This is a genomic window from Streptomyces sp. NPDC058662 (assembly GCF_042716255.1).
Classification (GTDB): domain Bacteria; phylum Actinomycetota; class Actinomycetes; order Streptomycetales; family Streptomycetaceae; genus Streptomyces.
Genome location: NZ_JBHXRU010000016.1, coordinates 11,954 through 66,440, shown reverse-complemented (window position 1 = coordinate 66,440; position 54,487 = coordinate 11,954). Strand labels below are relative to the sequence as shown.

The window sequence follows — 54,487 nt, the reverse complement described above, 5'->3', positions numbered from 1 at the left end:
GGCGCCAGGCCAGGGCCTGCTCTTGGACGGTGCAGCGGACCCACGGCTGCTTGTGCTGGCGGGCGGCGTAGTCGCTGAGCCACAGAGCAGTCAGCCGCCCCAGGAGCGTTTGGCCGGGCAGGGAGTAGGCGTGGGCGACGAGGAGTGTGGGCTCCTCGCGCTCCTCGATGGTCCATCCCTGCTGGGGCGCAGCGTGCTGGAGCACGAAGGCGGCAACGAGCTCCTCGTCTTCCCACATCCCGATGGCCGTCCCGCCGTCGTCCGGGGCGCTGCTCGGGGTACCGGCGGCCGCGTCGTGCAGGCCGGTACCCGCGCCGGCTCCGGTGACGACATCGCGCAGGCCGAGTCCCTCGCCGCGGGGACGGTGGTGGTTGGCGATCTGGAAGTCCATCCGGGCGGCGATCAGCTTGTCGACCGCCGCCGTGTCGGCGGTCGCGAGCGGCTTCATCACGTACATGCGGTGTCCCTGGTAGTGAGGTGGTAGCAGGGGGCCGGGAGGGGCCGCCGGCGGAGGGAAGTTGGAGCACTCGCGCGGTCGCCTACGGTGATTGCCAGCGGGCGGGCGCGGGCGATCAGGGGGAGGGAGCCGGGACACGGGCGAAGCCGGGGAGTCCGAGGCTGGCAAGCGCCATGCGGCGCAGGTGTATCCGGATGCCCATGTAGTCGCCCGGCACTTCCACGTCGAGGAGGCCGCGGACCGTCGCGACGAGGTCGGCGATTGCTCGCCTGGACTCGTACTCCGGGACGGCGGCGAGGAGCTGCATGAGGTGGCCGCGCATCCGCAGGGTGAGGTCCTGTGTCTCCTCCTCGTCCGGCACGTAGTCCGGGCCGAGAACGCGTTCGAGGTCGTCGAAGACGGAGTGCAGGACCGGTGTCCGGATCGGCTGTAGCGCCTCAAGGACGCGTAAGACGGCTGTCTTGCTGGTGTCGCAGGCGAGTTCCCAGGTCATCGTGAACCCTCCGGCTGATGGACGTCTCGGCGGACGGTGCACCAGACACATGCGCCGCCCTCGGTGACTCCCCAGGCGTCGGCCAGGGCGTCCACGATGAGCAGGCCACGGCCGTTCTCGTCGAGGGGGCCGACCGGTTGGAGTCGTGGGGCCTCACGGCTGCCGTCGCGGACCTCCAGGCAGACGTACTGGTCGGTCAGGTAGAGGCGGACGCGCACCACCTCGCCATCCCCGTGCGTGAAGGCGTTGGTGACCAGCTCGGACAGTAGAAGCGCGGTGTCGTCCACGAGTTCTCGCAGCCCCCACACGCCCAAGTAGGCCGTGCTGATGCGTCGAACCTGCTTCGGGCGCTGGTTGTCGCAGTCCTGCAGCCCGGTCCGCTTGAAGTTGACCTCCGCGCCGCCCAGGAGGGGTAGCGGATTCGGCACCCCGGTGAGGCGCAGCAAGTCGGCATTGGGAAGTGGTGCGGCAATCGACATGGCGCAGTCCTCCGTGCTGACGGGGAGCGGGGCGGGCGCAGCAACTGGGGCAGGGAGCATGAAGCCCAGTTGACCCAGAGTCACGAATGATCATGAACTGACGCTCAGTCATTCCGGCCTGCGTAGAGCATGCTCCTACTTGCAGTGAATCCGCAATATTGTGGAGAGAATCCGCAGAGAAGTGGAACCAGCTGTCTCTCGGCAGGGCCGCAATGTTGTGCCACACTGCGCCCATGACGAGCCCTCAGACTGCACCGCCGGTTATGAGGCGCAGACTTGGGTCCTTGCTGCGCCGGTACCGGAAGCGAAGTGCAATGACTCTCGTGCAGGCCGCCGCTGCACTTGGATGGGAAAGCACGCGCCTGTCCCGGGTCGAGACGGGGCAGTACCAGATCAAGGCCAGTGAGGTCGCAACCCTGCTGGAGGCATACGGCGTTACCGACCACGCTGAGATCAGCGGCATCACCGGTGTCGCCGAGTCACACCAGCGCAAGTGGTGGGCGGCCTACTCGGATGTACTGCCCAAGCCGTACGCGGACAGCATCGCCCTCGAAGAGGCCGCGGTCTCGATCAAGACGTACTTTCCCCAGCTGATCACAGCTCTTCTGCAGACACCCGCCTACGCGCACAGCGCGATCTTCAGCTCGCCCAGTCCCGCCGTCCGCAAGAACGCCGATTCACTCGTACAGGTCCGCCAGGCACGGAAAATGGTGCTGACGCGCTCCGAGAATCCGGCACGCCTGGACACCGTTATCGACGAGTCTGCGCTCTTCGCGCCGTCGGGCGCGACACCAGACGTGATGCGGGACCAGCTCCTTGGCCTCCTGGACCTGTCCGAGAGGGACAACGTCACGATCCGCGTCATGCCGCTGGGGGCACCGGCTCACCCCGGCCTCACCAGCAACATGACCGTCATGGACTTCCGGAACCCTTGGCCGCCCGTGGTGCTGATCGACCACCTGCGAGGCGGTGTCTTTCTGGAGGACCCGGAAGATGTTGATGCGTTCGCCATGGCCTTCGATGCCGTGGTCGACGCTGCCTTGGATGTCGATGCCTCGCGCGAAATGGTCAAGAGCTACATGAAAGGGAAGACCCCGTGACTGAACAGGCCAGCCTCAGCGCCGGCGACCTGGGCGACGTGGAGTGGCGCAAGTCGTCGTACTCCGGGGGCGGAGAGTCCCAGTGCATCGAGGTCGCCGACCTCTCAACCACCGGCTACAACAAGATCGCCGTCCGAGACTCCAAGCGTCCGGCCGGCCTCGTCCTGATGCTGTCGGCCAGCGCGTACACCACATTTATCAACATCGCTGCCGCTGGCGAGGTGTGAGCGGGGACCACCTCATCCTCCCCGGTCATGACGGGGAGGTGGGCAATCCCCGCTGTCATTAGATTGTCAGCGATGGCACTGACAATCCACAGAGCCACGGCCCCCACCTGCACAACTGAGGTGGGGGCCGTGGTTGTGTCTCCGGCGAGGTCGCCGAATTCAGGCCCCGCGGCTTCAGCGCCGTCCGCGACTCGATCATGCCCACGGGCCCGGCCCTCGCCTTCACCGCGACCGCCTTCCTCCCGCACGCAGCGCACGGACACACTCGGGCGGCCTGACCGGATCCAAAGGAGAGGCCCGGATTCCCGCAGCCCAAAGCGGGAATCCGGGCCTTGCCTGTGTGGCCGCACCCGTCGGCCTGCTCTCAGCGCAGGATGACCGGCTTCGGCAGCAGCGTGCTCAGCAGCTGGGCTGTCTCCGCTTCCATGTCCACTCCCCCGCCGAGGCCTTCGTTGATGCGGGCCAGCCGCGCGGCGGCTTCACGGAGAGCCTCCACGTCTCCGGCACCGTGGTGGGCGAGGAAGACCTGCCGGTGCAGGAGTTCGTTCTCCTCGGCGGCGAGGAGGCCCTGGTGCGCGGCCCAGAGCGCGCCGGCGTAGTCGGCGGCCTCCCGGCGGCGGGTGGACAGCTCGTAGGCGACATCGGCGATGGCCGACACCATCTCCTGCACCGCCGGCTCGGCCCAGGCGTAGCGCTGGGGGTCAATCGCGGCGAAGGGGCGGCCGCGGACGAGCGCGAGGGCTCGGCGCAGTGCGAGGTCGCCGTCTTCGTCGTGGCGGGCGAGGCCGGTGCGGGCGAAGTTCTGGAAGGTCTTCCAGTCGCAGGTGACGGCCTGGGCGAGGCGGTAGCGGCTGTCACCGGTGTGCTGGACCCGGGGGAAGTACGCCTCGCCGTCGGCGTTCTTGCCGAGCCAGGAGCGGGTGCGGCTGATGACGCTGTTGCGCATCTCCTTGTTGACCAGGCGGCCCGGCCAGAGGGCGTCGTCGATGGCGTGGTGGTCGGCGCCGGGGTTGAGTGCGAGATAGGAGACGAGCTCGACAGCCGCGTTCAGACGGTTGGAGTCGATCCGACCTGCGGCTCCCTTGACGAGCACTCGCCCGAGGAGGAGAACCGTCGGCGCGCTGCCATACGTTGCCTTGGTGCCGTCGGCATCGTCCACGCCGCGAGTCGGGGCGGGCACTGGGAGCCGGGCAGGGGCCGGGTTCTCGGCCTCCGGGGCCTCAGCCGGGGAACCTTCCTGCTTGGTCAGAACGGGGGCGGCTTCAGGCGCTGGTTCAAGCGCAGCAGCTGCCGCTGCCGGGGCCGGGGCCGGAACGGGAACGGCGGGCGGGTCGAAGAGGTCAGCGAGGGGCGGGCCGCTGGTGCCGTGCTCGGTCTGGCCGTCGGAAACCGCGGCCGTGGGGGCTGCGGGCTGTACGGGCCCCTCGTCCGTCTCGTCAGTGGAGGTGTCGGCCTCGGCCTGGTGTGCGGTCTTCAGTTCCTCTCGCTCGATGTCGGCGTACTCGTCCGGCAGGCCGTCCTCGTCGGCACCGGCTTCCGGCTGCTGGGCTTCGCCGTCGCTGCTCTCATCGGCGTCGTCCGACGGGTCTTCCTCGTGCGCGTCCTCCCGGCCTTGCTCAGCCTGGTCTTCCTCCGCTTCCGCCTGCTCATCGGTGTCGAGGAGGCCGTCAAGCCACTCGTCGCGCGCGGGAACGTCGGTTTCGGCCGCGGAGAGGGTGAGCAGCTCGATCGCGTCGGCGAAGTGCTGGTCGGTCAGGCCTTGGAGCTTGATGGGCAGGCCGGAGCCGGGCAGGACGATGGTCTCGTCCGGTCCCGCGCAGTGCAGGGTCCAGCCCTCCTCCGGGGCCAGGTCGGCGGTCTCGCTGGCCGTGACCACCGCGCCGGCGACCCGCGGCTGGGCCGTGATCAGGTCGAACAGCGCCTCGGTCTGGTCCCCTTCGGGGAGTTCCGCGGCGAGAAGGATGTGGGGCGTCCAGGAGCCGCCGGCATCTTCCTGGAGGCGAGCTGCGCGCAGGGTGGGTGCGCCGAGCGCGGCCAGGGCGCGCCGTTGGTCGACGGTGTGGCTGGTCAGTTCGGCGATCGCGTCGGTGAGGGTGTCGGTGCGGGCGACGCGTTCAGGTGCTGCGTCGTCGAGGCCGGCTGCCGTGTCGGCCAGGGCGGTGATCTCCAGGTGGCCGGGCAGAGGGGTGCTGGCGAGTTCGACCGCGATGGCCTGCAGGACGTGGCGGGCGTGGTCGGTGTCGCCGTCGAGGTGGAGGACGCCGACGTGCTCCAGGTCGACGAGGACGAGGCGGCCGGCGCCGTCCCAGCCCAGGGAGACCAGGGCCGGGTAGGGCGCGTCGGCGCCCTGGAGGGCTACGGGGTCGGCGAGGTCGGGACTGGAGGCCGGGCACGTCCACAGGTCGGCGCGGCCGGCGGCGCCCGAGAAGGGCTTCATCGGGGGGACATCGCCGTCGAGGTGGAGCTCGACCTTCTGCTCGTGCAGGACGACGGCGGTGACCACCGGCAGGTCGCGCTCCGCCGCGGCGAGGTTGAGGGCCAACGTGCGCAGGGCGGCGTCGAGGAGATCGAAGCCGGTGGGGTGCTGGGCTGCGCGCAGGCCCTGTTCGGTGGCGGCTGCGCTGCCGGTGGGCATGGGGATGCGACGGCCGGGCCTGCGGCGGCGCTGCTGGAGGATGCGGCGGGTGGCGAGGGTCCCGATGAGGGCGGCAGCCAGGGCACCAGCTCCCATCCAGACCGCAGCGGGCGCCAGAGCCTCGTCAGTGTCCTGCAGCTGCTGGGCGGTATCCGCTTTCTGACCGTCCTGCGCGGGCGCGGGCGTGGGAGCGGAGGCGCTGGGGGCGGAGGCGGCAGGCGCAGGGGTGGCGGGCGCAGGGGTGGCGGGCGCAGGGGTGGCGGGCTGCGAGGGCGCGGGGGCGGGTGCCACCGGCGTGGGGGTGTCCTTCGCCGTGTCCGGCGTCGGCGGTGCCTTGTCCGGGGCGGGCCGGCTGTCGGGAGCGGGAGCCGGGGCGGTTGCGGTGGGGAGGACGAGTTTCTGGCCGGGGACAATCAGGTCGGGGTTGTCGAACGTCCCGCCGCCGGGCAACGTCTTGCCTCGGTTGGCTTCGAAGATCTTCGGCCAGTCCTCCGGGTCACCGTGCTCGTCAGCGATGCCCCAGAGGTTCTCATCGGGCTTGACGACATGCTCGGCCTCGGCCGCAGCGGGCTTTGCGTCCGTCGGGGCGGCCTGCGCGGGCTGCTGCGCGGGCGCGGCCGTCTCCGGCGTGGCCGGGTGGGCGGGTGCGTCCTGCGCGGGGGCCGGGGCGGCCGGCTTGGCGATGTTGGCGTCGGCGGGCAGCCGGATCACGGTGCCCTTGGGCAGGAACTGGTCGCCGGCCGCGAGTTGCGGGACGCTCGGGTTGAGGGCGGCGATGTCCTTCCAGCGCGGGCCGCTCCCCAGGTACTGCTCCGCCAGGTCCCACGGGAGCTCGGAATCCCCGGAAACCGTGTGGGTGGGCCACGCGTCCTGTTCCGCCGCGGCCGCCGTTTGGGCCGTCGCCGCGCTGCTGGTGCCCGCGGTCTGCACGGCGGTCGCCGCGACGGCCGGGCCTGTCGTCGCGGCTGAGGCTGCGGTGGGGGCGAGCAGGACGAGGCCGCCGACGAGGAGGCCTGCGAAGGACTGCATCCCGCCGAGGCCCTTGATCCGCTTCGCCTTGCGGCCGCGGAACAGGGCGACGATCTCGACGAGGGCGGAGAGGGTGAACAGCGCCCAGCCGATCCAGCCGATGGTCGTGAGCACCGTGAAGAACAGCCGGCCGTCGTCCTGCTGGGTCAACAGATCCCATCCGCCGACGAAGTCGGTGGGCTGATACCCGACGGCCAGCAGGACTAGGGGGATGCCGGCGATGAGTGCGGCCAGGACGGCGAGGCCGAGCAGGGCGCGGAGCAGGCGTAGGGGGGTGCTCATGGGGCGGTCAGCCTCCGGCTTGGGTGTGCAGTCGGGCGTGTGCCGTGCCTGACACACTGATCGTCGACCTACCCACGAACTGGGCGAACAACGTGGTGTAGGTGTCGTGGACGGTGACTTCGAGGCGCTGGCCGCCGTCGGTGACGGTCACGGAGCCCGAGACGTTCTGGGCGGCGAGGTAGTCCTGGGCGGCAGCGACGGCGGCGTCCGGGTCCAGCGTGATCTCGGTGCCCTGGACGGCGGCGGGGACGTTGAGCTGCTGGCCGGCCGCGCGCGCGGCCTCTTGCGCAAGACCCGTGACCTTGTTCGTCGCGTTGAGGGCGCCGCCGCCGTCGACCAGAAGCCCCATGATCATGATGATGCCGATGGCGCTCAGCGCGTAGAACGGTGACAGCGACCCCCGGTCGCCGCCGTGGCGGATCCGTTCCCGCAGAGCGGTGATGCGGCGGGTGAGGGCGGTGATCACTGGCGGCCTCGGTAGGAGTCGATCGGGCTGGTCCACGATGCCCTGAGGGTTCGGGATCCGGGGAGCCCGGGCAGCCCGATCTCGCCGAGTGGAGCGGTGCAGGCAACCGTGACGCGGACGGTGGCCTCCTGGCCGATGTCGAGTCCGTACCCGGAGGTGTCGACCGAGACGCTGGAGTCGGCGCAGTGGATTCCCTCGCCGGTGAGGCTGCGGGTCGCGGCCGCCGCCCCGGCAGCCTGCGCGGCGCCGGCTTCCCGTTCGAGGGACGCGGCGCGGGCGGCCGCGCGAGCGGCGCCATCCACGGCGCCGGCCGCGTCGGTGACCCGTCCGAAGGCGATCATCAGCAGCATGAGGGCGATGATGGCCGGGGCAAGGATGACGGTCTCGACGGAGTAGCTGCCCCGGTCCTCGCGCCAGTTGTAGCACCGGGCCCGCCTCACTGGGCCTCCACCCAGCGCTCGACGGGAGCCTCGGCGCTCTGGACGACATCCAGCTCGAAGCCCGGGACGAGGGTGGCGACGGTGCCGCGGACCGTGATGCGGATCTGTTCCGGGCCGCTGCCCTCGGCGGAGACGCTCGCGCCGCGGACGCTGCCGTACTTGGCGAGGAGTTCCTGGGCCTGGGCGACGCCGTCGCCGGGGCCGGCGCCGAGCTGGCGGCCGGCCTCGACTCCCTGGGTGGCGGCGGAGCGGGCGACGGATCGGGCGTGGAAGTACATGCCGGTCTGGATCGCGGCGAAGACCAGGAACAGCACCACGACGGCGAGCACGGCCAGCTCTACGCTGCCCGAGCCACGGTCGCCCTCGTCCCGCAGACGTGCCCGTAGGCGCCGCCACCGGCTGCTGACCTGGTCTTTCACGCCGCTTCCTTCCTCCTGGTGGGTGGTTCAGCCGCTGATGAGCGGGATCTTGGCGTCGGTGAACGTCTTGATCGCGGCGACGACCGCGATGGCGATGGCGATAACGACACCGGCGATGACGGCGAGCTCGGCCGAGGTCTGTCCGGCGTCGCCGGCCTTCTTCAGGCGCTCCCAGCGGGCGGCGAGGACGGTGGTCAGGGCGCGGATGTGCATGTTTCTCTCCCTTGGGGTTCAGCCGTTGAACATGGAGACAACGGGCGGCAGGACGACGAAGACGAGCATCAGCAGGACCGCGAAAGTCACCGGCAGCACCATGCTCGTGCTGGCTTCGTTGGCTTGGGCTTTGGCGTCGGAGAGGATCGCGACGCGCAGCTGGCGGGCTTGGGCCTGGAGGGTGGTGTAGACGGCGGCGCCGTCGCCCGCGAGGGCGAGGGTGTCAGCCGGGCGCGTGAGTTCGGGGATGTCGAGCTCCTCGCCGAGCTGCTTGAGGGCGTCCCAGACGGTGACGCCGGCTAGGTCGGCCTCGTAGAAGGCCTGCCGCATCCGTTCGAAGATCCAGCCGTCGCCCACGTCCGCGGTGTCGGTCAGGGCCTGGGCGGCGCCTGAGTTGGCGATGCGGGCCAGGGCGACCCGGTCGAGGTAGGAGGCGGCGGCGTGCCGTACGACGAGCCGGGCGGCCGCGGCCTCCTTCCTGACTTCCTGGCCGGGCCAGAGCCAGAACAGGGCGCCCAGGCCGAGGCCCCCGGCGGCCGGCATCACGAAGGGCAAGCTCACCCCCAGCATCGACAGGAGCGCGCCGGCCAGCTGCGGCAGGACCAGCCCGTACAGCGCGAACAGGGCCCGCTTGCCGAGGTGCTCGGCGGGGCTGATCCGCAGGAGAGCGAGGTCACGGACGGGCAGGGTGATCCGCTCGCCGAAGCCCGCCAGAAGGCGGGTGCCGACCTTCTCCGGCAGGGACCCGGTGCTGGTGGCCATGATCCTGGGCTGGCGGGCGATGTGGTCGGCGTCGAGCCGGTCCATAACGGAGACGACATCGGGCCGGGCCGGCCACAGGGCGCGGATGGCCACCCCGGTGAGGGCTCCGGCGGCCGCCGCGGGCAGAACCGCTTCCATGGGGATCATCGGGCGGCTCCCATGGCGGCGGCCGGCTCGGCCGGGGTCAGCGGATTGAGGAGGCGGGGATCCGGCTTCGTCGCGGCGGCCCGGCGCAGCCAGGCCAGCGTCCAGGCGAAGAGCCCGCCGAGGATCGCGAGGGCGACCTGCCCAGCCGGGGACTGATACCAGGCGGACCAGGCTTCGTTGAGCATGCAGCCGACGAAGACGATGCAGATCACAATCGAGACGATCCTGCTGGATTTGCGGATCTTGGCGCGGTCGGACTCGATGTCGCGGGCGTCGGCTGCCTGCTGGTGGATCGTCACCGCGAGCGCCTCCAGCGCGGTCGACAGGCCGGGGCCCATATTCGCCGCGTGCGACTGGAAGAGCAGCGCGACGTGGTCCACGACGCCGTCGCCGAGCTCGTCCGCGAACAGGGCGAAAGCCTGCTTGGAGTCCATGCCAGAGCGCAGCCTCTCATCCAGCGCCCGCACGTTGGCGGCGATGGGGGCGGGCGCGTTGCGGGCACTGGCGCGAATGGTCTGCACGAGGCTGATGCCCGCGGTGTGGATGCCCGCCAGCCCGTTGAGCCACTGCCCGATCGCCTCCAGGCGCTCGATGCGCTGCTCGGCGGCGGTGCCGGGGTTGAGGAGGAAGGGGAAGCCCAGGACCGCGGCGCCGGCGAGGATGCCGTGGACGGGCCACCCGGTCCACGCCCACACCGCGAGGACGGTGATGCCAGCGGTGGTGGCCACGGCGCGCCAGCGGCGCTGCCAGGCCTCGGGCAGGGTCGCCTTCGCCGCGCGGATCCGGCTGGCGCGGCGGGATGCGGGCTTCGCCGCGTCCACGACACGGCCGCGCCACTCGCGTACGGCGATCAGGCCGGCGAGGACCATGACGAGGGCGCACAGCGCGGCAACGAGAGCCAGCTGCGAGGAGTTCACCACACCTCCCGGATCTCTGGTTCGGTCATCAGCTGTGCAGCCACCACACGAGCAAGCCGGCGAGGACCACGGCCCCTCCCGTGAGGGTCGCGGCGATATAGGCGATTTCGCGGGTCACATGGCTTCCTGTTCTGCAGGTTGGTCATCGCCGCTTCACCAACTTCATGGGCGGACCCCAGGCGCCCTCGGGGTTCTGGGTCAGCCAGCGGCGGTCGAAGGTGCCGGTGCGCTCCAGGACGTCTATGTACGACGGCATGTTGCGGTACACCGCGCGCGGTTCGTCGCCGTGGGGGGCGAAGAGTTCGCTGGTGGTGGGGCGGCCGCCCTCGCCGACGACGTCGTGGACCTCGTAGATGTGGGAGACGAAGCGGTGCTTGCGGCCGCCGATCGCGGTCTCGTCCAGGTAGGTGAGGTAGACGACCACGTCGATCGCGGAGGCGATCAAGTGGTTCGCGGCCTCGGTCTGCATGCCGGCCTCGGTGCACAGCTGCACGAGGCGGGAGATGATCGCGTGCGGACGGCGCACGTGCAGGGTGCACATCGAGCCGGAGCCACCCGCGGACATGGCCTGGAGCATGGGGAGGACCTCGGTGGAGCGGACCTCACCGACGATCACCCGGTTGACGTTGTAGCGCAGCGCGGTGGGGAACATGTCGCCGATGGTGACCTCGCCCGCGCCGGTGCCGCCGCGGACCTCGCCGTTGGACTGGCGGGCCTCGAACGCGAACGTGAGCGGGCCCGGCTTGTCCGGCGGCCCGGGCTCGTCGAGGTAGAGCTCGCGGTCGGACTCCAGGGTCGCGATCCGCTCGCCGGGCGGGATCTCCCGGCCGAGGGCGCGCAGCAGCGAGGTCTTGCCGGCGCCCATGTCGCCGACCACCAGGATGTTCAATTTCGCCTGGACGCAGGCCAGGAGGAAGGCCCGCAGCAGCGGGTTGATCGAGCCCCACTGGACGAGCTCGTCGATGCCGTGCTGGCGGATGCGGTGCTTTCGAATCACCACCGACGGGCGGGTGGTGAGCAGGCTCGCGGTGACGCGGGACCCGTCGGGCATGCGGAAGCCGACATTCGGCGTGGCCTGGGTCAAGGCACGCTCGCCGTGGCCCGACAGGCCAGCCATCCGGTTGACCCAGGTGATCAGCTCGGCGTGTGAGTCGGCAACCCGGTCGATGCTGCGGCGGGGACGGTCGTAGTACTCGATGTGCGCGCGGAGCCCGTCGACCATGACGTCCTCGACGCCTTCCTCGTCGAGCAGGCCCTGGAGGCGGCCACCGCGGAACATCGCGTCGAACACCGCCGCCCCGATGGCGTGTTCCTCGGCCGCCGAGAGTGCGGAGTTGCCGTGCGAGTACTTCGTGGACCACCTGGCGACGGCCTTGGTCACCATGGACCGGGCCTGGGCCCGACGGTCGTCCTCCTCCAGCAGGCGGCTGGGGTCGTGCGCGGACAGCTCTGCGGACACCTCGGCCTGGAGCGCCTCGATCACCTCCCAGGCGACCGGCAGCTGGCCAGGCAGCCCGGCCAACTTCGGGACCGCGCCCGGACTGGCCGCCGCCGGGCGGGTGGGAGCCGGCAGGGCGGGGGCCGGGACTGGTGCCGTCGCGGGCTGGGGGATGCGCGTCGTGCCGATACGGCCAGTGAGCAGGCCGGCAATGTCGGCGGGGCCTTGTGCGGTCGGGCCGTCAGGGCGCTGCTGGGTATCAGACACGGGGATCCACCCGTCCCTGGCTCAGGCGCTGAAGAACCCCGGCGACCTGAGGAGTGGCCTGTGCCTGTGCCGGGAGGGCAGCCGGTGCCGGCTGGGCGGCCAGCGCTGGAGGGGCCGGCGGGTACTGCTGGTGCAGGGCTCGCCGGGAGGCGGCCGCCTGGAGGTGCCCGAGGGCGGTGCGGGCGGCGCCTAGGAGCGCGGACTTGTTCAGCTTTCGCGGGGCGCTGCCGGTTCCGGCGAGGTAGGCGGCGGTGTCCGGCTCCCAGGGCAGCGCGGCCATCACCGGAAGACGCAGCGCCTCGGAGACCTCGTGGGCGCGGCGGGGGCCATCCTCGATGAGAAGGACGCCCAGGGCGTCGGCGCCGGTGCCGCGGTCGGTGAGCTCGTTGCGCAGCGGTTCGGTCATGTGCCGGGCCAGAGCCAGGGACTGGTCGGTGGCGCGTACGACGAGCAGCACCAGGTCCGCACCGTGGAGGAGGGGTGCGGGGGTGAGGGTGGAGTGGAGGCGGCCGGACTCCAGGGCCAGGCGGCCGGCGTCGATGACCACGTCGTAGCCGCCTTCGTCGGACAGGACCCGCATGACCTGGGCAAGGGCGGGCCAGCTCCGTTCGAGGGCGGGGGCCTGGGCCGGGTCGGTCAGGCCAGGAAGGACCTGGCGGTTTCCGGAGGCGTCGAGGCGGACGAGGTGGTCGGCGAAGGCCCGCGCGAGGGCGTCCTCGCCGGCGCGCTCGGCGACGGCGAGGTGGTAGAGGCCGGTCCCGGCCGTGATCTGGGCCTGGAAGAACCCTGCGCGCAGGGTGCCGCCGGCCGGGTCGCACTCGGCCAGCAGCGAGGGGCGCGTGGAGGACAGGGCCATGGCGAGGGCGCTGGTGGTCACACCGGACGACTTCGCGCTCACCAGCGCGGTGACCGTCACGATCCGCTCCGCACGTCGCGCACCAGCGCGATCCGGCCGGAGGAAGCGCGGGTGGCCAGCAGGGACCCGTCCGAGGACGCGACCGCGAGGTTGACGACAACGGCGCCGGACGCGTCCGGCCGGCTGACGGAGACCACGACCGCCTTGACCGAAGTGGGCGGGGCCTCGGCGCCGTCCTTGCCGGTGGGCTGCTCGCCCTGGCCGGGGACAGTGACGGCGAGGACCTTGTCGCCGGGCACGAGGGAGCCGGAGGGGGCCTGGCCGCGCTTGACCTGCACGCCGACCTGCTGCTTGTCGTCCCCCAGGCCGGTGCCGGGCTGGAGCTGGCCAGCGACGAGCAGGCTGCCCTTGCGCAGGTCGACAGCGGGACGCTTTCCCACGACGCTCGCGCGGTCGGTGGCAGGCATCGGCGTCAGGGCCTCGTCGGCCGAGACCTCCGCGACGATGACGTCCGCATCCGTCAGCGGCTGCCCGGCCGGGACATCGTTCGCGATGGCCAGGACTTTCGTACGGTCACCGACGGCGGACACGGCGGCGGCAGCGCCGAGGGCGGCCGCGACGGCCAGCACGGTGCTCAGGGCGGCCGCGGCGTACCGGCGCTGCCGCTTCACGGGGGCCGCGGTGGTGATGGGGAGATCGGTGCGCGGGCCGGCTGGACGCGGCACCGGCGGGGCGGCGGGGGATTCCATTCGGGTACTGCCTCTCGGGGAAGTGCAAGCCGTGCGCGTACTAGTTGAGGACCTGGACCTCGGCGACGTTGATGTCCACGGCGCTGGTTCGGATCTCGGTCAGCTGGCCGCCCTGGGCTCCGCCGGTGACCTGCCAGTCGATCGACCAGGTGGACGTCGCGGTGACCTTGTAGGTGCCGGAGCCAGTGGTCGAGGACGGCTTGTCGTAGCGGTGGCCGCAGTCCGGGGACGGCGACTTGCCGTACTCCGCCTTGTAGGGCGTACCGGCCGTCGTGCAGGTGACGGTCATCCCGTCGCCCATGTTCCACACGATCTTCGACACCCGGGCGGTGGCCGTCACCGACACCGGCCCGATGGACGCCGAAGCCACGTTCGGGCCGTATGTCTCGGGACCGGTCTCGGTCCACATGTAGACGGGCATGCCGACCACGCCCTTGCCGCCCGGCTTCGGCGTGATTCCGATCGCCGGCGGCCGCAGCCGCATCTTGTCCACCGCCTGCCGCGCCACGACCGCGGGGTCAATCACCGGACCGCCGCCGCCAGGCGGGGCGTCGGTGAAGATGTTCTTGATGTCGTGCATGCCGGTCTCGTTGTCGAGGCAGTCCTCGATGTACATGGAGACACCGGGCTTACGGCCGCCAGGCCCCCACAGCGCGCTGTCGTCCCCAGGCTGAGGGTCGGCCAGGGTGTAGGTGCAGGTGTACCGGCTGTTGCCTCCGCCGGTATCTCCCCCTCCACCGCCTCCACCGCCGCCTCCAGTTCCTCCACCGGGGCCGCCGGGAACGACCACGATCGGACAGACGTAGTCGGCATCGCACTTCGGCTTCTCGTCTGCTTCAGCTTTGGCGGGGAGAGCCAGGGACACGGCAACAGGGATAGCGAGCGCGACGTACCGAAGGGCTAGCACGGCTGGTCCGCGTGGAGCTCGTACTTGAGGACCATCCAGGAGCCGTCCCAGCGCTCCATGAAGCTCGTGACGACGTACTTGCTCACGGGACTGGAGGCGACAGGTGCAGGCTGACGGGTCTTCTTGTCAGTGATCTTCCACTTGGAGATGTCCAGGCAGGCCGAGACGGAGACGTTGGGCGTCTTCTTCTCCAGCTCCGCCCCGGTCACGGTGGAGTTGGAGACGACCGGCTCGCCGGTCATGACCCTGCCGTTCGTCTTCAGGTTGGCGACCGTCTCCATGGCCTTGTTCAGAGCTTCGGCAGCGGCATACCGCTTCAGGTCTGTGCCCTCAATCGCCGGCACCGCGAAGGCCTTCGGCAGTTCTGTCCAGTACCCCTTGTACGCGGTCAGGGCCTCAGCCTTCGCGGCCTCGGCCGGATCAAGCGTCGCCGACTTGCTCGGAGCGGCTGTGACCGTGGGGGACGCGGCCTTGTCCTTCTCGTTGTCCGAGCCGCTCGATGTGGTGCAGGCCGCGGTGAGGGCCACGCAGACGGTTAGAAGAAATGCAGGGACTGCCCGGCTGCTGTTCCAGCCAAGCCGATCGAGATGTGCCATGGGTACCGCTGCCTCCCCGTAGAAAGCCCTCGCGCCCGGTGCAGACCTTTGAGGCCTGATTTCGCGCGGCGTGAACCACAACCGTCACAAGCGACCGGACTGTTCCCATACGTTACGCAGAGGCGGCCAACATCGAAAGCCGTTAGTGCAGTTCACGGCCACGCGGACGGTGCAAACCGGGCGTTTCCACACGCTCGCGGGACCTTCTCGGAATTCAGTCCGATGTGTGAGACCCCAGGAACTGGAAGGTCAGAACCCACACCGTCTCGGTGACCAAGAATGTCGATTCATCTGCACTGCAGCTTTGGTGCGCCTCGTTGGCTCAATGCATATTCGGAATGGCTCAAATTCGGCGCAACCACCGAAGGAGCAGCAGCCTGCTGAGCGCGTCGTACACCGTGGAGACGGATAGCACGGGCGCCCGGGCTCGCCTCCCCTCGCGCCTCCTTGCCCAGGCGTATCGCCCGACGGGCCGCAGGTGGCTGGCGTTGCTTGTTGGCGCCGGGCTCAGCCGGCCGCCCGCGAAGCGGGGGGCTTTCACTCCGTGTCCCAGCGCGCAGAGCTGGGACCTCGCTCCCCCTGCCTCGCCCATTCTTCCTCCCGAGCGGGGGGTTCCTCGTTGGGCGGCACTCACGGTGGGCCCTGCGGCCGTTCGGGGGTGCGGCACGCTTTTCGCCGCGCCCCCGGGCGGTCGTAGGGCATGGTGCGGAGGGCCGTCCAACGAGGAACCCCCCGCGGACCCCAAACCACCCACCGACCTGGTGTTCGGTCCCCCTCCTCCGCAGGGTGGCCCGCCGGAGGCTCTTTTGACCGCCCTTGGGCGGTGCACGCCGAGACGGACGTCAGTCCGGCTTCGGCATCAAGTCCCGTCGACCGGCCGGAAATTCTGGGAGCTAGCGGTTTTTGTTCTCCATACACGGACCTGCGGCTGAGCTGGTTGAGGGGTCGTCAAGGTGGTGCCTCGACACGCCGGTTGTGCGTGGTGAACCCCGTGGCGGCTGAGGTTGTGGTAAACGCGCGCGCGTTTGAAGACAGAAGGAGAAGATGCCCCTGACCTGCGGAAACGTGCAGCTAACCGGCGAAAAAGTGCCGCTCCACGGGCGAAAAATTGCCGCTTAGGGATGGATGCCCTGCAGACGAGCTCGACACGCGCACGGAGGGCCGGGAGAGAAGAGACAGTCCCCCGGGAGGTGACCTGCGGATTCATCAGCTTGAGGGCTGTTCTCCGGAGCTAAGAGGCGAAAAAGCGCCGCTTAGCAAGACCTCTGCGCGCCGGAAGCCTGGCTGGGCCCGGGGAGGCGGATGGGCGAGGGTCGGGGGTCGACCGGTCTCGGCAGCTCGCGAAGAGGGCGTCGTTCGGAGCTAAGCGGCAAGAAACCGCCGCTTAGCGAAGGAGTGAGGAGGAAGGTGGGACACATCCCTGAGGCGCACGCGCGTAAGAGGGCGTTCTTCGGAGTCTGTCCTGTAGGTTTGCGGCTCGACAGGCTGTTGGTCGGAGCTAACCGGCAAAAAAGTGCCTCTTAGGGGGCGATGGGAGCGACATGCCACCGACACGCAGGCGCCGTCTGGCCCTGGTTGACCAGGACACCGGCGAGGTGGTGGAGCCGAAGGAGCGGATCCCGCACCAACTCGATGGAAGCGGCTACACCCTGCAGTCCAAGGGCGACGAGGTTCCCCTGTACTCCCTGGACCTGAAGGCCTCGGAGTGGGCGGCCCTCGACTGGCTCCGGGAGCACGATGCGGCGCACACTTTCGTCAAGGTCACTCCGGACGACCTCGCGGCGGACATCCACACCAACGCGACGACGGCGCGGAAGGCCCTGTCCAGGCTGGTGGCGATGAAGCTGGTACTCAAGCCGAGTCCGCGCGCGTCCGCCTACCAGCTGACTCCTAGGCGATACTGGGAAGGCGCGGGAAGCACGCAGGCCACGACCATCAAGCGCCTCGACCCGCCACGCATCACTCCGGATGAGAAGGCCATCACCCGAGCCCGAGCCGCCAAGGCGAAGGCCGACGCGGTGAAGACGGCTGAATCGCAAGCAGAGCCGATGACACCGAGGCCACGACGAGCTGCTGGAGAGGCGGCGAACCGATGACCATGCCGGCATTCGATCCCGAGCGGGACCTGGCGTCGCCCCCGCTCTACTCGCTCAACCTTTCCGCGGGCCAGCGCAGCGTTCTGGCCTGGATAGAAGAACACGGTGGCCTGTTCAGCGCGATCGAGGTCCCCGTGGAGACCGTTGCCAAGGACTGCGGCAGCTCCGACTCCACTGTGTACGACGCGCTCAGCAGGCTGCTGCTCCTTGGCCTGCTGCTGAGGGACGACGTCACGGGGTACTACCGGATCAACGCGCGGTACTTCTTCGCGATGAACCCCGACGTGCGCCGGCTCCTGGCCGCAGCGCTCGCGGACCCGCCGGTCACCCCAGATGCCCGAGCCCAGGCACCGCGCAAGGTGAGCAATGCCGACGCCCGCCGACGCCGCGTCATCAAGTCGGTACCGACGGCGCCGTAGAAGCCCCGACCCTGAGAGGGGCGGAAGGTTCACACCTTCCGCCCCTCTCGTGCGTCTCAGCCCTTGTCCAGCAACTCTTCCAGAGCGTCAGCGACCGCAACGCCAGCTGCGGCCGTGTATGGCATGCATCGGCCCCCTGCTGGCCGTGCTGCTGTTCTTCATCAACCTCGTCAGCCAGTGCCGATGAAGGGGCTACGGGAGCTCAGGATGCGCCGAGGGGTTCGACGTTGGCGAGGGCGGTGGGGATCTCCCTTCCGCCGGCTGTGGGGCGGATGTAGGCGCGCCGGGTCGTGCGGGGGGTGCCGGTGTGGGTGGGGAGGTCTTCTTGGACTACGGCCATCAGCCGGCCCTCGGTGCCGGAGGCGATGTCGCGAACGAGGCAGCCGATCAGCGGGTGTGCCTCGTGTCCGTCGCCCTTCACCGGTATGCCTCCGCCTTGCCCTGGTGCCCGTGTTCGCCGCTGAGGCGGTTGAGGCCGCGGTCGGCCCGAGCCAGCAGGGCGGGTGTGGAAGCCCCGTGGGCGGGTCTCTGGAGCCCCCTTTCGCCTTGCGCGGCGGCCGTGGGCCATGAGGTGTGGAGGCGGACGGTGCCCTGGGCGGTGAGGTAGGCCGGGCCGGTGAGTGTCATGGTCCCGTCGGCGGCGACGTCGACCAGGAGGCGGCCGCCGGGGGAATCGACGGTGTAGCGGACGGGACCGCCCGGATGGGGCGTGCGGTGGAGTGCTGCCGCGACCGCGGCGCAGGCGCCTGTTCCGCAGGAGGGGGTTTCGCCGACGCCGCGTTCGTGGACGCGGAGCACCAGGTGGCGGGAGCCGAGGTCGCGGACGAACTCGACGGTTGTGCCGTGCGGGTAGGCGCTGTGCGGTGTGACGGCGGGGGCGGTGGCGAGGGTGCCGGCGTGGTCGAGGTCGTCCACGAAGGCCACGGCGTGCGGGTTGCCGACGTCGACGTGGAGGGCGGGCCAGCGTCGTGTGCCGACGGTGACGGTGATCCGGTCTGGTCCGGGGAGGGCCGGGATGCCCATGGTGACGCTGACGTCGCCGTGGTGGGTGTCTTCTCCAGCGGGTACGTGGAGTTCGCGTACCCCGGCCCGGGTGGCGAGGGTGAGGGGGCCTCCGGGGTGGTGTCCGGTGGCGGTGAGGTAGCGGGCCAGGACGCGGGCGCCGTTGCCGCACATCGCGCCGAGCGAGCCGTCCGCGTTGCGGTAGTCCATGAACCATTCCGCCCGGTCGGCCATGGCGAAGGCTTCCGGGGCGGCGGTGCAGCGGACCAGGCGCAGTACGCCGTCGGCTCCTATCCCGCGGCGGCGGTCGCACAGCTGGATGGTGTCGGCGGGGGTGAGGTCGAGCGCGTCGCCGGGGTCCTCAAGGATGAGGAAGTCGTTGCCGGTGCCGTGGCCTTTGGCGAAGGGGATGCCGATCGGGATGTTCATGGGCGGGTGGTCTCTCCCAGCTCGATGCGCAGCCAGACGATGCTCGCGCCGGCGGCGGTGGTGGTCATGCCGTAGGAGGTGCCGGTTTCGAGGACCGCGACGAGTCGGTGCCAGTGTTCGGCCGGGACGCGGGAGGGGTCGGCCTTCAGGGTCAGGAGGCCGTCCTGCTCGGCGGTTTCGGGTGGGTGGCCGGTGAGTTCGGTGAGTGCGGCTATGGCCGCTGCGGCGGCGCCTAAGAGTTCGTCCATCGCTCGCCCCGACTCATCCGTCAGTTACCTAATGCACTTCTAGTCAACTAGTTTTGAGCTAGTGGACTAGATTGTCAAACGATTCGCATGTACGAGTGGAGAGCGTGCTGACCGATGGTCAGCACAGCGGCAGGTAAGGGAGACCATGTCCGACAAGACCCGAGCCCCCTATCTGCTGGTCGCCGAGATCTTCCGCAGGCTGATCGCCGAGGGCGAATGGCCCGTCGGCTCCCGCCTCCCCTCCCGGGACTTCCTCGGCGAGACGTACCGGGTCGGTGAGAACGTGATCCGGCGCGCCCAGGAACTCCTCATCACCGAGGGTCTGCTCGAAGGCCGCCCGGGGGCGGGCACCTATGTCCGCGCCCCCAAGGAGCGGCTGCGCATGCTGCGCTGCCCGGCGCCCGGTTACCCCAGCGCCCCGCTCGCCCCCGCCGGCATCTCCACCTGGGACGCCCAGAGCACCGCCAAAGTCCCTGCCCCCGACGCCATCGCGGCCCGGTTGGGGATCCAGCCGGGTGAGCACTGCGTGCGCACCGCGTACGAGTTCCTCGACGAGGACCACCGGCCCGCGATGAGCAGCGTCAGCTGGGAGCCGATGGCCATCACCGGCAAGAGCGCTGTGGTCCTGCCCGACGGCGGCCCCTTCGCCGGCCGCAGCGTTGTAGAGCGGATGGCGCACCTGGGCATCGTCGTGGTCCGCGCCGTGGAACGGGCCCGGCCCCTCCAGGCCGACCGCGACCAGGCCCAGCAGCTCGGCGTGGCCGCCGGCTCCCTCGTGACCCTGATCGAGCGGACCTACTTCGACAGCGACGACCGCCCGGTGGAGACCGCCGACCTGGTCATCCCCGCCGACCGGTGGAACATCGACTACGACATCGCCTTGAGCGGCACCCCCACCGGCTGAAACCGTGCCCGCGGGGTGCCTCGAACTGGGCGATGACCACGGCGAATCCCCCGATCGCTTGAGGCCGCACCGGCCCCTCGGGAATCATGAAACCCGCGGCCCGGACCGGGCCCGCCCAGGGGGAGGAACCAGATGTCCACAGCACAGCCGAGTCCGCTCGGCAGGGTCACCGCCGTACTGAATTCGCCGGCCCTCGGCGCGGTCCTGGCCATCGCCGGGTTCGCCGTCCCCGTCGTCGGCTGGGCCATGGACCGGGTCAACCTGAAGGTGCTGCTCGTCGTCCAGGCGGTGCTCATCCTCATCCTGGCCTTCGGCCACTACTGGACGCGCAGGACCTACATTCAGCTGCGCCGGGTGACTAACCTCAAGGCCATGGATGACGTCCAGTACTACGACCGGGTCCGCTCACAGCTCGAAGCCGAACTCATCAGCGACTACGGCGAGATCGCCGACGGCCATCTGCGCGTGTACGCCTCCGAGGTCCCGCGCCTGTCCACCCTCCTGGTGAACACGGTCACCGAGGCCCAGGCCCAGCCGCAGCGCATCCTGGCGGCCGACCTGACGACCAACCCGACGCTGCTCACCAGCCGTCGCGAGTACATCGCCGCGCAGCGCCGGTTCACCGAAGCCGGCGGGCGCATCGACCGCCTGTTCATCGTCTTCGCCGCCGACCTCGCCAAGCACGAGTTCGCCGCTTCCCTGCTCGCCCTGATCGGCCAGCACCGCGACCTCGGCGTCACCTGCGGACTCGCCGTCCGCGACCGGCTGCGCGCCGACCAGGCCGTCGACGTCGTCATCTTCGCCCAGGCCGCCGCCCTGGTCGAGGAGGAGCAGGGTGACGCCGACTACCAGCGCGGCCGCTCCAGCGTGTACTTCAAGGGCGTCGGCCGGTGGGCCGGCCGCTTCGAGAGCGTGTGGGGCCACGGTGCCGACTCCGCGCCCCGCGTCCTGCAGGCGTACGAGGCTGCCGCCCGGCCGATGCTCGACGCCGGAACCTGGGACGAGAACCGCATCGGCACAACGGTCGCCGGCTTGTAGAAGTCCTTCCACCGCGAAAGAGGCGGCCCACCTGACCGGTGGGCCGCCTCTTTCGCGTTCCGCGGTGTGAATTCCGCCCCCAACTGAGTCACAACTAGTGCACTAGATGTACTTTGGGTGATCATCGGGTGGGAGATGCCCGCCCCCTGCTCACCACGGGACCGCCGCATGCTGCTCGCCTTATCCCTGCTCACAGCCGGAATCCTGCTGCGCCAGGCCGACCGGGCCCACTTCAGCCCGGGGCGTCCGCGTACCGCGAACGCGGCGCAGCTCATAGCCGTCCAGCGCGCCCGGGCCAACAACTGGACCCCGGCCGCTCTTGTGGCCGGGCAGTGGGTGCAGATCGCCGGGTACTGGCTGCTCGCCGCGCACGGCCTGCTGGGCGCCGTGGTCGCGGCGGCCGGTGTCGCCGTCCAGTTCCGCCACCTTCAGGAGATCAGCCACCACGCCGTGCACGGGGTGCTGGCCCGGACCCGCCGCGCCAACCACGTCCTGGCCGAGCTCGGCGCGCACCTGCCCCTCGGCCTGGCCCCCGTCGCGTTACGCCGCCGCCGCCATGTCCGCGACCACCACCCAAATGCCACCCTGGCGACCGACCCCAACCTCGCCGAGCTCGCCCAGGCCGGCCTGCGCCCGGGGGTCGCACGCCTCCGCTTCACCGCCGCGCTGTTGTTCCCGCTCACCGCCCGGGGCGTCCGGGCCACGGCCGCCACCCTCGCCGCCAACCTGCGCCCACGGCCCGGCCGGTACGCCGCAGCCCCCGCGATGGTTGCCGTTCTCGCCGCCGCGTACCTGACCGGCGGATGGGCGGCCCTCCTCACCGGGGTGCTCATCCCGCGCCTGCTGCTCTACCCCCTGCTGGCCTGGTGGAGCCTGTTGGTGGAACACACCTGGTTCAACCCCGAGCACCGCACCGGCACCGCCGCCGAGATCGAGGCCGGCCGCTGCCTGCGCCTCTACCCGCACAACCGTGTGTTGGCCGCGCTCGCCGTCGCCACCTGGCTCCCCTACGGCGACCTCCACCACTACGCCCACTCCGCACACCCCGGGGTGCGATGGAACTACCTCCCCGCCCTCGAACGGCACCTGCCCGACCCGCATTTCACACCGGGGGCCCTGTTCCTCGGCCCGGGCTCCGTCGCCCGCCGCCACTACCGCGCCCTGACTGTTCGGGCCTACGACAACCGCCGCCAGCCCGCGCCCCGCGCATAGCCCGCACCGCACAACGGCCCCGCCCCCCGGCACACCCCGGGAGGCGGGGTCGCGGCAGTTCACGGCACCTGTCCCACACCCTCAACCCGCGTGGCACGCTGACCTGATGATCGAGACTCCGCGCCTGCTGCTTCGACGTTTCCGTCCCGACGACGCCCCAGCCCTCGGCGCCTACCGGTCCGACCCGGACATAGCCCGCTACCAAGTCTGGCCCTCGCCTCTCACCCCGGCGGAGGCCGCCGAGACCGTCCGCAGACACGCCGAGGCCCAGCCCGAGAACCCAGGCTGGTTCCAGTACGCGACCGAGCTGAAGGCCGACGGCAGACTGATCGGCGATCTCGGCGTCAACCTCCACGAGAACCGGCTGCAGGCCGACATCGGCTTCACCCTCGCTGCGGCCCACCACGGCCACGGCTACGCCACCGAGGCCGTCCAGGCCGTCGTGGGTCATCTCGTCGCCCAGGGCCTGCACCGTTTCGGGGCCTACTGCGACGCCCGCAACACCGCCTCCATCCGCGTCCTGGAGCGCACGGGATTCCGCCTCGAAGGACATGGCATCGAAGCCGTGCTGGTCCGCGGCGAATGGACCGACAGCTACACCTTCGGACTCCTCGCCCGTCACTGGAAGGCCCCCTCCGCCATCTCCGGCGCCGCTCACGGGTACAGGCCCCGTTGACGCGTCGGCCCTGAACTCTGGCGCCCCTGCCCGCGGGCAGGCGCCGGCTCTTCGGATTCGGCTGACCGCTCCGGGTGTGAGAGTGGATCATCAATGGCATGACCCTGCACGCGCGAGACACCGTCACCGGGCACCTCGTGACCCTGACTCCGGACCCGGCCAGCGCGGACCATCTCGCACCCGGTCCCCTGTCGTCCGGACGGTACCGCTGCATGAGCTGCGGGCACCCTGTCGGTCTCTCCCGTCGCAGCGGGAGCCACTCCGCATACGCTCCCCGCTTCTCCCACAGCCAGAGTTCCGGGTCCGGGGCCGACGGGTGCCCGGCCCGGGCAGGTCTGCAGAAAGAGATCGAGACCGGCCTCCAGGTCGTCATCGACCTCCGCGACCACCTGGCGAAGGCGTGGCCTGGTGTGCAGACCCTGATCGAATGCCCTGAGCCCCAGACACCCGGCGAGGCTTCGCCCCCGGCCGTCATCGTCGCCACGGCCGGCGGCCAGGTCCTCGTGATCGAGTGCCCCCACGGCCCGCTGGACGATCCCGCCGTGCAGCGCCGCATGCAAGCTGTCCGGGCCCGCTACGGCTCTGGCGCCACGCACGTCTGGTTCTTCACCGAAGACGAGCACCACTTCCGGCAGGGGGGCCTCAGGGACAAGGCCGTACGCCCCGCAGGCGCCACCGCGTCGGTGCGGCACATGCGAGTGCGGCCCACGCAGCAGCAACTCCAGATCATCGAGGCCGGAGGCGCCGTCTACTGGGTCAACGGCGCGACGGTCTACGTCCCCTACGGCGGCCACGAGTTCATCCACGAACCCAAGCCTGACGGGGAGGACTGGGGCGGCGACGTCGCCCGGCGCCGCAACGACTGGAGAATCAGCCGCCCTCGCCCGCTGCCGGGGGCCCACTGGTGGGGGCTCGTACCGATCGGCCTATCCACGCTCCGCAGAGGCCGTGCCGGATTCCACCCGGGCGAGGCACACGAGGTCATGGAACGGCTGGAGCGGTCCCAAGGCGCCCGCTGGGCAGCGGCCCGAAGGCTCGCACGCGAACGCTATGAAGCCCTGCACCGCCCGCCACCGGCGCCAGTGGCCGACGCGATCGAGCAGCCCCCACCAGCAGAGGCGCCCTCGGCGAGCCCGCTCCCCTCTGCCCCGCCTGCCGAAACTTCTCCTCCGTCAGCAGACGCGGCGGAGGAGAAGGAAGAGGAGGGTCAGCAGCCCTTGCCCGTGCCGCCCAGGCCCGCGTACGCACCGTATGTACCACCTGCCACCCCTCTCCTACCGCCGCCTCGGGGCCCTCTCTCCCGGCTCATGAAATGGGTGCAGCGCAGAGGCTGAGCGTGCCCAGCGGGGCTGGCGTGCCGCTCACCGGTTGTCAGAATGGATCGGCGTCCCATTCGGTTTCACGGTCAGTGTGTCGGCGAGTTCGGTGGCATTGGGCCGGTTAGGGACTGTCCGACCCTGACGTACGGCGCGGGTCCGGGCGATCACCACGGCGGGGTGGGGGTCGGTCGACGGCATCTGGGCGACCGCCCCCTGCCGCACCTGTGCGTAGCCCGGCGGCGGAAGCTGCGGATGTTCGCGCGGGTCGCCGGTGTCCACGACGCGTAGCCAGCCCTCGGCGGCGCCCTTCCAGGCCTTCGACGACTCCCTCAACACGGAGGCGGCCGCCGTGAGGCCAGCGCGGACCGGGCCCTCCTCCGTGCTCTGCGCGACGTGCAGCATCGTCCGGCCCGCCAGCAGCCTGCCCATCGCGTTCCAGCGGGAGATCTGATGCAGTCCGAGCCGCTCAGGCGCTGCTCCGCCCGATTGTGCGACGCCACCGGGACGCCACACCGCACCTGGGTGAGCAGGATCGTCCTGATCTCCGGCGGCTTTCGGGGACAGGGCGGCTCTGTCACCCGCCCGGCCCTCGCCCCGCTGGACGGTACCGTCCTGGAGATCCGCGACATCCCTCGCGCCGCGGTCGCGGGCATGCTCGCAGCTGGCGAGCTGACGCTGGGCGACGGCACCGGTCCCGACACGGCAGCCCTGCTGTCCGAGCGGGTCCGCCTCCTGGCCCGCCTCACGGAGATCGACGCCACCCTGGCCGCACGCGGACACGACCCGCATGACCGCGGCACCGACCCGTAGGGGTCGGCGCCGCCGTCGACTACTGTGGCCCGTCGAGCAGGACGCGGTGGGGCTACCTGCCGGCGAGCAGACTCGGCAGCCCGGAACAGAGCCGGACGTCGCGTCTTTGCACCGCCCCGCCCCGTCACCCACTCGGCACGGCGGGGGCCGCGGGTACGGCCGGCCTCAGCTGGGCTCCAGGATGTCGTTGGTCTCTTCCACCACGAGCTGCAGATGCCTGCGAAGGATCTTGATTTGCTTCGCCTTGGAGTGCCGGGCGTGAGGGATGACCGTGCCGGTCAGGATCCGGTAGCTCCGCCGAGACTCCCCGGAGATCCGCATCAGCTCGTACGCCTCAACCACATCGGAGAGGAAGGCCGTCCGGTAGAGGTGGCCGTGCGGATCGTAGGAGTACACCGAGTGGCCACCCTTCAGCTCCGGAAGGGTCTCCCGTAGGTAGCTCAGCCCCCGCCTGACCTGGTAAATCGTCAGACTGGTCATATCTGTCAATTCGCCCAGGGTCAAGCCTCGTGCCCCTGCCCGTTGCAACGCGTCGAAGACGCTCCGGGCGGTCTCCTCGGGCTTCAGGTGCGCGGTCATGCTTCTCTCCTTGCGCCCTGGCTGGGAGGGGTGGGGGCGTTAGCGCGCCTGACTCCTTTTCGCTCCAGCCGTGAATATCTGACGGGTGGCGGCCCGGCTCCCCCGTGCGCGCGGGGAGGAGCAGGGGATGTGTGGTGCGCCGGTCATATCTCTCCCGCGATCAATCGTCGTAGCTGGGCGTCCATGTCCGTACTTCCGGTCTGCAGGACGTGCTCGGTCCACTCGACCGCGGCCGAGACGCGCTCCAACCCGTCCCGGATGGCGTCCTTGGAGTCGGCGGAGAGCTCGGCCAGGTGCAGTCCCGGGAGAGTCCTGCCGATGCCGTGCGCGAAGGACTGGCACAGCCCCAGCACCGTGAGAACCTCCGCCTGCTCGTCCAGTCGCTGGACCTCCGGCCGTTCCCTGGTCGCCGCGTGCGCCGTGCGTATCTCCTCGGTCTGCGCCCGGTTGAACGACTCGCGTACGTGGGGCTTTGCAGCGACCCGCCTGACGACCGCTTCGCTGCGCATGACCCGCTCGACCGCCTCGGCGGCGACTTGCTCGTCGTCAAGGAGTTCTTCGACTTGGCGCAGCTTCTCCTCGGTGGTCTCCGGGGCGCCCGAGGTCTTCCACCCCAGCACCCGCAAGGCGGCGTTGCACGTCCACCGCTTCTCACCGCTGCCCCGCAGGGGCGGGGGGTTGTTGATCATGATGAATCGGTCCGGATGGCGCGCGAGGTAGCTGTGCACGGTCCAGCAGACGTTCCGATTCCGCTTCGCCTTCGGCCACGCCCCCGCCACCACGCGGTACTCCTCGAAGCGCTTCGAATCCTGTCCGATGTCCTCGGCGAACGCGGCGAGCAGCTTGTAGTCCTTCATCCGCAGCCGCGTCCCCTTGGGAGGCAGGGGTGCCACGATCAGACCCAGATCACCCAATTTGAACTGCGACGAGGTCTCGGAGCCCGTCACTCGACGGCCTTCCTCGACCAGGTCGCCCCACTCGTACGGGCTCTCGGTCGCCATCTCCGCTGCCGGGCTCGGCGCCATCGAGACCTCCTCAGGCAACCCCCTAGGTGTGACCATTTTAGTCCTGCAAGTGCAGATAAGCCCGACCTAAGACGCTTTGCGTAGAACCGGAGGGAATCGCCGCTTCGTCGCGGACCAGGTTGAGCTGAACTGCGCAAGAGGGCTGCCGCCGAGAGGTTCCGGAGCTTCGGTAGACACCGCTCGCCGACGCCCTTACCACCACCGCGCCGATCAGGAGGCTCGCGGCTTCCCCTGGGTGGCGGTCTTCCTGGCAGTCGTCTTCCTCGCGGGGGCGGCCTCCTCCTTCTTCGTCGTCGTGGGGAGGTCGTGGATGGTGGCGTCCTCACCGCTGGCGTTGCGGGCTGCTTTGGCGTCGGTGACCGACTTCTCCAGCATGGCCATGAGGTCGACGACCTCGGCGGAGGCGGGCTCGGCCGGTGCGGCGGCCGCCGGGCGCTCGCCGGCGGCCTTGACGGCGATGACCTGCTCCAGGGCGTCGCGGTACTCGTCGCGGAGCTCGCTCATGTCGAGGCCGGACAGGGTCTGGGCGAGGTCGAGGGCAGCGTCGACCTCCTCCTCGGAGACCGCCACGTCGGGTACCGGCACCTGGGCGGTGGAGCGGATCTCGTCCGGCCACCGAAGCCCGTGCAAAACGATCACTTTGTCGAGGACGCGTAGCAGGCCCAGGCGCTCGCGGTCGCGCAGGGCGAACTTCGCAACAGCGACCCTGCTGCTGCGCTGCAGGGCCTGCCGCAGGAGCTCGTACGGCTTCGCGGCGACGCCCTCGGCGGCGAAGTAGGAGGCGCCGATCTGGATCGGGTCAATACTCCCCGCCGGCACGAAGGTCACGATCTCGATCGCCTTGGCGGTGGGGAGGGGCATCGCATCGAGGTCGGCGTCGGTGATCGGGATGATGGTGCCGGTCGCGGTCTCGTAACCGCGCCCGATCTCGTCCTGCCGCAGCTCCTGGCCGTCGAGCTCGCAGATCTTCTTGTTCCGGATCCGACCGCCGTCGGCGACGTGGATCTGCCGGAAGGACACGGCGTGCGACTCTGTCGCGGGGTAGACCTTGATCGGAATGGTGGTGTTGACTGAATTGGTTGAGGAATAGCCGCAGGTCAGAGCGCCTTTCTGCTAGCTTCCGTTCATGCTTGAGACGGGTGATCCCTCTCGGGATCTGATCAACTTCGTGCTGCCCCCGACCGGTGCCCTGGTCGAGGTGGCCGACCCAGCCCAGCCGTACGTCCTGCTGGACGCCGCCGGGGAGGTGGTGGAGCCGGTTTCGGCGTTCTTCGCCGAGCTGCAAGCGTGTTCGCGGCCGCCCTCGACGATCCGCTCCTACGGGATGGATCTGCTCTCGATGATCCGGTCGTAGACCTCCAGCCGGCGCGCGGACTCCACGTCGACGTCGATGTCCGGCAGCGAGCGCCGCCGCACCGACAGGAACCGCTCGAAGAGCAGGTCGTGGTCGAGGGGGTTCGCGGTCGCCACGAACAGGCTGTGGTTGACCATCGAACCGGCGCCCGACCCGCGGGCCGCGACCCGGATGCCCATCGCGCGGACGTCTGCGACGACCTGGGCGACAGCGAGGAAGTACGGCTCGTACTCCAGCTTCCCGATCACCCCGAGCTCGTACTCCAGCCGCTCCACCGCGCGCCGGTCCCCGTCCAGGCCGCGGGCGAACATGCCCGCCTCGCACCGCTGCCGCAGCAGGCGCATCGCGCCGCCGGGCCCCGGCTCGGCGCCGACGACCTCGGGCTCGGGGAAGTGCGGCCGCCCGAGCCCCAGGTCGGCGACCGGGTCCACGGCGCACTCCTCGCCGGTCCGGACGGTCTCGGCGAGGAGCTGGGCCGCGCGGGCCGGCCCGGCGCCGGACGCCTGCGCGATCCGCTCGGCGGCCGCCTCCATGACGGCGGAGTCCTTGAGCCAGCGCGCGCCGCAGTCGAGCCGGCGCCGGTCGATCGGCCGCAGCAGCCGCCCGGCGTCCAGGACGTCGGCGATCCGGTGCTGGGCGGGGTCGGCGTAGCGCACCGCGTTCGTCAGTACCGCGGGGATGCTGAGCTGGTCGGCGAGCCCGAGGGTCCGGGCGGCCAGCCGCAACGATCCCGGCCCGGTGCCGGGCAGCCCCCACCACACCGTCTCCAGCCGCAGGTTCACGCCCACGATCTCGCGCCACGGGCCCAGCAGCTTCTCGGCGAGGTCCGGGCGCCCGGCCGCCAGCGCCCGTACCGGCTCCGACACCGGGCCCAGCAGCACGGTGAGGTCCTGGTCCGCGTACCGGCCGAGGGTCTCCCAGGACACCACCGGCGGCCCGCCCGTCGGCGCCGCGTCGGCGTGCGCGGCCGACACCAGCCGGCACATCCGCCCCCACCCCGCACCGTCCCGCGCGAGCAGCGTGACCCGCAACCCCGGCTCCACCACATGCGCGCCACCACGCACTGGAGTCCGGGGACGGACCGCGGCACCCGGGCGGACCGGGGTGTGGGGGGCGACGGCGATGTCGACGCCGAAGGCGGGCCGAACGCCGGCGGCGGTGGCCGCCTTCGCGAACCGGACGGCGCCGGTCACGGTGTCCCGGTCGGTCAGCGCCAGCGTCCCGATCCCGCGCTCGGCGGCCCGAGCCACGAGGTCGCGTGGGTGAGAGGCGCCGTAGCGGGCCGAGTAGCCGCTCGCCACGTGGAGGTGACAGCCGTTACGCATGCCCACCTCCCGCGAATGAACAGTTTCAGCCGATATGGCTGGAACCTCTCCCTCCAAGATATCGAACTAAGTTCGAACGGCGCGAATCGGTTACTGGGAAGCAGGAAGGCGACGCCTGCGGTGACTGAGCGCGACAGTTGGCGACTGAGCTCGACAGTTGGCGGAGTGCCGGGGCTCCTCATGGGCAGGTGGGACGGTGGGGTAGCGCGGACCGGGCCCCGGAGCGAAAGGGTCGTTTCGTGTTCGAGGACTTCGCCGCCAGGATGGTGCGCACCAGTGAGGCGTCCGTCTTCGTTCGGTACGGGGGCGAGGGCCCGCCTCTCCTGTTGTTGCATGGCCACCCGCGCACGTCGGCGACTTGGCACCGGGTCGCGCCCGTCCTGGTGCGGCGCGGTTTCAGCGTCGTCTGCCCCGACCTGCGCGGGTACGGGCGCTCCCGCGGCCCGGCGCCCGCTTCAGATCATGTGCCGCACTCCAAGCGCGCCGTAGCCAAGGACATGGTCGAGGTTATGCAGACGCTCGGGCACCAGCGCTTCGGTCTCATCGGCCACGACCGGGGGGTTGCCGTGGCGCTCCGCCTGGTGCTGGACCACCCCTCCGCGGTGACCCGGGTGGCGTTCCTGGACGGCCTGCCCCTGAGTGAGCACCTGACCCGTGCGGATGCCCGGTTCGCCACCGCGTGGTGGCACTGGTTCTTCTTCGCCCAGCCGGAGATCCCCGAACGCGTCATCAACGCCGATCCCGACGCCTGGTACCGCGGCGACCCCGAAGCCATGGGGCAGGAAAATCACGACGAGTGGAGGACCGCCACCCGCAATCCAGACGTCGTCCGCGCCATGCTGGAGGACTACCGCGCCGGGCTCACCGTGGACCGCCAACACGAGGAGGCGGACCGCGCCCGAGGCGCGCGGATCGACTGCCCCGTCCTGGTCCTGTGGTCGCTACGAGACGACCTGGAGGACCTGTACGGCGACCCGCGCACCATCTGGCGCGACTGGGCCGACGACGTCCGGGGCCACGGCATCGACGCCGGCCACCATGTGGCCGAGGAAGCCCCCGGCCCGCTCTCCGCCACCCTGGGCGACTTCTTCAACGGCTGACGCTGCCTCGCTCCGCCGGGATCCCTCGCCGACATGTTGCCTTGCAAGACCGAGCGGGCAGTCTGTGACGGCGCAGCTCACTTCTCAGCCTCCGTAGTGAGGTGCCCAGCGCAGGTGCCGCCGACCCTGTCACTGTTTGTACCGTCCGGACAGGTGGTGTCGTGCCAGGTGACACCCACGAGTGAGGCATGCCTGAGGTCGGCGCCGGTCAGATCGGCACCGGTGAGGTTGGCGTGGTCGAGTACTGCGTTGTCCAGATCCGTGTCTCGGAGGTTGGCGTGCGCGAGGTTGGCGTTCGTGAGAACCGCGACTGGCGGCGGCGCGGCCGGGGGGTTCGAGGCCCAGGCGAAGACGACAATCCCAGCCGCAGCCAGTGCCGTGACGAGGATCAACCAACGGAGGGTGCGTCGGAACCTGCCCTCCAAGACCTTGTGCTGGGCAAGCTGCTCAAACTGGAGGACTGTACCGGCGAGATCTGCCCGATCGATCAAACCGGCATCGACAGCGGATTGGTCGCCTTGATTTCCCGCAATTTTGAGTTCTCGTTCGGTCTTCTCCTGTTCGTCTTTCAGGCCCTGGGGCGAGTTGCCGTACTCATGCAGGTAGCTCGTGTCGTTTATGAAGAAGTTGACCGCAGGCTTCAGGTCCCGCGTCGGGTTGTCCCACTTGCGCACCATCTGGTCGATAGTGACAGTGATCGGGAGCAGGATCCGGGTGGCCAGCCAGATGGCGATAAGCACCGCCACCAGTCCCACCACGGAGCCTGCGATAGCCCACCAGAACCGGCCTTCGGACGGGGCAAGCTTGCCGATGTTGGATAGCTGGCTTCCCGCCAGCAGTGCGGCGCCCACCGCCGCAGAGCTAGCAATGAGCCACTTCGCTGCGCTTCGAATCTTGTCATTGGCGTTCCACAGGCCGCTGTAGTCCTGCGCTGGGTCCGGCATGCTTGTTCTAACCCTCCGTGTCCCTGCTCACGATCACAAAGGCGGGAATGATGGCGGGCGGAGGCCTGCGAGGGATGTGAATGGGGTCCCCGGGTGGTTCCAGCGGCGGTGCGCTGGGCTGCACATCGGGTGGTTCCGGTGGCGGCGCGCTGGGCTCCACATCGGTCAAGCGGTAATGCTCGATCGTGTCGCGCAGGTCGCTCGCAGATAGATGCCCGAGTCCAGCCCGGGGGGCGTCCAGAATGTGCTCATACTCGTATGGGACGGTCAGTTTGCCGCCGTCGACTTCTCCGTCCAGGACGGGCACGATGATCTGCTCGCGCCCCCGCTTCACCTCGACCTGGGCGAAGACTGGAAGATCTGTCTGGTCCACGTGATACGCAGTTACATCGCCGACTAGCTGCCCGTCTTTCGAGAACAGCGTGGCGGGAACGGACTGCTCTCTACGGGAGATAGCCATGCGTCAATTGTCGGCAGCCGTGCCCTTCCATGCACTCGGATCAAGGCACACGGGTGAGCGTGGCGCTCCCAGGGCCACCGATACCTGTGGCGGACATTGGGCAAGTAGATGCGGGCCCGCCAGGCCGCCATTCGGCTGGGCACGTGCCGAATCTTAAGAGCGGTCGGCTCGCCCTCGCCGAGGCAACCACCTCGCGCGAGCTACTCCGCCCTACGCAAGTCGTCAGAGTAGGCGGGAAGTCGTTTGCGGCCGGTGACACGGTTCTTACCGGCACCCCTAGGAGAGTGCAGGCGACCTCCGGGACAAGCACCGGCGGATCGCGCTCGACATGGGCGGGCCGGCGATCCGTACCGGCGTAGCGGGTACGGGTACGTACCCGTACCCTGACCCTATGGGAAGGAGCACTGTGATGCCTGATGCCAATGTGAGAATCCCCGAGGAAGCCCGCGACCGGTTGGCCGCTATGGCGGCCGAGGAGGGCTTGTCCCTACGCGCCTACCTGGCTCGGCTTGCGGACACCATGCTGACCCCCGCCGAACGGGCGGAGCGGGCCGAGAGGGCGAAGGCCGCCCTGAAGTCATGGACCGGCTACGCGCCCACGGCCACCGAGGAGGCCGACCTGGACGACGAACTGGACCGCCGGCTTGCACAGGTGCAACGCCCGTGACCGACGACATGCACATCGTCCTGGATGAGACCGCGATGACGGCCGCCGGCGCCGGGAACGTCCTCGCCTCCCGCCTGATCCATCGCGCCCATGCCGAAGTCGGCTGGTACCTCTACGCACCCACATGCGCCCTCGTGGAAGCCGACCGAACACGCCCCGGCACCGCCGAGCACCTGGCCGCCCTGCCTGGAATCACCGTCCTGGACCTCGACCTACCCGCCGCCCTGGCCGTCGCCCGGCAGGAAACCTGGGCCCAGGCCCACGCGCAGCACGCTGCACAGCCGACAGCCGACCGGCCCGACGGCGCCATCGTCGCCACCACCGCCCCCAAACGGTGGGAGGGAGAGCCTGTCCGCGTCCTGGACCTCAACTCCTGAACCCCCGACTGCTCTGACCTGCCGGACTTTCACGACTGCCCCGATCGAACCCCAGCGGCATACTTCGGGACTCGATCGTGCTGTGAGCCCAGGCCGCCTGTCGGCCCGACGTGTTCGTACGGCCGTCACACCGCCGCCCGCAGTCAGGCGGCGGCGGAGGAGGCGGTGGCGGAGCGGAGCCACGCGTCGAAGATGTCGGCAGCCCCGAGAACTGGGGTGAAGATCGGTTCGAAGGGGCCGCGGGTGCGGAGCTGGTCGAGGGTGGTGACGCCGGCCCGCAGTGCGGTGGAGGCGAGTGCGGGGTCGCTGGCGGCGAGACTGCGCAGGTCGGCGATCCGGCGGGCGAGGCGGTCCTCAGAGGCTCCCGTCAGCACGAGCAGGAGCCGGGGGAAGACCGGGTACCGGTATCGCCAGGCCGGCATCGCGGCCTGGCGCCGGGGCCCGCGGGTTCCCTTGGCCGTCTGGGGCTGGGGCGCGTACTCGTGGTAGGCGGCGTACGCGTGCAGTTTCTGCGCGAGGCGAGCGATCGTCATCTGGGTGCGGTCGACCTCCACGAAGAACGTGAGCAGGGTGCGCTGCTTGCCCACGCTGTGGACGTAGTTGAGGACGGCGTCCGGGACGAGGCACAGCTCCTCCCCGGGTCGGGCTTCGTCGCGGTAGTAGTGGGCGATCTCGGGCGACCAGTCCAGGGGACCGCACTCGTGGCCGAGGCGGCGCGCGTGCTCGACGAACGCCGCTCCGGTCTCGACGACCGCGAGGGTGTGCTCTTGGAGCGGGCCGAGCGCGGCCTCCTGGCTCATCCGGTACGCGCGCGGCTGGAGCAGGCCCACGGCCTCGACGGACTGCGCCCCCTTCTCCGTCAGCCACCACAGCAGCTGGGTCTGGCCGGCGCTGCGCCGTCCTACGGCCTCGGCGAATCCGGCCTGGCGCAGGGTGTGAAGCTGGCGGCGCAGGAACTCGGAGCGGGTGTGGTGCGGGGTGACGAGCCGGTGAAGCTGCATCGTGGAGACGAGACGGTGCTGGTAGAGGACCTGGGCGGCCTGCTGGGCGACCTGGCCCAGCCCGGTGGGGGCGGAGTGCGGGTAGGGCATGGGGTGCTCCCCTTCTTCTAGTCGATGACGCTGGTGGGGTCGCCGGCGCTCGGGCCGCCGGGGCGCCGGCCGGTGTGGTGGGCGAGGACGACGGCGTCGAGCTCTTCCAGGTCGGCGAGGATGTCGCCGAGGGGGCGGCGGTTGAGGTTGCTGTCGATCGCCTGGTCGAGGGCGGGGACGCCGGCCGGGTTGTCGTAGTGCGCGAAGACCTCGTCCACGGGCAGGCCGCGGACCCGGAAGGGCGTGGTCCGGGCGCCGTTGAGGTTCACGGACATCACGTAGTGGTACTTCGGCAGCTCGGTGATCGTCTCCGGGGACACGTGGCCGTTCCACCGCTTGGCGACGAAGGCCGCCTCGTCGTAGTCCGCGGCGCAGGTCGACAGCCAGGACTGGTTTTGCAGGAGGGCCTGGCGGGTGATGGCGGAGAGCCGGAGCACCATCTGCGTCATGCCGATGAAGCGGACCTCGTACTTGCGCAGCTGCTCGGCGATGGCGGCGAGGAACCCCTTGCTGGAGGAGTCGAGGGCGGTGAGCTCGTCACCCCACGCCCAGAAGGTCTTCCGCTGCTCGCGCGGGGTGTCCTGCCGGGAGAGGCCAGCGCGGTGCAGGTCGTGGATGAGCAGGCAGCTGACCAGGGCGTCGCTCTCGCTGCCGGACGGGCAGACGAAGACGACCTTGCCGGTGTCCATGGCGTGCCGGACGTCGTACGCGGAGCGGGGGCTGCCGAAGAAGCCCTGGAGGCTCTGGCTGGTGTCGAGGCGGTCGATGGCGTAGGTGACGGTCGGCACCGCGTCCGGGCCCAGCTTGGGGAAGGTGGTCTCCCAGTACGCGCGGACGCGGTCCGGGAGCTTGCGCAGGAGCCCCTCGCGCCAGTCCTCGTCGGTGAGCCAGGTGCGCAGCTGGAAGAGGGTGCACTGCGCCTCGGGGTGCCCGGCCTGGACGGCCTGGAGGTTGAGCAGGGCCAGCGCCTGGGAGGCGCGGGCCAGGATGGTCCGGGCGCGGGGCGCGTTGTCGCCCCAGTCCTGCGCCGCGGCGATGCCCTCGGTGACGGAGCGGACGATGTCCTGGACGTCGGAGAGGGTGCGGCCCTCCATCGACAGGGGGTTCCAGGAGACGACGGGCTGGTCCGGGTCGGCCTTGGCGAGGTTGATCTCCCAGAGCCGGTCGAGGATCTCCGGGTGCGCGAGATAGGGCTTCGCGCGGGCCCAGCCCTCGCCGTGCGGGTCGAGGAACCAGCAGCCGTAGCCGGAGTGGGCCATCGCGATGCACTGGACCAAGGCCTCTTCGGTCTTGCCGTGGCCGGACTTTCCGAGCTGGAGGCCGAAGAGGAGGTCCTGCACCCGGGCGCCGGCGATCCGCTCGCGGCCGTCCGGGTAGACCACGGCGCCGAGCGGGATCAGGTCGTGCTGACCGGTGTAGACGGGGAGGTCGGCCGGGGCCGGCGGGACCAGGCCCCCGGTGCGGACCACGCTGGAGGCAGTGCACTTCACCGTCGGCGGCTTGAGCCATCCGGCCAGCTCGGGCACCGTCAGCCACTGCCGGCGACGCGGGGCGAACTCCCCGCTCGCGAACCGGCGCTCGAACTTGCCGATGGCCCAACGGCGGGGCCGGTATGCCTTGAGGTAGTTCTCCCCCGAGGTCATCGACAGCGCGGCGATCAGCTGGTGCATCCGGGCCAGGGCCAGCTGCGGGTGGGCAGCCTCGGTGCGCAGCAGGATCTGCACGGCGAACACCGCCCCGGCGGCGGGTTCGAGCTTGCCGACGCCGTCGCGCAGGTCGGTCTGCCGCGGGATCCGCTCGGAGCGGTTGGAAGCGCCGGCACCGCCGGACCAAGCGGAGGTCGCCGAACCCCAGAAGCCGCCTCCGCCGAGGCCGCCAGTGAGGCGCTCGCCGTACGCGGACGGGCCCCGGCGGGCGGCCCGCGCCATCAGGCGGCGCCGGCGTCGGGCCAGGCGCTGCTCGGACACGGGGACCAGGTCGAAGACCGCCTCCGCATTCTCCCCGTCCTCAGTACGCACGGAGGCCATGGCCGCGGCCAGCTGCTGGAGCGGGTCGGGGCTCAGGCCAAGGGAGGCCAGGGCCTTGTAGTCGGGCAGGCCCAGGGTGAGCTCGGCACGCTGCACGTACCGGCGCGCGCTCACCGGGGCGGTGGTCACCTGCGCCGACTTGGCGAGGGAGATGACGGAGGTCACGGCGTTCCTCCCGGGCCGTTGAAGCGGACGGGTCGGATATCGGCCTGGCCGTGCTGAGTGCGGACCTCGACCTCGGCGAAGCCGGGCATGTTCAGGATCGCGGCCGCAGCGGCCGGGCCCTCGATGTAGCAGCGCATCTTTCCCTCCACCGCGGTGTACCGCAGGCGCACCGCCGATCCGCGAGCCGGGACCCCATCGGCGGCGTAGTGCACGCGCCCGAGCTGGCGGGCCCAGCGGCCGACTTCACCTTCACCAGGGTCGAACGTGCTGGTCGGGATCACCTCGACCTGGACCCGGTCGGCCAACGCTTCCCGGACGAGCGCAGCGCGCCGGATCGTCCACCACACCCAGACCGCCGCCCCGAGAACGCCGAGGGCGACGAGGTACGGCGCGGCCGCGCTCAGGACCGCCTGGAGCTGGGCGAGGAGCTCGTCAACCGGCAGGTCCGGAAGGCTCATGTCGACCGGACCGAGGTCGGCCGGGACGGGGCGGAGTGGTGCACGGTGCCTCCAGGGTGGTGGAAGAAGCCCTTCACCTGGACCAAGTAAGAATTCGCGGCCGATCCAGACACCGCGCCCCAATGCTTTGCCATCCCTTGACGATTGAGGGCGGCTGGCGGGTTCGGCCGAGACTGGCCAGTGCCCTTCACGGTGTAGGCGCCGTTGATCGCGTCATGAGGAAAGCGATCTACATGACTGCCGCCGCGCTGGTGCTGGCCGGGACGGCTCCGGCGTTCGCGAGCGGCGGGGCAGGCAAAGGCCCGGTGGGCGTCGGCGTGATCGGCGAAGGCCTGAAGGTGAAGGAAGTACGGGCCACCCTGGACGGCTGGTACCCAGGCGCCCGGGCCGAGACCTTCCTGCTCCGGGGCGGCAAGCGCATCCAGACCGTGGGGGCCTGGAAGGCCACCGAGTCGGTGGAGTACGGCGGGCACAAATTCGAGGTCGTCGCCTGGCCGGTGAACAAGTCCTACCGGCACGGAGACCGGATCTGTTCGCGGTTCGAGCACCGCAGCGAGCGGCCCTGCGTGACCATCCAGCGCTGATCGCGCCGGCCTTGGGGCACGGCGAGGGCTGCAAGGCCGGGCCCCTGGGCGGTGTCCACATCCCCGTCAGCGACGCCGCCAGGGCTGAACCGTGCTTGCCGTCAGCCTGAGGGGAGGAGCCCGTTCTCCCCGACGGCGTCGGCCGCAGTCCGTAGGAACGCTTTGTACGCGTCCTGCGCGCGGCTTTGGAGAACGTGGAGGTCGGGCGCCGCGGGGTCCAGTCCAGCGTCCACCAGTAGCTCGATGTAGCCCGGCAGCGGCGGCGTGAGGGGGCCGGTGTCCAAGGCCTGGCCCTTGAGGGCCTCGATGGCGTGGCGGGTCGCGCCGCTGAGAAGGGTGCACTTCTCTGTCACTTCGAGCGCGGCATCGGCCACCGGGCGGGTGGCGTCCAGGGATAAGACGACACGGATCTTCTGGACTTCATTCTGCCGGTACTTCAGTGCCTGGTCCCAGCGCTTGTGTGCCTTCTCGATCCACTCTTCACGCTGGTCCGGAAAGCGCTCGACGCGACCGAGGGGCGTCAGCGTGGTGGACAACAGGTCCAGGTAGCGCTCGTGCGTCTCGGCGAAGGCGAGGTAGGTGGCCCTGCGCGAGTCCCGCAGGGCCCGCATGCTCTCGGCCTTGACCTGGTGTCGAGCTGTGTTGCGGCTCAGGAGAGCCGCGGCCAGTCCGGTCGCTCCGGTGCCGAGGGCTCCGACCGTGGCGCCGAGCACGGCGGCAAGTCCTGCATCCATCGCGCCACTGTGACGGGTCGGCGACGAGCAGCGCGAGATGATGATCAGCCATCTCTCGGCGATGTCTCCGAAACCACCAGGCAGGTCGGGCCCCGGCTGTAGAACGTCGGGATGGACCCTCTCACCCCCGCCGTCGTCCGTGCCGCCGGCACCATCACAAGAGCCGCCCTCGGCCGCTACCGTCCCGTCGGCGTCGTTCGCGTCGGCAGTGCCGAGGACCGCGCCCAGAGCTACCGCCGGTTCCTCGATGCCGTCGTCCACGCCGTCGACGCCCAGATCCTCTACTACTACCGCCGCCGTGACGCCGCAGCCATATCCGCCATCCGCCGCCCCCGATTACGCTCCCGCCGCAACCACCTGCGCGAGCAGGCGTGGCGGCACTACACCCACGCCCAGATCGAAGTGCACGCCGCGCTGCTCGGCGTCCGGCTGTCCGCCCCGACACCGGTGCTCGCAGCCGCCGAGCACCTGGTCGCCTCCATCCCCCGCTTCTACCGGACCGGCACCCGCCACACCCTGCCCGAATCCGAGTACCTCGCTGCCCACGACGAGTGCACCACGGCGCAGCACGTCTTTCTGGAGGCGGCCCGCCGCGACCTCGACTACCACCCCCGCCCCTGGCAACTGCTGCGCAAACGACGGGAACGCAAGTACCGCGAGCAGGCCGCGGACGGCCGACTACCGCACTGACCCGTACTGAGGCCGTGTCCAGCGCTGACCGCGCCAGCCTGCGCCCGCCCCGAGGACGTCCGGGGCGGGCACAGCCGTTTCAGCCAACGATGCGACGGACGACAAGGATCGGGCCGAGGTCCCCTTGTTGGACCACGGAGACGGGCCGGCCCGTCCGGGGTGCATGCACGACGTAGCCGAATCCGATGGCCATGGCTACGTGCTCAGGGGCGTCAGCCGTACCCCGAGCGAAGAGTAGATCGCCGGGAGCAATGGCGCCGGGCGGGACCGCTCGGCCGTCGTGAATCTGCGTGTAGGTGGTGCGAGTGATCTCCTTGCCAGCCACTCCGTACGCGCGCTGGGTCAGGGAGGAACAGTCGCACCGCTCGGACGGGTTGGGGCCGTGGGGGTTGGTACAGCTGCCGCCCCACTGGTACATGGTGCCGAGCTGGCCCAGTGCCCAGCGGATTGCGGTCTGCACCTCCATCGGCGCGGTGGCCGGGATCTGGTAGCCCTCCGGCAGCGAGCCGGGCGGGATGTTCCCGAAGTCCACGTTGCCGCCGCCCTGGCCGGCGCACCGTCCCGGGCCGAAGCCGCCGCCGAGACCGGGCTGTCCCGGCATCGGGCCGACGGGAGCGGCTCCGAGGGTGGGGGCGATGGCCTGCTGGAGGGCGGTCGCGAGGGGCTCGTGCTTGGCGTACGCGTCGGGGAAGCCGGACCGCTGGACCTTCTGCGCGGCCACGGTGACGGGCATCTGCTCCCAGTCCTTTATCTTCACGAGCCCGTCGTAGAACTTCCCAGAGGAGTAGACGGGGTCCATGATCTGCTCGCGGGTGCCCCAGCCCTGGGAGGGTCGCTGCTGGAACAGGCCGAGTGAGTCGCGGTCGCCGTGGTCGAGGTTGATCAGGGTGGACTCCTGGAGGGCGGTGGCCAGGGCGACGACCTGGCCACGGGCCGGCACGCGCTTCTGGATGCCGGTCGCGACGATGACCTTGGCGTTGGGGATCTGCTTCTTGGGCTCGGAGAGGCCGGGGACGTTCACGTCTCCGCTCCCGGCGAGCATCTCCTTGACCTTGCGGGCTATCTCGGCGGTGTCCGGGTCGAGGCCGGGCTGGCCGCCGGCGGGGCAGCTGGCTGCCGCCGCGGCGGCCTCGGCCTCGCTCTGGCCGAGGCCTGCCACGTGGGCTGCGACAGCGGCCAGCAGAACGAGCGCGAGGCCGAGCAGGCCGGCGACGCCGGCCAGCCACCCCTTGAACTTCTTCTTCATGAGCGGCGCTGCCGGCGGCGGCGGATGTTCAACTCCCGCTCCTCGTTACGGCTCAGGGACGCGTCGCTGGGCCGCCGCGGGCTCGCGGTCGGGACGTGGCGTGTGCTGGGCTGTCGTGGGGTGCCTCGGTCCAGACGCTGCCGGAGCTGCTGCTGGCGCGGCGAGACCGCCGGCTGGGTCGGGACCTGGTGGCGGGGCTGGTGGCGCCTGGTGGCCTGCGTGGCCGGGGGGTTGGGCTGATTCGGTGTGGTGGTCGCCTGGCTGCCGCTGGTGCCGGGGCGCTGGTACATAGGACCGCCCGGCAGCTGGTTCGGAACGGTGACCGCCTGGCTGCTGCTGGTGGCGAGGTTGTGCGCCGGGCCGCCGGGGAGCTGGTTCGCCGGGGTGCCGGGCGGGTTGGGCGGCTGCGCGGGCGGGTTCTGCGGCGGGACGGGCGGTGTCTGCCCCGGGTTGCCGGCGTTGCCCGGCTGGGGCTGGGGCTGGGGCTGGGGCTGGGGCTGGGGCTGGGGCTGGCCTGCGGGCCGGGCCGGGCGGCGGCCGCCGTTGGCCCCGGACTGAATGCGGTTCATCAGGGCGACGGTGCTGACGCTGGAGCTCGTGGCGTAGCCGAGGGCGGCGATCGGATTGCCCGAGGCGAGGGAGACGCCGACCATCGCGGTGCGGACCGCGCCGCGGGTGACCCTGCGGGCGATCGACTGGTTCTTCGCCACCGGGGTGGAGGACGGGGCCAGGGCGCTGCCGTTGGTCCCGCCGATCCGACCGGAGGACATCTTGTCGCGCCACTTGGCCGCGGCCTGCTTGGACTTGACCGTGAGCGCCTTGCGCTTCTTGATCGCGCCGATGCACACGATGTCCACGGCGAGGAAGCGCAGGGTGAGCTCGTTGCCCCAGTCCTGCTGTACGGGGTCGAGGACGGCTTGCACGATCAGGATGAGGACGGCGAGACCGATGATGGAGGCGAGGAGCTGCCCGAGGGAATGCAGGACGGATGCCGCCCAGTCCCACAGGTATCCGCGGCCGGCGCCGGGCAGCAGGCCAGCCACGAGAGCGGGTTCGGCCCGTACGGCGTCCCAGGCGATGCGGCACTGCGCGACAAGGAAGTTGCCCGCGAGACCGGCGATCAGGACGGTGACGATCAGCGCGGCGACGAGGAGGAAGATCGCGCCGCCGACCTTGTCCATCGAGGCCCGCTTCGCGGCCTGCACGTCGCCCTTGACGCAGTCCTTCTCGAACTGTTCCATCGGCGGGTTGCCGAAGTGGTCCAGGGCCCACTGCTTGGCCAGGGGCATGGTCCATTCGGTGATCTGTGCGCCGGTGGGGTCGATCCAGGCCCGGTAGCTGTTGAACTTCTTCAGACGCTCGTACTGCTGGTTCATGGCCCGCTCGTAGGCGAGCTGCGAGATCTTGGTGTCGCTGTACTTCTTCGCGCACTCGCCTTCGAAAACGCGGCCGTACTGGAGCAGCATGGCCGGCTTGACGATGAAGGCGTCGGTCAGCGCGTTGGTCAGCGGGCGGGAGAGCGCCCGGCTGCTGGCCGAGTCCTCTTCGTCCGGAGCCTTCTCCTTCTGGCCGGGGTTGGCGTCGAGGATGACGTCGGCGACTTCGAGGGCCAGGCCACGGGCAGCGGCGATGGCGCCGTCCTGCTCGCCCAGCAGGACCTGCGGGGGCGAGGACAACAGCGTGGCGGTCAGCCCGGCGATCAGGAGAGACAGCGCCGCGTCCCCCCACCCCTTGGCCCGGTCCCCGAAGAAGATCCGGACGACGGCGATCAGGGCGCACACCGACAGGAACAGGGACGGCAGCCCCATCTGCAGGATGACCTGCGTGTGAAGCGAGTTGGCGACCGACAGCACCGGCGCCAGGAGCAGCTTGGCCAGGCCGAAGCCCAACGCCCAGAAAATGAGCCAGCAGCAGAACGCGATGACCCACTTGGTGATCATGAAAGCCAGCTCGGTGATCAGGTTCTGGATCCCGAGGTCCCAGTCCATCAGCCCACCGGTGTCGCTCTTGACGGTGTATGCCGAGATCGGCAGGTTCCGCTCGTCGGTGACGTTGAAGACGGCCAGGACGCCGCCCTCGTCCGGCAGCAACTTGCGCAGCCGCTCCTCCTCCGCCTTGAGGAAGGCTTCCTGCATGTTGTCGGTGAACCGCTTGTTGAGGTCGGCGATGATCTTCTCGATCTCGGCGAGCTCTTCCGGGGTGGGCGTACGCGTACCGGCTGTGGGCGGTCCGAGGGGGTTGGTCACCGGCGGGCTGGTGGGCGCCGGAGTCGCGGACGGGCTCGGCTCGGCGAGGGCCGGCAGCGAGGTGAGCATGGTGAACGCGGTCGCGGCGAGCGCCGCCACAAGCAGGGCAAGGCGCAGGCGGGCTTTTCCGAGCAGCCGCAGCCGCTTGAACGGGGCGCGCAGGGTTCTCATGCCGCCACCTGCTGGCTGGTCGGGGTGGTGTGGATGACGCGCTCGATCGCCCGGTCCCGGGGGATGAGGACCCGCATCAGACCGATGCGGCCGGCCAGGTCGCGGTAGAGGCACTCCCCCGCCCGGGCCCGGCGCTGGTCCTCGGGCAGGCCGAGCGGTGAGAGGCCGCCGGTCACCAGGTCCAGGAGGTCGGTGTCGGTGGAGTCCACGCCGAGGAATTCGAGGCTGCGCGCGGCAAGGGGGCGGCTGGTCTGCCGGAAGACAAACCGGTGCGGGATGAGGCCGCGGACGATCATTCCCTTCTCGCTGTCGGCCGGGCCGATGTCGTCGGCGTCGTGGCTGCCGACGTACGCGGCCGCATTGCGCTTGCGGCCGTCGCGCAGCAGCTCCAGCAGCAGCTCCAGGCCCTCGTCGCTGGAGGTGAGCCACCAGCACTCGTCGAAGACCGTGACCGCGAACTCGTCCCGCGAGCGCATCGCGGTCTCGCGCGAGACGGCGGCGATCAGGTACATCAGCGCCCGGCCCAGGACCTTCTCGAACTCCAGGCGCTGGATCCGGTGCTCGCTCGCGAGCTCGGACTTCTTCGGCAGGGCGAGCGAGGACACCAGGAAGACGACGGAGTCCGCGCGGTGGGTGTCGACGACCGGCAGCGTCTCGTCGAAGACGACCCTCGCCAGGTCCTTGCGGGCGACCGAGGCGAGCTTGCGGGCCAGGCCGTGAGCGGCCGCGTCCCCGGCGCCGCGTGCGGTGAGCTCGTCCATCAGGGCGCGCATCGACGGCTCAGGCCGGGCCAGGACGGCCTGCACGGCCTCGGACAGGGCGACGCCTTCGAGGTCCATCGGCCGGACCCCGAGCAGCAGGGTGAGGAAGGACTCGGTGAAGCGGGCCGCGACCTCGGGGCTGCTCTCCCTGTAGAGGCGCAGCGGGTCGAGGGAGACCTCGGCGGTGTGGTCGATGCGGATCAGCTGCGTGGTGCCAGGGCAGGCCTTCGCGAACCGCGCCCATTCCTGGTCGGTGGTGCGGTCGACGATCACGGCGCGGCCGCGGCTGCCGGGCCGGCCGAGCTGGTGGCCGCGGGCCAGGACGTTGTAGACGGCGCCCTTCATGCCGACGGACTTGCCGGCGCCGAGCTCGCCGAGCCACGCCATAGACGCGCTCGCGTTCTCGCGGGGGCCGCGGGCGGGGTCGATCAGGACGGGGCGGGCGCCGCCGGAAGCTACCTGGAGGCCGTAGAGGCCGCCGCGCTCGTCGCCGAGCTGGGAGCCGCACCAGGGCATGGCCATCGCGAAGTCCCGTGCGAGGAGGATCTGCGCGTAGCCGGCCATGACGTGGGGGGTGCGGCAGCCGGGCAGCATCGCCTGCCACAGGCTGGCCTGTTCGCCGGCGGGCCGGGAGAAGGTGTAGTCGGTGGCCCCGAAGTCGGAAGCGAGAGCTGCGGCCCGGTCCATGGCGTCGTCGGGGCTGTTGCCCCAGACGGCGAGGGTGACCATGGCTCGGATCTCGACCTCGCGCCGGTTCGCTGTGAGCCTCTCGTGGTACTCCTCGTTGTCGGCCTGGTTGCGGGCGACGGCTGCGGGCGGGCCGGCCGGGTCGCCCTCGTATTCGGCGGCCTGCGCCTTGAGGTGGCGGGCGCGCTTGCGGACCTTCGGCTCGGCCTTCGAGCCGGGGACGATGACCAGACGCGCGGTCCAGTCGACGGGGTAGGCCAGGTCGTCGAGCTGCTGAAGGTAGGCCGCGCCCGGGAGGGCAAACGCCTCCGGCATCTCGGAAAGGGCCAGGAGCGCCTGGTAGGAGTCACCCCACTCGCTGGAGACCTGGAGGAAGCGACGCGTGAACGGGTTGGCGGGCAGCGCGGGGCCCGTGTTGAAGTCGGCACCGCCCTCGCCGACGAGGATCTCCCCCAGCGCCGCGACGTTCCGGCCCCGGCCGCGGACCGGGGTCTCAGTGCCGTCCGGGAGGAACGGTTCGGCGAGGCCGCGCCGCGCGGAGTGGCCGTAGATCCACAGGATCTCCGCCTCGGACGCCGGCCGCATCGAGACGCCGGTCGGCCACTGGGCCTGGATCCGCTGAGCCTGCTCCAGGCGCCGCTGCACCTCCGCATCGGTGACGAGCGCGGGCATCAGGCCGAGCTGCAGGGAGACCTCCGCCCGCGCCGCCCGGAACGCGGACATCACCGCGTCCTTCTGCGACAGCGGAGGCAGCGGGAGCGCGAGCCAGTCGGTGCGGCCCGTCAGCTCCATCGTCTCCAGCTGGTCCAGGACCGCGTGCCCCAGGCTCTCGTAACGGGGCGCGCGCTCCAGGTCGATGTCGTCGACCATGGCGCGCACCACCGCGGTCGGGTCGATCTGCGGGCACAGCGACAGCAGCATCGGCTCGCCGGTCATCGCCTTGAACAGGCCCTCCAGAGCCTTGAGACGACGGCGCTTCACGGCGGCCGGGGCGTGGGAGTAGTTGGTCGCAGCAACGCGCCACACCGCCCAGACGGTGCCGTGGGTGGTGAAGATCAGGTTCTGCTGGACGTGCCGGATCGGCAGGCGCATCGTCAGTTCTCCAGTCAGGTACGAGTGGTGGGCGCGCGTCGGGCGAGCAGGGCCTGCACGCCCGAGGCCACCGGCGCGGCGGGCGCCGAAGGCCCTGCGGGCGCCCTTGAAGCGGCGGCGGGTACCCCCGGCCGGGGCCGGGCCAGCTGCGGTCGGTGCTCCAGGGCGGGGGCCTCAGTGATCGCCCGGGCAGTCGCGTCGGCGGCCTGTTCGTCGGCGGGCAGGTGGATGCGGGTGTCGCCGCGGGTGGGGCGGGCCGGCCGGTAGGCGCGGCCGCGGAGCTGGCCGCGCCGGGGCGCGGCCAGCATCAGGGCGATGCTCAGCAGGGCGGCCGCGGGGTTGCGGCCGTCGATGTGGAGGTGGCGCAGCACGAACGCCACCACCGCAGGGAGGACCAGGAGGGCTGCGACGTCGAGCCAGCCGTGGCCGCCCCACACCGGGCGGGTCAGGATCAGGGCGGCGACGGTGGCGACGATCCCGGCAAGCTGGGTCAGGGTGTAGGGGCCGCCGGGCAGCCGGATCCCCCGGCCGCCGTTGACGTCCCGGATCACCCCGTGGACGAGCGGCGCGCGCCGGGCCTTGGTGTAGCAGCGGCCGATCAGCTCGAAGTCGAGCTCGCCGCCATGGGCGGCGGCCTCGGTCACTGGTCACTCCGGACGGCGTTGGGGCCGCCCTGGTACTGGACGATGTCTTCGGTGGTCTTGTTCTTGAGGGCGCCCATGTTGGCGGACAGGCCCCAGACGATCGCCGCGAAGATGACGGCCATGATCGTCGGGCCGGGTGCCTTCGTCTTCCAGCCCACGACCACGACGAAGATCCCGCACAGTGCCGGGATGGCCACGTCGAAGATGAGGCCCTTGATGTCGGTGCCGAGGCCGGTGCCGGTCTCGATCCAGCCCGCGGCCAGCGTGATGGTGTCGTGCATGACGGTGCTCCTCTTATGCGGTGGGGGTGGGTGCCGGACCCGGAGCGCCAGAGGCGGCCGGGGCCGGAGTCGGTGAGGTGAGGGCGGGGGCGCCGTCAAGGCTGGCGATCTCCCAGCGGCCGGCGCGGGCCTTGAGGGTCAGGGCGTAGGTGAGCGGCATCCGCACCCCGTCCTGGCCGGTCGCCCGAAGGGTGACGAGCAGGCGCAGGGTGGTGCCGTCGCCGGGGACCGAGACGACCGGCTCGCCGCCGGTCTCGCCCTCGACGGCGAACTGGTCCACCGCGACACCCGAGTACGGGGCCGGGGACGGAGCGGCCAGGCGGGTGCCTGGAGCGAGGTAGCGGTCGAGCTCGGCACCGGCCTTCGTGAGGTAGGCGGACAGGAAGCTGGTGACCGCCTGGGTGCGCGGGTCGGTCGGCAGCGCCGGGCGCATCGCGCCGTAGACCAACTCCGGCGTCTTGGCCCGCTCGGGTGCGGCGACCTCGGCCGGCAGCGCGAGCGCGGTGTACGCGGTCGCTCCCCCGGCGCCGGGCGCCGTGGCCACGGGCACCTGGAAGTAGCGCACCGCGTCGGCCGACTGAGACGGGGATGCGCCCGGCTGCGGGGACGGCGCCGGCGACGGCTGTGCGCCGGCGACGCGGGCAGCGACCGTGACCGCCCAGACCGAGGTGTCGGTCTGGCGCAGCCGCACGACGGTCAGCTGCTCGCCCCGGTGCTGGCCGGAGACTCCGTCGAGCTGCATGCTGGCGGCCGGCGGGTAGTAGGCGGCGAGCTTGAGCTCGTCGCCGCGCCCGGCGGACAGGTAGGCGGCAACGAAGAGGCTGGCGAAGCCCGCCGCGCCCTGGCCGCCGCTCGCGGACGGGGCGGACGGGGCGGTCTTCGGCGCCGGGGCCGCGGACGTGGCGGGCACCGAGAGGTAGGCGAGCGCGCCCAGCAGGGGGCCGAGCGCGATCAGGCTCCAGACGATCCAGCGGATCAGCGCGGCCGAGTTGGCCTGGGCGCCGGTCGACCATCCGCCGACCCATCCGGCCTCCTGGACGGCCTCGGTCTCCTGGATAGCGGGCGGCTGCGGGTCGGCCGGTGTGACCGGCTTCCGGCGGCCGGTGAGGGCGGGGCTCATGCCGCGCCTCCGGCCGAGCGCAGGGTGTGGCCGGCCAGCTCCGCGATCCGGGTGCGGAGTTCCGCTTCGGGTCGGCGGCTGAGTGCGGCGAGCGAGGCGAGGACGGGCTCGGCGTCCTCGTCGAGGAAGGCGCGGAGCTTCTCGTGGGTGCCGGTGTCGAAGGGGCGGGCGACGAGGGCGGCGCCGAGGTGGATGAGCAGACGCTGGGCGCGGGTGACGCGCTCCTCGTCCGCGTCCAGCGACGTCGCGGCGGCGGGTGTGGTCAAGACGCTTCTCCAAAGGGGGGAGCGGACGGTGGCCGGGGCGGTGGTCCGGTTCATGCCGCGGCCTCGGGCTGGAGGGATGCTGTGAGGCGGGCCAGGGCCCGCGAGCGCCGGCGCTGCCAGGCGCTGGGGGTGGTCCCGGCGCGGGCGGCGGCCTCGGCGTCCGGGATGCCGCCGCTGATGTGGTGCCAGGCCAGCGCCTGCGCGTCCGCGGTCGTAAGAGCGCCGTCGCGCACCGCGTCCAGGAGGAGCTCCAGGAGCTCCAGCCGGGCCGGAGCGGTTTCGGCGTCGCCGACCGGACCGGTGTGGAGGCCGGCTTCCGCGGCGGCCGCGCGCACGGTGCGGGCGCGGGCGATCTCGTAGGGGCCCGGCGCCCGGTCGGCGAGCTGCTCAGCGGCCGCGAGGTCCTCCCCCGCCAGGCCCTGCTCGGCGGCGAGCTCGGCCAGGACCCGGCGCAAGGTGTCGAGCGTCAGGTTGGCGGCGGGCCGTCCGGGGCGGAGGTGGATGTGGCCGGCGCGGGCCACTTCGTAGAGGGCGGCCACGGTCACGTGACCGACTGCGTCGCGAGTGCGGCCGCCGGTCGCGCGGACCTGGCCGCGGGTGATGCGGAAGACAGCGGGGAGCATCGCCTGGACGATGACGCGGCCGGCGAGGACCGCCGATCGGTCACGGCCGGCGGCGCGCTGGAGGAGGGCCCGCAGGACGGCGTCGGTCAGCTCATCGGTCACGCCGTCGGCCGTCGGGCGGAGCGCGGCCAGGAGCTGCTCGGGCGTCAGAGAGCCGGACCAGGAATCGGTCACGGCGGCGATGCCGTCGATCAGGTGGCCATCGGTCACCCAGTCGGTCACCGCCTGGCGCACGGCGGGGTCCGCGCACAGCGCGGCCCAGTCGGCGTCCAGCCGGTCGAAGTACCCGCCGCCGGCGGCGGGGTGCGAAGCGTCGTGCACGGCACGTCTCCTTTCGGATCTCGTGCCGTACACACTCCTCAGACCGGCTTGCCCGAAGGCTTGCCCACAGCCCTAAAGCGCAGATCGGAGGCTTGCCCTCTAGCTGGGCAAGCCTCCCGTGACCGATTGGGCAAGCCTGGTAGGGGGTTGGGCAAGCCCCCTCGTGACCGGTCCATGCAACTCTGGGCAAGCCTCCCTGGGGGGTGGGCAAGCATCGGGTTTGTGCCGCCAAGGCTTGCCCAGGAGGCGGGTGCGAGGTCGCGGCGAACGGGTGACCGATGGCCGCGAACCGGTCATGACCGGTGACCGATGGGGCCCGGATCGGTCACCGCTCACCGGGCCCGGGATCGGTCACGGGCGGGTTCGGTGACCGGTCACGGCACCGGTCGCGGGATCGGTCACGCCGATCGGTCACGGCGGGACGGCTGCCCGAACCGGTCGGTGGCGGTGACCGATGACCGGTCACCGGGCCATAACCGGAACGGTCAGCTGCTGCCGACGGAGCGGAGGTGCGCCCGGCCCTGCTGCCGACGCTGCTCCTCAAGGTACGTCTGGGCATCAAGCACGCGGCGCTGGCCCGTCTTGGGTGAGACCTCCAGGCGCCGGGCAACCTCAGCTCCCGACAACCGCTTCCCAGTCTCTTCGGCCTCCACCAGCCAGGAGGCCACCAGCTCGATATCGCGCTGAATCGGGTCCACCTCGGCCGACTCCTCGCCGGTCTGCTGCTTCGGCACCCGCGCGGTCGCCTCACCGGACGCGGTCACCTCGGCCACCCAGTCCTGTCCGTCCGCGCCCGCTGGCGCCGCGAGGACGGGCTGCTCGAAGGAACGGCCCGCAGGTACGGCCGGGCCGGCATCGGCCACGGAGGCCGTCGGCGCGGGTACCGCTCCGGCGGGCCCTCGCGCTGGCTCGACCGGCGGTTCCGACAGGCTGCGAAGGCCGCCCTGTTCCCCGAAGAAGGGGTGCGGCTCCCCCGCCCCGGGCAGCTGCTCCTCGTACACCGGCGCCGGGGCAGCCGGCGCGTCGGTCACCGACTCCTCGACCGCCGGTACGGAGGGCGCGTGCGCGGCCGCTTCGAGCTCCGCCGCCTGGAGCTCGGCGAGCACCGGCTCCAGCAGGACGTCGGGAAGCAGGCCTCCCGTGTGCTGGTCGGTCAGGCCGTAGTCCCGCGCGAGGTACGCCGCGAAAGTCTCCGCGGACGGGACCGCGCCGTACTGCGCCATGCAGTCCCGCGCGGCCTGGGTCAGGTCGACGAGGTCGGGCGCGGGCATCTCGTCCCGGGCGTCGGGAGTTGCAGCCGCGGGCTCGGCCGCCGATTCCGCTTCTCGGGCAGCGGCATCCTCAGCACGGGGCTCGGCGGCCGGGAGCAGTTCGGGAACATCGACCGAGGCGGCCAGTTCGGGCTCGGCGGCGGACTCAGGCACGGATGCGGGCTCGGGCTCGGGGCGGGAGAGCAAGACCGGGCTCAGGCCGGCTGCGGTCAGTCCCGCTGAGGCGGTCTGCGCGAGTGGCACGCCGATGCGGGCCAGGCGCAGCGGCATCAGGGCCTCCACCGGGGCTTTGCGGCGCCACGCCCGCCCGTACCGGGCCTGGAGCCGCGCCTGGTAGATCAGCCGGTCCTGCTCCATCCCGACGGCCTGCTCGTACGACCGCAGTTCCCAGAGCTTCATCCGGCGCCACAGCTTGAATGTGGGCACCGGAGACAGGATCCAGCGGGTGATGCGGACGCCCTCCATGTGCCGGTCGGCGGTGATGTCCGCGATCCGGCCCACGGCGTGCCGGGCCGCCTCGACGGTGACGACGAAGAGGACCGGGATGACGGCGTGCATGCCGACGCCGAGCGGGTCTGGCCAGGCGGCCGCGCCGTTGAACGCGATCGTTGCGGCGGTGAGGAGCCACGCGGTCTGGCGCAGGAGGGGGAACGGGATGCGGATCCAGGTCAGCAGGAGGTCGAGCGCCAGGCATACGCAGATGCCTGCGTCGATGCCGATCGGGAACACCAGGGAGAAGTCGCCGAAGCCCTTCGTCTCGGCGAGCGCGCGCACCGCGGTGTACGAGCCCGCGAACCCGATCCCCGCGATGACCACGGCTCCGGCGACGACGACGCCGATGAGTATCCGGTGCGTACGAGTCAGCTGTAGCTGCGCCACTGGCCTTGATCCCTCGTTCCTCGCGTTGTCGTTGAGGCCACCCTTGCATCAGGAGTTTGTGCAGTCAGGGGATTTACCTCGAATGGATGTTGGACCCGGCCGCTGATGGGGGAGTGGCCGCCGTATTACGTCGTAATGCTGGGTCGGTCGGCAGCCAGGTTCGTCCGTCCCGCTTATTACGGCGTAATGGGCCGGGTCGGGCGGGCGCCGCCTGGGCAACGCGCGTTTGGGGGAGCGCCGTCAGCCCGCCCGTGTCCTGGGTCTACAGGTCGTTCAAGAGCAGCTCGGCAAGCTGCTGCCGGTACTCGGTGGTACAGGACTCCACCAGGTCCGCGACGAAGACCTCAGGTCCGCCGACGAGCTTCAGGTACCGGCCGAGCGTCTTCTGCCGCTCCTCGGGGGACGCCGCCGCGACGACGGGGTCCTCGCGCGTGACGGCGGGGGGTCGCGTCACGGGGGCCGGCTTTGCTGACGACGTCGGAGGGGTCACCGGCTCCGGCGTCTTCGGAGGCTCGGCCTGACGAATGACCTTCTTCTTGGCCCGCTGTTCCTTCAGCAGTTGGAGCTGGCTTGCCTGCTCCTCCGGCTTCTTACGCCCGACCTGGCGGAGAAGTTCCGCCGGCTCCTGGCCCGTCTGAAGCTTCTGCTTCAGCTCGGGAGTGAGCCCGAGCAGGGCAAGGCGTTGGGAGATCCATCCCTGGGAGCGGTGGAGGCGGGCGGCGAGCGCTTCCTGAGTCCCGTGCACGGCGAGCAGCTGCTGGAGTGCACGTGCCTCGTCGAGGTGGCCCAGGTCCTGGCGGTGGACGTTGGCGACGAGTGCGGATTCCAGGATCTCGTCCGGGTTGCTGCCGAGGTCCTCGTCCAGCATCACCTTGACCTCTTCGAAGCCGGCCTCACGGGCGGCCGCGAGCCGGGAGTTGCCGTCGATGGCAACGTACTTCGTGCCCTTCTCCAGTTCCTCCGCCAGCTCGGGGTTGGCCTCAAGGTAGGCGAGACGGGACATGATGCTGATGGCGGTCTTCTGCCCGTGGTCGCGCAGGCTCTTGGCGAGATCCGTCAGGTCACCCAGTGAGGACCTTGGGTTGAGCGGGTTCAGGCTGATCAAGGAAACGGGGAGCTTGACCGTGGGCAGGGCCCCGTCGGTGGGGGCCGAGGTCGCTGCGTCGATCGCGGCCCGGCGAGGGCTGATGGACTGGGCCTGCCGGAACGAGCTGCCCGTCCCGAGAGCGGACGCCTTACTCATGAAATCTCCCGTGCCAGGGCCCGCATGGCCACCGCCTGGTCGCAGTTTGGTGCGTACGCCAGCAAGGGCTGCTTGACGCGCACCGCTTCCTTCTGTTCCTTCAGGTCGCCGATCACGCCGACGACCCGTGGGTCCTTGAGGTCCATCCAGCTCTGGAGGGAAGAGGTGGCGATGTAACCGCGGCGGGCGTCGTAGTGGTTGACCACGATGCCGAGATACTCAAGTTCCAGGGCCATGTCGCTGCGCAGATCCTCGATCTGTGAAGTGAGGAGGTCGTAGGCGTCGGCGGAACTGTCCTCGGCCTGGACGACGACCAGGATCCCCGAGTTGCCGGGCTCCTCACCCTGGCGGCGGCGGCCGTAGTAGGCGGCTGCGTCCATGCTGAGACCCAGGCTGGGCGGGCAGTCCACCAGGACGGCGTCGTAGTCGGCTTCGAGAGGAGCAAGTGCCCGCTCCAGCGCGGCCTCGCGTGCCCGTACCCCCGACAGCTTGACGTCGAGGAGGAAGGCATCGGTGCACGCGGGAAGCAGGTGGAGCCGCCCGCCGAAGCGGTCATCGCTGACCTCGACGACGAGGTCAGCGAGGGGGCCCTTGGCCTCGCCCGCCATGTGCTTGGTGAGGCTGTCACCGTCGAGGGGGAGTGGAGTCAGGCCGAGCTGCTTGGTCAGGTGGCACTGCGGGTCGAAGTCGACGAGCAGCACCCGAAGGCCGAGCCCCGGGAGGTCCTCGTACTCCAGCAGGGACGGCTCCTGGTCCTCCCTGAGCAGCGCCGCGAGGGCCTTGGAGATGCGTACCCGGTGCAGCTGGTCCGAGTCCTCGGCGAGTGCCTGGCCCACTCCGGCCGTGATCGCCGTCTTGCCGACCCCGCCCTTCTGGTTGCACACGATGCGCCGCTTCACGACCACAGGACGCTTGATGTCGGGAGCCGGGTTCTTGTCCAACCACACCTGCACCGACTGAGAGAGGCCCTGGATGAGGGACACACCGCGTGCAGCGCAGTCAGAGCGGAAGTCTTCCCACTGCTCGGGGGGAAGCCAGGTCGAGAATGACCTTGCGCCGGTTGTCTCGATGGAGGGGAGGTTGGCGCCGAGCGCGCGCCAAGCGTCGATGCCAGCCTCGACCGCGTGCTGCATGTCGATGCCGTGCTGCGCGGCGCGAACTCTCAGGTCACGCTGCATCGAAGTGGTGAGTTTGGAGACGACCTTCTCGCGAGTGTCGCCGTCGGAGGGCGTTGTCATGGGCGATACCTTACTAACGCACAAGATCAAGCGTGGACTCGACATGTTAGTAAATGCCGATCCGAGACCTTGAAGTCACCTGGCCGGCCGAACCCGGACCGGTATTACGCCGTAATGAACTCCCTAGGCGGGCGGTGGACCACCGCTGTCACACCACGGCGAACTCGTACTCCGGACGAGCGCTCTACCCTCCGCCCCAGCCAAGCTCGTGGCCCACAACAGCGCCTCGGAAGCGACCTCTACCCCGCCGACCCGGTCCTCGGCAGCCACCACAAGGCCACGGTCTTCACGACTCGGTTGACGTTCATCGGCCAGCGGGTGAGTTAACGGCAACCTTGCCGAGCGTGTCGAAATGCCCAAGATCCTCTTGGTTAGGGATACGGCGCCGTTCGTACTCTGCAGCCCTGCGAGGCCGCCGATTTGGGGCTCACCGGCGAGGCGCTTCCGGAGGCTCGGCCGACATCGTCGGTCAGGAGTGAAGCCGACGAGTCCTGCCCGGCAATGGGTGGGTACGCCGCGGCGCCGGAAGGTGCTGAAGGAGTTCCCAGAGGGGAGAGGAGCCAGTGGCCCCCGTGTTCAGGAGGCCGCGGTCCACCAGGTGCAGTCGCTGACTTCGGGCGAACTGCACCGCTGGAGCGCTGAACCGGCCGTTGGTGACGAGGACGACTACGTCGCCACGGTGTACGGGGCGGCCGGTTCCGTTGAGGACGTGAAGGTCCGGGGTCCCGACTGCGGCCCCGGCCGCGCCGTCGCGGCGGTGCTTGCACTGGATGACCCAGCGGCGGCCTGCCGGGTCGGTCCCCTTGACGTCGGCGCCGTTGTCTCCGGCGCCGCCCACCCGGACGGCGTCATGGGCACCGTCGCGGCGCATCAGGTCCCGTACGGCTTCCTCGAACTGGCTGTGATGCAGGCCGTCCAGGAAGCGGATGTCCCAGCCCTCCGGTCGCCGGCGACGGGCGGTCCATGCGGAGGCGCCACGCCGCGCGGCCTTCACGAGCAGAAGCGTCAGCGCTCCGGCGGCCAGGACCGCGACGGTGACGGCGGCGATGTCGGCGCCGTGGAGCTGAAGCCACTGCCGGGCTTGCGGGACGAGGACGGACACGAACGCGGCGGCCGCGAGGAGGCCGGCGGCATCGACGGCGGCCCCTCCTCTGCGGCGGTGCACGGGTCGGCGTCCTCGTCGTGGCCGTCGCCGGGCGGGGGTGCGGGTCGGGTTTCGACGTCCGGGCATGGACGGGCCTTCCTGAAGCAGGTCGTGGCGCGCACCGGCCGCAGAGGGCTGGCGGGTGAGCGGCCGCGTCCCACCGGATGGTGGGAATCTCCACCCACCCTCCTCAGGGCGGCTTGCCCAAAGGCTTGCCCAGTCCCCGAAGGGGCGAGGGCGGAGGCTTGCCCACCAAAGGACTCCGGGGTGCACGTGGCCGCCTCGACGCGGGCACCCCGTGTCACCGCGGCCGCTTCGACTCCCGAGTCCCCCATTTCCCGTAGCCGAAGGGCGACTCGGCAGCCGAAAAGGCCACCAGTGGCCGCCTGCGGGCCTCCCAGGTGATCACAGGTCGATCCATACCGCGTAGGCCGAGTTCGTCGACTGGAGGGCCCATTCTCGGCGTCGCTTTTCTGTAAATGTGCGCGAATTGACGGGTTGGGTCCGTCGTTGGTGCGCCCAAAGCCGCAGGCTCCCCAGTTGGGGAGCGCAAGCCGAGAGTGGGGGGGGTGGCCCTTCGGGGGGGAAACCCGCACAAAAGTCGTCGCCGGGGGGTGGCGGCGGGGCTCGGGAGTAGAAAAA

56 protein-coding genes and 2 pseudogenes (1 of these 58 only partly in view) are annotated in these 54,487 nt (G+C 70.7%); 18 read left to right on the top strand and 40 right to left on the bottom strand.

Annotation, left to right across the window (positions count from 1 at the left end; genetic code table 11):
- The 3 genes from ACFWUQ_RS09145 to ACFWUQ_RS09135 all read right to left on the bottom strand — a co-directional run.
- Nucleotides 1–457, bottom strand: the 5' portion of a protein-coding gene (locus ACFWUQ_RS09145) for a hypothetical protein (RefSeq protein ID WP_384534998.1). Its footprint begins 167 nt before the window's first position; the window shows 457 of its 624 coding nt (coding positions 1–457); its start codon is at nt 455–457; its stop codon lies beyond the left edge, outside the window.
- Nucleotides 458–572: 115 nt separating this feature from the next.
- A complete protein-coding gene (locus tag ACFWUQ_RS09140) occupies nt 573–950 on the bottom strand; it encodes a DUF6415 family natural product biosynthesis protein (RefSeq protein WP_384534995.1) in 378 nt (125 codons plus the stop codon).
- Entirely contained in the window at nt 947–1,429 is a 483-nt protein-coding gene (locus ACFWUQ_RS09135) for an ATP-binding protein (protein ID WP_384534992.1), read from the bottom strand. The genes ACFWUQ_RS09140 and ACFWUQ_RS09135 overlap by 4 nt, the downstream gene beginning before the upstream one ends.
- A gap of 212 nt (nt 1,430–1,641) precedes the next feature.
- Between ACFWUQ_RS09135 and ACFWUQ_RS09130 the strand changes: the two genes are divergently transcribed.
- The 3 genes and pseudogenes from ACFWUQ_RS09130 to ACFWUQ_RS09120 form a co-directional block, all read left to right on the top strand.
- The gene (locus ACFWUQ_RS09130; RefSeq protein WP_384535044.1) at nt 1,642–2,529 is read left to right on the top strand and encodes a helix-turn-helix transcriptional regulator; all 888 of its coding nucleotides are present in this window, start codon (nt 1,642–1,644) and stop codon (nt 2,527–2,529) included.
- Nucleotides 2,526–2,756: a DUF397 domain-containing protein gene (locus ACFWUQ_RS09125; protein WP_384534990.1), complete on the top strand. Its 231-nt coding sequence runs from the start codon at nt 2,526–2,528 to the stop codon at nt 2,754–2,756. The genes ACFWUQ_RS09130 and ACFWUQ_RS09125 overlap by 4 nt, the downstream gene beginning before the upstream one ends.
- 137 nt (nt 2,757–2,893) lie before the next feature.
- Nucleotides 2,894–3,034: pseudogene (locus ACFWUQ_RS09120) on the top strand (DUF397 domain-containing protein); the annotation flags it as partial.
- 86 nt (nt 3,035–3,120) lie between these two features.
- On the opposite strand, the gene ACFWUQ_RS09115 reads toward ACFWUQ_RS09120, so the two are convergent.
- The 12 genes from ACFWUQ_RS09115 to ACFWUQ_RS09060 form a co-directional block, all read right to left on the bottom strand.
- Nucleotides 3,121–6,702 (bottom strand): LysM peptidoglycan-binding domain-containing protein, encoded by a 3,582-nt coding sequence (locus tag ACFWUQ_RS09115; protein WP_384534987.1) that lies wholly within the window; start codon nt 6,700–6,702, stop codon nt 3,121–3,123.
- A 7-nt stretch (nt 6,703–6,709) separates the two neighbouring features.
- Nucleotides 6,710–7,168, bottom strand: a complete 459-nt coding sequence (locus ACFWUQ_RS09110) for a pilus assembly protein TadG-related protein (RefSeq protein ID WP_384534985.1) — start codon at nt 7,166–7,168, stop codon at nt 6,710–6,712.
- On the bottom strand, nt 7,165–7,608 hold the full coding sequence (locus tag ACFWUQ_RS09105) for a TadE/TadG family type IV pilus assembly protein (protein WP_384534982.1): 444 nt from the start codon (nt 7,606–7,608) through the stop codon (nt 7,165–7,167). The genes ACFWUQ_RS09110 and ACFWUQ_RS09105 overlap by 4 nt, the downstream gene beginning before the upstream one ends.
- Nucleotides 7,605–8,027 carry a TadE/TadG family type IV pilus assembly protein gene (locus ACFWUQ_RS09100; RefSeq protein ID WP_384534980.1) on the bottom strand — a complete coding sequence of 141 codons (423 nt, stop codon included), beginning with the start codon at nt 8,025–8,027 and terminating at the stop codon, nt 7,605–7,607. Before ACFWUQ_RS09100 ends, ACFWUQ_RS09105 begins: the two co-directional genes overlap by 4 nt.
- A 27-nt stretch (nt 8,028–8,054) precedes the next feature.
- The gene (locus tag ACFWUQ_RS09095; protein ID WP_384534977.1) at nt 8,055–8,240 is read right to left on the bottom strand and encodes a hypothetical protein; all 186 of its coding nucleotides are present in this window, start codon (nt 8,238–8,240) and stop codon (nt 8,055–8,057) included.
- An 18-nt stretch (nt 8,241–8,258) separates the two neighbouring features.
- Nucleotides 8,259–9,149 carry a type II secretion system F family protein gene (locus ACFWUQ_RS09090; protein ID WP_384534974.1) on the bottom strand — a complete coding sequence of 297 codons (891 nt, stop codon included), beginning with the start codon at nt 9,147–9,149 and terminating at the stop codon, nt 8,259–8,261.
- Nucleotides 9,146–10,066, bottom strand: a complete 921-nt coding sequence (locus tag ACFWUQ_RS09085; RefSeq protein WP_384534972.1) for a type II secretion system F family protein — start codon at nt 10,064–10,066, stop codon at nt 9,146–9,148. The genes ACFWUQ_RS09090 and ACFWUQ_RS09085 overlap by 4 nt, the downstream gene beginning before the upstream one ends.
- A 142-nt stretch (nt 10,067–10,208) precedes the next feature.
- Entirely contained in the window at nt 10,209–11,588 is a 1,380-nt protein-coding gene (locus tag ACFWUQ_RS09080; protein ID WP_384534970.1) for a CpaF family protein, read from the bottom strand.
- A gap of 175 nt (nt 11,589–11,763) precedes the next feature.
- Nucleotides 11,764–12,687, bottom strand: a complete 924-nt coding sequence (locus ACFWUQ_RS09075; protein ID WP_384534967.1) for a hypothetical protein — start codon at nt 12,685–12,687, stop codon at nt 11,764–11,766.
- Nucleotides 12,684–13,298, bottom strand: coding sequence for an SAF domain-containing protein (locus tag ACFWUQ_RS09070; RefSeq protein WP_384534964.1), 615 nt, complete (start codon nt 13,296–13,298; stop codon nt 12,684–12,686). Before ACFWUQ_RS09070 ends, ACFWUQ_RS09075 begins: the two co-directional genes overlap by 4 nt.
- 118 nt (nt 13,299–13,416) lie before the next feature.
- Entirely contained in the window at nt 13,417–13,992 is a 576-nt protein-coding gene (locus ACFWUQ_RS09065) for an ATP/GTP-binding protein (RefSeq protein ID WP_384534962.1), read from the bottom strand.
- A 284-nt stretch (nt 13,993–14,276) separates the two neighbouring features.
- On the bottom strand, nt 14,277–14,810 hold the full coding sequence (locus ACFWUQ_RS09060) for a hypothetical protein (protein ID WP_384534959.1): 534 nt from the start codon (nt 14,808–14,810) through the stop codon (nt 14,277–14,279).
- A gap of 1,610 nt (nt 14,811–16,420) precedes the next feature.
- Between ACFWUQ_RS09060 and ACFWUQ_RS09055 the strand changes: the two genes are divergently transcribed.
- A complete protein-coding gene (locus ACFWUQ_RS09055; RefSeq protein ID WP_384534957.1) occupies nt 16,421–16,975 on the top strand; it encodes a MarR family transcriptional regulator in 555 nt (184 codons plus the stop codon).
- Entirely contained in the window at nt 16,972–17,394 is a 423-nt protein-coding gene (locus tag ACFWUQ_RS09050) for a MarR family transcriptional regulator (protein WP_384534954.1), read from the top strand. Before ACFWUQ_RS09055 ends, ACFWUQ_RS09050 begins: the two co-directional genes overlap by 4 nt.
- Nucleotides 17,395–17,596: 202 nt before the next feature.
- Here the strand turns inward: ACFWUQ_RS09050 and ACFWUQ_RS09045 are convergent, their stop codons facing one another.
- From ACFWUQ_RS09045 to ACFWUQ_RS09035, 3 genes are read right to left on the bottom strand one after another with little or no spacing between them, the layout of a single operon-like run.
- A complete protein-coding gene (locus ACFWUQ_RS09045) occupies nt 17,597–17,815 on the bottom strand; it encodes a hypothetical protein (RefSeq protein WP_384534951.1) in 219 nt (72 codons plus the stop codon).
- On the bottom strand, nt 17,812–18,825 hold the full coding sequence (gene dapF, locus ACFWUQ_RS09040) for a diaminopimelate epimerase (protein WP_384534949.1): 1,014 nt from the start codon (nt 18,823–18,825) through the stop codon (nt 17,812–17,814). The genes ACFWUQ_RS09045 and dapF overlap by 4 nt, the downstream gene beginning before the upstream one ends.
- The gene (locus tag ACFWUQ_RS09035) at nt 18,822–19,073 is read right to left on the bottom strand and encodes a hypothetical protein (protein ID WP_384534946.1); all 252 of its coding nucleotides are present in this window, start codon (nt 19,071–19,073) and stop codon (nt 18,822–18,824) included. Before ACFWUQ_RS09035 ends, dapF begins: the two co-directional genes overlap by 4 nt.
- Nucleotides 19,074–19,218: 145 nt before the next feature.
- On the opposite strand from ACFWUQ_RS09035, the gene ACFWUQ_RS09030 reads away from it, so the two are divergent.
- From ACFWUQ_RS09030 to ACFWUQ_RS09000, 7 genes are all read left to right on the top strand, one after another.
- A complete protein-coding gene (locus ACFWUQ_RS09030) occupies nt 19,219–19,977 on the top strand; it encodes a GntR family transcriptional regulator (RefSeq protein ID WP_384534943.1) in 759 nt (252 codons plus the stop codon).
- A gap of 132 nt (nt 19,978–20,109) precedes the next feature.
- Nucleotides 20,110–21,015, top strand: a complete 906-nt coding sequence (locus ACFWUQ_RS09025; RefSeq protein WP_384534941.1) for a hypothetical protein — start codon at nt 20,110–20,112, stop codon at nt 21,013–21,015.
- A 168-nt stretch (nt 21,016–21,183) separates the two neighbouring features.
- Nucleotides 21,184–22,227 (top strand): fatty acid desaturase, encoded by a 1,044-nt coding sequence (locus ACFWUQ_RS09020; protein ID WP_384534940.1) that lies wholly within the window; start codon nt 21,184–21,186, stop codon nt 22,225–22,227.
- A 106-nt stretch (nt 22,228–22,333) separates the two neighbouring features.
- The gene (locus ACFWUQ_RS09015; RefSeq protein WP_384534938.1) at nt 22,334–22,903 is read left to right on the top strand and encodes a GNAT family N-acetyltransferase; all 570 of its coding nucleotides are present in this window, start codon (nt 22,334–22,336) and stop codon (nt 22,901–22,903) included.
- 98 nt (nt 22,904–23,001) lie between these two features.
- Entirely contained in the window at nt 23,002–24,237 is a 1,236-nt protein-coding gene (locus tag ACFWUQ_RS09010; protein ID WP_384534936.1) for a hypothetical protein, read from the top strand.
- Between the two features lie 256 nt (nt 24,238–24,493).
- Entirely contained in the window at nt 24,494–24,673 is a 180-nt protein-coding gene (locus tag ACFWUQ_RS09005; RefSeq protein ID WP_384534933.1) for a hypothetical protein, read from the top strand.
- 71 nt (nt 24,674–24,744) lie between these two features.
- Nucleotides 24,745–25,032 carry a hypothetical protein gene (locus ACFWUQ_RS09000; protein WP_384534930.1) on the top strand — a complete coding sequence of 96 codons (288 nt, stop codon included), beginning with the start codon at nt 24,745–24,747 and terminating at the stop codon, nt 25,030–25,032.
- A 165-nt stretch (nt 25,033–25,197) separates the two neighbouring features.
- Here ACFWUQ_RS09000 and ACFWUQ_RS08995 read toward each other — a convergent pair whose 3' ends face one another.
- The 3 genes from ACFWUQ_RS08995 to ACFWUQ_RS08985 all read right to left on the bottom strand — a co-directional run bounded on the left by ACFWUQ_RS08995 (nt 25,198) and on the right by ACFWUQ_RS08985 (nt 27,689).
- Nucleotides 25,198–25,611, bottom strand: a complete 414-nt coding sequence (locus tag ACFWUQ_RS08995; protein WP_384534928.1) for a hypothetical protein — start codon at nt 25,609–25,611, stop codon at nt 25,198–25,200.
- A gap of 143 nt (nt 25,612–25,754) precedes the next feature.
- Nucleotides 25,755–26,636: a DUF6192 family protein gene (locus ACFWUQ_RS08990; RefSeq protein WP_384534926.1), complete on the bottom strand. Its 882-nt coding sequence runs from the start codon at nt 26,634–26,636 to the stop codon at nt 25,755–25,757.
- A 210-nt stretch (nt 26,637–26,846) separates the two neighbouring features.
- Nucleotides 26,847–27,689, bottom strand: a complete 843-nt coding sequence (locus ACFWUQ_RS08985; protein ID WP_384535041.1) for a Ku protein — start codon at nt 27,687–27,689, stop codon at nt 26,847–26,849.
- A gap of 73 nt (nt 27,690–27,762) precedes the next feature.
- Here ACFWUQ_RS08985 and ACFWUQ_RS08980 point away from each other — a divergent pair, with 73 nt between their 5' ends.
- Nucleotides 27,763–27,990 (top strand): hypothetical protein, encoded by a 228-nt coding sequence (locus ACFWUQ_RS08980; RefSeq protein WP_384534924.1) that lies wholly within the window; start codon nt 27,763–27,765, stop codon nt 27,988–27,990.
- On the opposite strand, the pseudogene ACFWUQ_RS08975 reads toward ACFWUQ_RS08980, so the two are convergent.
- A pseudogene (locus ACFWUQ_RS08975) lies at nt 27,972–29,315 on the bottom strand (PHP domain-containing protein); the annotation flags it as partial. The gene ACFWUQ_RS08980 and the pseudogene ACFWUQ_RS08975 sit on opposite strands and share 19 nt — an antisense overlap.
- 239 nt (nt 29,316–29,554) lie before the next feature.
- Between ACFWUQ_RS08975 and ACFWUQ_RS08970 the strand changes: the two are divergent.
- Nucleotides 29,555–30,415, top strand: a complete 861-nt coding sequence (locus tag ACFWUQ_RS08970; RefSeq protein ID WP_384534921.1) for an alpha/beta fold hydrolase — start codon at nt 29,555–29,557, stop codon at nt 30,413–30,415.
- A gap of 77 nt (nt 30,416–30,492) precedes the next feature.
- On the opposite strand, the gene ACFWUQ_RS08965 is transcribed toward ACFWUQ_RS08970, so the two are convergent.
- Together ACFWUQ_RS08965 and ACFWUQ_RS08960 are read right to left on the bottom strand one after the other, a co-directional pair.
- The gene (locus ACFWUQ_RS08965; protein ID WP_384534920.1) at nt 30,493–31,359 is read right to left on the bottom strand and encodes a pentapeptide repeat-containing protein; all 867 of its coding nucleotides are present in this window, start codon (nt 31,357–31,359) and stop codon (nt 30,493–30,495) included.
- Between the two features lie 7 nt (nt 31,360–31,366).
- Nucleotides 31,367–31,819, bottom strand: coding sequence for a hypothetical protein (locus tag ACFWUQ_RS08960; RefSeq protein WP_384534917.1), 453 nt, complete (start codon nt 31,817–31,819; stop codon nt 31,367–31,369).
- Between the two features lie 409 nt (nt 31,820–32,228).
- Here ACFWUQ_RS08960 and ACFWUQ_RS08955 point away from each other — a divergent pair, with 409 nt between their 5' ends.
- Together ACFWUQ_RS08955 and ACFWUQ_RS08950 are read left to right on the top strand one after the other, a co-directional pair.
- Entirely contained in the window at nt 32,229–32,486 is a 258-nt protein-coding gene (locus ACFWUQ_RS08955) for a hypothetical protein (RefSeq protein WP_384534914.1), read from the top strand.
- 8 nt (nt 32,487–32,494) lie between these two features.
- Nucleotides 32,495–32,863: a hypothetical protein gene (locus ACFWUQ_RS08950; RefSeq protein ID WP_214936829.1), complete on the top strand. Its 369-nt coding sequence runs from the start codon at nt 32,495–32,497 to the stop codon at nt 32,861–32,863.
- A gap of 143 nt (nt 32,864–33,006) precedes the next feature.
- Here ACFWUQ_RS08950 and ACFWUQ_RS08945 read toward each other — a convergent pair whose 3' ends face one another.
- The 3 genes from ACFWUQ_RS08945 to ACFWUQ_RS08935 are packed head-to-tail and all read right to left on the bottom strand — an operon-like array spanning nt 33,007 to nt 36,604.
- A complete protein-coding gene (locus ACFWUQ_RS08945; protein WP_384534912.1) occupies nt 33,007–33,954 on the bottom strand; it encodes a replication-relaxation family protein in 948 nt (315 codons plus the stop codon).
- A 17-nt stretch (nt 33,955–33,971) separates the two neighbouring features.
- A complete protein-coding gene (locus ACFWUQ_RS08940) occupies nt 33,972–36,146 on the bottom strand; it encodes an ATP/GTP-binding protein (protein WP_384534909.1) in 2,175 nt (724 codons plus the stop codon).
- On the bottom strand, nt 36,143–36,604 hold the full coding sequence (locus ACFWUQ_RS08935; RefSeq protein ID WP_384534907.1) for a hypothetical protein: 462 nt from the start codon (nt 36,602–36,604) through the stop codon (nt 36,143–36,145). The genes ACFWUQ_RS08940 and ACFWUQ_RS08935 overlap by 4 nt, the downstream gene beginning before the upstream one ends.
- Nucleotides 36,605–36,819: 215 nt before the next feature.
- Between ACFWUQ_RS08935 and ACFWUQ_RS08930 the strand changes: the two genes are divergently transcribed.
- Nucleotides 36,820–37,188 carry a hypothetical protein gene (locus ACFWUQ_RS08930; protein WP_384534905.1) on the top strand — a complete coding sequence of 123 codons (369 nt, stop codon included), beginning with the start codon at nt 36,820–36,822 and terminating at the stop codon, nt 37,186–37,188.
- Between the two features lie 101 nt (nt 37,189–37,289).
- Here ACFWUQ_RS08930 and ACFWUQ_RS08925 read toward each other — a convergent pair whose 3' ends face one another.
- Nucleotides 37,290–37,922, bottom strand: coding sequence for a hypothetical protein (locus ACFWUQ_RS08925; protein ID WP_384534902.1), 633 nt, complete (start codon nt 37,920–37,922; stop codon nt 37,290–37,292).
- A 111-nt stretch (nt 37,923–38,033) separates the two neighbouring features.
- Here ACFWUQ_RS08925 and ACFWUQ_RS08920 point away from each other — a divergent pair, with 111 nt between their 5' ends.
- Nucleotides 38,034–38,612, top strand: coding sequence for a hypothetical protein (locus ACFWUQ_RS08920; protein WP_384534900.1), 579 nt, complete (start codon nt 38,034–38,036; stop codon nt 38,610–38,612).
- 79 nt (nt 38,613–38,691) lie between these two features.
- On the opposite strand, the gene ACFWUQ_RS08915 is transcribed toward ACFWUQ_RS08920, so the two are convergent.
- From ACFWUQ_RS08915 to ACFWUQ_RS08860, 12 genes are all read right to left on the bottom strand, one after another.
- The gene (locus ACFWUQ_RS08915) at nt 38,692–39,858 is read right to left on the bottom strand and encodes a C40 family peptidase (protein ID WP_384534898.1); all 1,167 of its coding nucleotides are present in this window, start codon (nt 39,856–39,858) and stop codon (nt 38,692–38,694) included.
- Nucleotides 39,855–42,275 (bottom strand): hypothetical protein, encoded by a 2,421-nt coding sequence (locus ACFWUQ_RS08910; protein WP_384534896.1) that lies wholly within the window; start codon nt 42,273–42,275, stop codon nt 39,855–39,857. Before ACFWUQ_RS08910 ends, ACFWUQ_RS08915 begins: the two co-directional genes overlap by 4 nt.
- A complete protein-coding gene (locus ACFWUQ_RS08905) occupies nt 42,272–44,815 on the bottom strand; it encodes an ATP-binding protein (protein WP_384534895.1) in 2,544 nt (847 codons plus the stop codon). The genes ACFWUQ_RS08910 and ACFWUQ_RS08905 overlap by 4 nt, the downstream gene beginning before the upstream one ends.
- Nucleotides 44,816–44,829: 14 nt before the next feature.
- Complete coding sequence (locus ACFWUQ_RS08900) at nt 44,830–45,459, bottom strand: hypothetical protein (protein WP_384534893.1); 630 nt, start codon at nt 45,457–45,459, stop codon at nt 44,830–44,832.
- Entirely contained in the window at nt 45,456–45,740 is a 285-nt protein-coding gene (locus ACFWUQ_RS08895; RefSeq protein ID WP_384534891.1) for a hypothetical protein, read from the bottom strand. Before ACFWUQ_RS08895 ends, ACFWUQ_RS08900 begins: the two co-directional genes overlap by 4 nt.
- 13 nt (nt 45,741–45,753) lie before the next feature.
- Nucleotides 45,754–46,860: a conjugal transfer protein gene (locus tag ACFWUQ_RS08890; RefSeq protein ID WP_384534888.1), complete on the bottom strand. Its 1,107-nt coding sequence runs from the start codon at nt 46,858–46,860 to the stop codon at nt 45,754–45,756.
- Nucleotides 46,857–47,126 (bottom strand): hypothetical protein, encoded by a 270-nt coding sequence (locus ACFWUQ_RS08885; protein WP_384534885.1) that lies wholly within the window; start codon nt 47,124–47,126, stop codon nt 46,857–46,859. The genes ACFWUQ_RS08890 and ACFWUQ_RS08885 overlap by 4 nt, the downstream gene beginning before the upstream one ends.
- 50 nt (nt 47,127–47,176) lie before the next feature.
- Nucleotides 47,177–48,070, bottom strand: a complete 894-nt coding sequence (locus ACFWUQ_RS08880) for a hypothetical protein (RefSeq protein ID WP_384534882.1) — start codon at nt 48,068–48,070, stop codon at nt 47,177–47,179.
- A 485-nt stretch (nt 48,071–48,555) separates the two neighbouring features.
- A complete protein-coding gene (locus tag ACFWUQ_RS08875; RefSeq protein ID WP_384534879.1) occupies nt 48,556–50,220 on the bottom strand; it encodes a DUF2637 domain-containing protein in 1,665 nt (554 codons plus the stop codon).
- Between the two features lie 262 nt (nt 50,221–50,482).
- Nucleotides 50,483–51,463 carry a ParB/RepB/Spo0J family partition protein gene (locus ACFWUQ_RS08870; protein WP_384534876.1) on the bottom strand — a complete coding sequence of 327 codons (981 nt, stop codon included), beginning with the start codon at nt 51,461–51,463 and terminating at the stop codon, nt 50,483–50,485.
- Nucleotides 51,460–52,701 (bottom strand): ParA family protein, encoded by a 1,242-nt coding sequence (locus ACFWUQ_RS08865; RefSeq protein ID WP_384534873.1) that lies wholly within the window; start codon nt 52,699–52,701, stop codon nt 51,460–51,462. Before ACFWUQ_RS08865 ends, ACFWUQ_RS08870 begins: the two co-directional genes overlap by 4 nt.
- Nucleotides 52,702–53,170: 469 nt before the next feature.
- Entirely contained in the window at nt 53,171–53,932 is a 762-nt protein-coding gene (locus ACFWUQ_RS08860) for a restriction endonuclease (RefSeq protein ID WP_384534870.1), read from the bottom strand.
- Between the last annotated feature and the right edge of the window lie 555 nt (nt 53,933–54,487).

Excerpts from the sequence above, each read along its gene's own strand:
- ACFWUQ_RS08915 (WP_384534898.1), bottom strand. The coding sequence starts at position 39,858 with ATGAAGAAGAAGTTCAAGGGGTGGCTGGCCGGCGTCGCCGGCCTGCTC.
- ACFWUQ_RS09030 (WP_384534943.1), top strand. The coding sequence starts at position 19,219 with ATGTCCGACAAGACCCGAGCCCCCTATCTGCTGGTCGCCGAGATCTTC.
- ACFWUQ_RS09065 (WP_384534962.1), bottom strand. The coding sequence starts at position 13,992 with ATGTACATCGAGGACTGCCTCGACAACGAGACCGGCATGCACGACATC.
- ACFWUQ_RS08995 (WP_384534928.1), bottom strand. The coding sequence starts at position 25,611 with ATGACCGCGCACCTGAAGCCCGAGGAGACCGCCCGGAGCGTCTTCGAC.
- ACFWUQ_RS08860 (WP_384534870.1), bottom strand. The coding sequence starts at position 53,932 with ATGCCCGGACGTCGAAACCCGACCCGCACCCCCGCCCGGCGACGGCCA.
- ACFWUQ_RS08925 (WP_384534902.1), bottom strand. The coding sequence starts at position 37,922 with ATGGATGCAGGACTTGCCGCCGTGCTCGGCGCCACGGTCGGAGCCCTC.
- ACFWUQ_RS09050 (WP_384534954.1), top strand. The coding sequence starts at position 16,972 with ATGACCATGCCGGCATTCGATCCCGAGCGGGACCTGGCGTCGCCCCCG.
- ACFWUQ_RS08930 (WP_384534905.1), top strand. The coding sequence starts at position 36,820 with ATGAGGAAAGCGATCTACATGACTGCCGCCGCGCTGGTGCTGGCCGGG.
- ACFWUQ_RS08920 (WP_384534900.1), top strand. The coding sequence starts at position 38,034 with ATGGACCCTCTCACCCCCGCCGTCGTCCGTGCCGCCGGCACCATCACA.
- ACFWUQ_RS09115 (WP_384534987.1), bottom strand. The coding sequence starts at position 6,702 with ATGAGCACCCCCCTACGCCTGCTCCGCGCCCTGCTCGGCCTCGCCGTC.
- ACFWUQ_RS09035 (WP_384534946.1), bottom strand. The coding sequence starts at position 19,073 with ATGGACGAACTCTTAGGCGCCGCCGCAGCGGCCATAGCCGCACTCACC.
- ACFWUQ_RS09015 (WP_384534938.1), top strand. The coding sequence starts at position 22,334 with ATGATCGAGACTCCGCGCCTGCTGCTTCGACGTTTCCGTCCCGACGAC.
- ACFWUQ_RS09095 (WP_384534977.1), bottom strand. The coding sequence starts at position 8,240 with ATGCACATCCGCGCCCTGACCACCGTCCTCGCCGCCCGCTGGGAGCGC.
- ACFWUQ_RS09025 (WP_384534941.1), top strand. The coding sequence starts at position 20,110 with ATGTCCACAGCACAGCCGAGTCCGCTCGGCAGGGTCACCGCCGTACTG.
- ACFWUQ_RS08950 (WP_214936829.1), top strand. The coding sequence starts at position 32,495 with ATGCACATCGTCCTGGATGAGACCGCGATGACGGCCGCCGGCGCCGGG.
- ACFWUQ_RS08870 (WP_384534876.1), bottom strand. The coding sequence starts at position 51,463 with ATGAGTAAGGCGTCCGCTCTCGGGACGGGCAGCTCGTTCCGGCAGGCC.
- dapF (WP_384534949.1), bottom strand. The coding sequence starts at position 18,825 with ATGAACATCCCGATCGGCATCCCCTTCGCCAAAGGCCACGGCACCGGC.
- ACFWUQ_RS08905 (WP_384534895.1), bottom strand. The coding sequence starts at position 44,815 with ATGCGCCTGCCGATCCGGCACGTCCAGCAGAACCTGATCTTCACCACC.
- ACFWUQ_RS08960 (WP_384534917.1), bottom strand. The coding sequence starts at position 31,819 with ATGGCTATCTCCCGTAGAGAGCAGTCCGTTCCCGCCACGCTGTTCTCG.
- ACFWUQ_RS09010 (WP_384534936.1), top strand. The coding sequence starts at position 23,002 with ATGACCCTGCACGCGCGAGACACCGTCACCGGGCACCTCGTGACCCTG.
- ACFWUQ_RS08945 (WP_384534912.1), bottom strand. The coding sequence starts at position 33,954 with ATGCCCTACCCGCACTCCGCCCCCACCGGGCTGGGCCAGGTCGCCCAG.
- ACFWUQ_RS09140 (WP_384534995.1), bottom strand. The coding sequence starts at position 950 with ATGACCTGGGAACTCGCCTGCGACACCAGCAAGACAGCCGTCTTACGC.
- ACFWUQ_RS09130 (WP_384535044.1), top strand. The coding sequence starts at position 1,642 with ATGTTGTGCCACACTGCGCCCATGACGAGCCCTCAGACTGCACCGCCG.
- ACFWUQ_RS08895 (WP_384534891.1), bottom strand. The coding sequence starts at position 45,740 with ATGCACGACACCATCACGCTGGCCGCGGGCTGGATCGAGACCGGCACC.
- ACFWUQ_RS09135 (WP_384534992.1), bottom strand. The coding sequence starts at position 1,429 with ATGTCGATTGCCGCACCACTTCCCAATGCCGACTTGCTGCGCCTCACC.
- ACFWUQ_RS08955 (WP_384534914.1), top strand. The coding sequence starts at position 32,229 with ATGCCTGATGCCAATGTGAGAATCCCCGAGGAAGCCCGCGACCGGTTG.
- ACFWUQ_RS09090 (WP_384534974.1), bottom strand. The coding sequence starts at position 9,149 with ATGATCCCCATGGAAGCGGTTCTGCCCGCGGCGGCCGCCGGAGCCCTC.
- ACFWUQ_RS08990 (WP_384534926.1), bottom strand. The coding sequence starts at position 26,636 with ATGGCGCCGAGCCCGGCAGCGGAGATGGCGACCGAGAGCCCGTACGAG.
- ACFWUQ_RS08935 (WP_384534907.1), bottom strand. The coding sequence starts at position 36,604 with ATGAGCCTTCCGGACCTGCCGGTTGACGAGCTCCTCGCCCAGCTCCAG.
- ACFWUQ_RS09020 (WP_384534940.1), top strand. The coding sequence starts at position 21,184 with ATGCTGCTCGCCTTATCCCTGCTCACAGCCGGAATCCTGCTGCGCCAG.
- ACFWUQ_RS08980 (WP_384534924.1), top strand. The coding sequence starts at position 27,763 with ATGCTTGAGACGGGTGATCCCTCTCGGGATCTGATCAACTTCGTGCTG.
- ACFWUQ_RS08865 (WP_384534873.1), bottom strand. The coding sequence starts at position 52,701 with ATGACAACGCCCTCCGACGGCGACACTCGCGAGAAGGTCGTCTCCAAA.
- ACFWUQ_RS09055 (WP_384534957.1), top strand. The coding sequence starts at position 16,421 with ATGCCACCGACACGCAGGCGCCGTCTGGCCCTGGTTGACCAGGACACC.
- ACFWUQ_RS08910 (WP_384534896.1), bottom strand. The coding sequence starts at position 42,275 with ATGAGAACCCTGCGCGCCCCGTTCAAGCGGCTGCGGCTGCTCGGAAAA.
- ACFWUQ_RS08890 (WP_384534888.1), bottom strand. The coding sequence starts at position 46,860 with ATGAGCCCCGCCCTCACCGGCCGCCGGAAGCCGGTCACACCGGCCGAC.
- ACFWUQ_RS08965 (WP_384534920.1), bottom strand. The coding sequence starts at position 31,359 with ATGCCGGACCCAGCGCAGGACTACAGCGGCCTGTGGAACGCCAATGAC.